This window comes from Streptomyces sp. NPDC047841 (assembly GCF_040704085.1).
GTDB classification, from domain to species: Bacteria; Actinomycetota; Actinomycetes; order Streptomycetales; family Streptomycetaceae; genus Streptomyces; species Streptomyces argyrophylli.
Genome location: NZ_JBEYRP010000023.1, coordinates 1 through 57,671, shown reverse-complemented (window position 1 = coordinate 57,671; position 57,671 = coordinate 1). Strand labels below are relative to the sequence as shown.

The 57,671-nt window shown below is 72.5% G+C and carries 50 protein-coding genes and 1 pseudogene (1 of these 51 running past the window's edge); 27 read left to right on the top strand and 24 right to left on the bottom strand.

Annotated features, from left to right (window positions below):
* A protein-coding gene (locus AB0947_RS32395) for an HAD hydrolase family protein (protein ID WP_366753930.1) crosses the window boundary here: on the top strand, positions 1–43 show its end. The gene continues 863 nt to the left of window position 1, outside the view; only the last 43 of its 906 coding nucleotides appear in the window; the start codon falls outside the window, past its left edge; it ends in the stop codon at positions 41–43.
* Positions 44–91: 48 nt separating this feature from the next.
* Positions 92–592, top strand: a complete 501-nt coding sequence (locus tag AB0947_RS32390; protein ID WP_366753929.1) for an NUDIX domain-containing protein — start codon at positions 92–94, stop codon at positions 590–592.
* A gap of 23 nt (positions 593–615) precedes the next feature.
* Here AB0947_RS32390 and AB0947_RS32385 read toward each other — a convergent pair whose 3' ends face one another.
* The 3 genes from AB0947_RS32385 to AB0947_RS32375 all read right to left on the bottom strand — a co-directional run bounded on the left by AB0947_RS32385 (position 616) and on the right by AB0947_RS32375 (position 4,584).
* Positions 616–3,027, bottom strand: a complete 2,412-nt coding sequence (locus AB0947_RS32385) for a peptidase domain-containing ABC transporter (protein WP_366753928.1) — start codon at positions 3,025–3,027, stop codon at positions 616–618.
* Entirely contained in the window at positions 3,027–4,349 is a 1,323-nt protein-coding gene (locus tag AB0947_RS32380; RefSeq protein ID WP_366753927.1) for a condensation domain-containing protein, read from the bottom strand. The genes AB0947_RS32385 and AB0947_RS32380 overlap by 1 nt, the downstream gene beginning before the upstream one ends.
* A 112-nt stretch (positions 4,350–4,461) precedes the next feature.
* Positions 4,462–4,584, bottom strand: coding sequence for a hypothetical protein (locus AB0947_RS32375; RefSeq protein WP_366753926.1), 123 nt, complete (start codon positions 4,582–4,584; stop codon positions 4,462–4,464).
* Positions 4,585–4,895: 311 nt separating this feature from the next.
* Between AB0947_RS32375 and AB0947_RS32370 the strand changes: the two genes are divergently transcribed.
* From AB0947_RS32370 to AB0947_RS32320, 11 genes are all read left to right on the top strand, one after another.
* Positions 4,896–5,702, top strand: coding sequence for a histidinol-phosphatase (locus AB0947_RS32370; protein ID WP_366753925.1), 807 nt, complete (start codon positions 4,896–4,898; stop codon positions 5,700–5,702).
* A 147-nt stretch (positions 5,703–5,849) separates the two neighbouring features.
* Complete coding sequence (locus AB0947_RS32365) at positions 5,850–6,938, top strand: inositol-3-phosphate synthase (protein WP_366753924.1); 1,089 nt, start codon at positions 5,850–5,852, stop codon at positions 6,936–6,938.
* Between the two features lie 2 nt (positions 6,939–6,940).
* Positions 6,941–7,195 carry an acyl carrier protein gene (locus AB0947_RS32360; RefSeq protein ID WP_366753923.1) on the top strand — a complete coding sequence of 85 codons (255 nt, stop codon included), beginning with the start codon at positions 6,941–6,943 and terminating at the stop codon, positions 7,193–7,195.
* Positions 7,196–7,302: 107 nt separating this feature from the next.
* On the top strand, positions 7,303–8,493 hold the full coding sequence (locus tag AB0947_RS32355) for a methionine adenosyltransferase (RefSeq protein ID WP_366753922.1): 1,191 nt from the start codon (positions 7,303–7,305) through the stop codon (positions 8,491–8,493).
* Complete coding sequence (locus AB0947_RS32350; protein WP_366753921.1) at positions 8,487–9,500, top strand: hypothetical protein; 1,014 nt, start codon at positions 8,487–8,489, stop codon at positions 9,498–9,500. The genes AB0947_RS32355 and AB0947_RS32350 overlap by 7 nt, the downstream gene beginning before the upstream one ends.
* Positions 9,497–10,285, top strand: a complete 789-nt coding sequence (locus AB0947_RS32345) for an SDR family oxidoreductase (RefSeq protein ID WP_366753920.1) — start codon at positions 9,497–9,499, stop codon at positions 10,283–10,285. Before AB0947_RS32350 ends, AB0947_RS32345 begins: the two co-directional genes overlap by 4 nt.
* Before the next feature lie 94 nt (positions 10,286–10,379).
* Positions 10,380–11,570: a hypothetical protein gene (locus AB0947_RS32340; protein ID WP_366753919.1), complete on the top strand. Its 1,191-nt coding sequence runs from the start codon at positions 10,380–10,382 to the stop codon at positions 11,568–11,570.
* Between the two features lie 86 nt (positions 11,571–11,656).
* Positions 11,657–12,613 (top strand): hypothetical protein, encoded by a 957-nt coding sequence (locus tag AB0947_RS32335; protein WP_366753918.1) that lies wholly within the window; start codon positions 11,657–11,659, stop codon positions 12,611–12,613.
* A 49-nt stretch (positions 12,614–12,662) separates the two neighbouring features.
* Positions 12,663–13,235 (top strand): hypothetical protein, encoded by a 573-nt coding sequence (locus tag AB0947_RS32330; RefSeq protein ID WP_366753917.1) that lies wholly within the window; start codon positions 12,663–12,665, stop codon positions 13,233–13,235.
* Positions 13,232–14,272 carry an aminoglycoside phosphotransferase family protein gene (locus tag AB0947_RS32325; protein ID WP_366753916.1) on the top strand — a complete coding sequence of 347 codons (1,041 nt, stop codon included), beginning with the start codon at positions 13,232–13,234 and terminating at the stop codon, positions 14,270–14,272. The genes AB0947_RS32330 and AB0947_RS32325 overlap by 4 nt, the downstream gene beginning before the upstream one ends.
* 125 nt (positions 14,273–14,397) lie before the next feature.
* Positions 14,398–15,747, top strand: coding sequence for a helix-turn-helix domain-containing protein (locus AB0947_RS32320; RefSeq protein ID WP_366753915.1), 1,350 nt, complete (start codon positions 14,398–14,400; stop codon positions 15,745–15,747).
* A 63-nt stretch (positions 15,748–15,810) separates the two neighbouring features.
* Here the strand turns inward: AB0947_RS32320 and AB0947_RS32315 are convergent, their stop codons facing one another.
* From AB0947_RS32315 to AB0947_RS32265, 11 genes and pseudogenes are all read right to left on the bottom strand, one after another.
* Complete coding sequence (locus AB0947_RS32315) at positions 15,811–15,966, bottom strand: hypothetical protein (protein ID WP_366753914.1); 156 nt, start codon at positions 15,964–15,966, stop codon at positions 15,811–15,813.
* Positions 15,967–16,190: 224 nt separating this feature from the next.
* Positions 16,191–16,376 (bottom strand): hypothetical protein, encoded by a 186-nt coding sequence (locus tag AB0947_RS32310; RefSeq protein WP_366753913.1) that lies wholly within the window; start codon positions 16,374–16,376, stop codon positions 16,191–16,193.
* A 155-nt stretch (positions 16,377–16,531) separates the two neighbouring features.
* A complete protein-coding gene (locus AB0947_RS32305) occupies positions 16,532–19,537 on the bottom strand; it encodes a BTAD domain-containing putative transcriptional regulator (protein WP_366753912.1) in 3,006 nt (1,001 codons plus the stop codon).
* A gap of 321 nt (positions 19,538–19,858) precedes the next feature.
* Positions 19,859–20,128 (bottom strand): isocitrate/isopropylmalate family dehydrogenase, encoded by a 270-nt coding sequence (locus tag AB0947_RS32300; protein ID WP_366753911.1) that lies wholly within the window; start codon positions 20,126–20,128, stop codon positions 19,859–19,861.
* 29 nt (positions 20,129–20,157) lie between these two features.
* A pseudogene (locus tag AB0947_RS32295) lies at positions 20,158–21,009 on the bottom strand (prephenate dehydrogenase); the annotation flags it as partial.
* Between the two features lie 268 nt (positions 21,010–21,277).
* Complete coding sequence (locus AB0947_RS32290; RefSeq protein ID WP_366753910.1) at positions 21,278–22,549, bottom strand: hypothetical protein; 1,272 nt, start codon at positions 22,547–22,549, stop codon at positions 21,278–21,280.
* A 90-nt stretch (positions 22,550–22,639) separates the two neighbouring features.
* Positions 22,640–22,936, bottom strand: coding sequence for a helix-turn-helix transcriptional regulator (locus AB0947_RS32285; protein ID WP_366753909.1), 297 nt, complete (start codon positions 22,934–22,936; stop codon positions 22,640–22,642).
* 492 nt (positions 22,937–23,428) lie between these two features.
* Positions 23,429–25,183 (bottom strand): alpha-amylase family glycosyl hydrolase, encoded by a 1,755-nt coding sequence (locus AB0947_RS32280; protein ID WP_366753908.1) that lies wholly within the window; start codon positions 25,181–25,183, stop codon positions 23,429–23,431.
* Positions 25,180–26,025 (bottom strand): hypothetical protein, encoded by an 846-nt coding sequence (locus AB0947_RS32275; protein WP_366753907.1) that lies wholly within the window; start codon positions 26,023–26,025, stop codon positions 25,180–25,182. The genes AB0947_RS32280 and AB0947_RS32275 overlap by 4 nt, the downstream gene beginning before the upstream one ends.
* A complete protein-coding gene (locus AB0947_RS32270; protein WP_366753906.1) occupies positions 26,012–27,406 on the bottom strand; it encodes a ferritin-like domain-containing protein in 1,395 nt (464 codons plus the stop codon). The genes AB0947_RS32275 and AB0947_RS32270 overlap by 14 nt, the downstream gene beginning before the upstream one ends.
* On the bottom strand, positions 27,399–28,094 hold the full coding sequence (locus tag AB0947_RS32265) for an HAD-IA family hydrolase (RefSeq protein ID WP_366753905.1): 696 nt from the start codon (positions 28,092–28,094) through the stop codon (positions 27,399–27,401). Before AB0947_RS32265 ends, AB0947_RS32270 begins: the two co-directional genes overlap by 8 nt.
* Positions 28,095–28,448: 354 nt before the next feature.
* On the opposite strand from AB0947_RS32265, the gene AB0947_RS32260 reads away from it, so the two are divergent.
* The 7 genes from AB0947_RS32260 to AB0947_RS32230 are packed head-to-tail and all read left to right on the top strand — an operon-like array spanning position 28,449 to position 36,838.
* Positions 28,449–29,585: a phosphotransferase gene (locus AB0947_RS32260; RefSeq protein ID WP_366753904.1), complete on the top strand. Its 1,137-nt coding sequence runs from the start codon at positions 28,449–28,451 to the stop codon at positions 29,583–29,585.
* A gap of 39 nt (positions 29,586–29,624) precedes the next feature.
* Positions 29,625–30,947 (top strand): aminotransferase class III-fold pyridoxal phosphate-dependent enzyme, encoded by a 1,323-nt coding sequence (locus AB0947_RS32255; protein ID WP_366753903.1) that lies wholly within the window; start codon positions 29,625–29,627, stop codon positions 30,945–30,947.
* On the top strand, positions 30,944–32,722 hold the full coding sequence (locus AB0947_RS32250; RefSeq protein WP_366753902.1) for a transketolase: 1,779 nt from the start codon (positions 30,944–30,946) through the stop codon (positions 32,720–32,722). The genes AB0947_RS32255 and AB0947_RS32250 overlap by 4 nt, the downstream gene beginning before the upstream one ends.
* A complete protein-coding gene (locus AB0947_RS32245; protein ID WP_366753901.1) occupies positions 32,715–34,121 on the top strand; it encodes a glycosyltransferase family 4 protein in 1,407 nt (468 codons plus the stop codon). The genes AB0947_RS32250 and AB0947_RS32245 overlap by 8 nt, the downstream gene beginning before the upstream one ends.
* Positions 34,118–34,978, top strand: a complete 861-nt coding sequence (locus AB0947_RS32240) for an SDR family NAD(P)-dependent oxidoreductase (RefSeq protein ID WP_366753900.1) — start codon at positions 34,118–34,120, stop codon at positions 34,976–34,978. The genes AB0947_RS32245 and AB0947_RS32240 overlap by 4 nt, the downstream gene beginning before the upstream one ends.
* The gene (locus AB0947_RS32235; protein ID WP_366753899.1) at positions 34,975–35,571 is read left to right on the top strand and encodes a DUF1349 domain-containing protein; all 597 of its coding nucleotides are present in this window, start codon (positions 34,975–34,977) and stop codon (positions 35,569–35,571) included. Before AB0947_RS32240 ends, AB0947_RS32235 begins: the two co-directional genes overlap by 4 nt.
* The gene (locus AB0947_RS32230) at positions 35,558–36,838 is read left to right on the top strand and encodes a hypothetical protein (protein ID WP_366753898.1); all 1,281 of its coding nucleotides are present in this window, start codon (positions 35,558–35,560) and stop codon (positions 36,836–36,838) included. Before AB0947_RS32235 ends, AB0947_RS32230 begins: the two co-directional genes overlap by 14 nt.
* A 250-nt stretch (positions 36,839–37,088) precedes the next feature.
* Here the strand turns inward: AB0947_RS32230 and AB0947_RS32225 are convergent, their stop codons facing one another.
* Together AB0947_RS32225 and AB0947_RS32220 are read right to left on the bottom strand one after the other, a co-directional pair.
* Positions 37,089–38,141, bottom strand: coding sequence for a Gfo/Idh/MocA family oxidoreductase (locus AB0947_RS32225; protein WP_366753897.1), 1,053 nt, complete (start codon positions 38,139–38,141; stop codon positions 37,089–37,091).
* 49 nt (positions 38,142–38,190) lie between these two features.
* Positions 38,191–39,129 (bottom strand): aldo/keto reductase, encoded by a 939-nt coding sequence (locus AB0947_RS32220; protein WP_366753896.1) that lies wholly within the window; start codon positions 39,127–39,129, stop codon positions 38,191–38,193.
* Between the two features lie 300 nt (positions 39,130–39,429).
* Here AB0947_RS32220 and AB0947_RS32215 point away from each other — a divergent pair, with 300 nt between their 5' ends.
* A complete protein-coding gene (locus AB0947_RS32215) occupies positions 39,430–40,299 on the top strand; it encodes an endonuclease/exonuclease/phosphatase family protein (protein ID WP_366753895.1) in 870 nt (289 codons plus the stop codon).
* Between the two features lie 23 nt (positions 40,300–40,322).
* On the opposite strand, the gene AB0947_RS32210 is transcribed toward AB0947_RS32215, so the two are convergent.
* The 3 genes from AB0947_RS32210 to AB0947_RS32200 all read right to left on the bottom strand — a co-directional run bounded on the left by AB0947_RS32210 (position 40,323) and on the right by AB0947_RS32200 (position 45,633).
* On the bottom strand, positions 40,323–41,294 hold the full coding sequence (locus tag AB0947_RS32210) for a class I SAM-dependent methyltransferase (protein ID WP_366753894.1): 972 nt from the start codon (positions 41,292–41,294) through the stop codon (positions 40,323–40,325).
* Between the two features lie 122 nt (positions 41,295–41,416).
* Positions 41,417–42,655 (bottom strand): MFS transporter, encoded by a 1,239-nt coding sequence (locus tag AB0947_RS32205; RefSeq protein WP_366753893.1) that lies wholly within the window; start codon positions 42,653–42,655, stop codon positions 41,417–41,419.
* The gene (locus AB0947_RS32200; protein WP_366753892.1) at positions 42,652–45,633 is read right to left on the bottom strand and encodes a LuxR C-terminal-related transcriptional regulator; all 2,982 of its coding nucleotides are present in this window, start codon (positions 45,631–45,633) and stop codon (positions 42,652–42,654) included. The genes AB0947_RS32205 and AB0947_RS32200 overlap by 4 nt, the downstream gene beginning before the upstream one ends.
* A gap of 412 nt (positions 45,634–46,045) precedes the next feature.
* Between AB0947_RS32200 and AB0947_RS32195 the strand changes: the two genes are divergently transcribed.
* The 6 genes from AB0947_RS32195 to AB0947_RS32170 are packed head-to-tail and all read left to right on the top strand — an operon-like array spanning position 46,046 to position 52,125.
* The gene (locus AB0947_RS32195) at positions 46,046–46,933 is read left to right on the top strand and encodes an SCO3242 family prenyltransferase (protein ID WP_366753891.1); all 888 of its coding nucleotides are present in this window, start codon (positions 46,046–46,048) and stop codon (positions 46,931–46,933) included.
* A complete protein-coding gene (locus tag AB0947_RS32190) occupies positions 46,930–47,793 on the top strand; it encodes a sugar phosphate isomerase/epimerase family protein (RefSeq protein WP_366753890.1) in 864 nt (287 codons plus the stop codon). Before AB0947_RS32195 ends, AB0947_RS32190 begins: the two co-directional genes overlap by 4 nt.
* The gene (locus AB0947_RS32185; protein WP_366753889.1) at positions 47,790–48,569 is read left to right on the top strand and encodes an EboA domain-containing protein; all 780 of its coding nucleotides are present in this window, start codon (positions 47,790–47,792) and stop codon (positions 48,567–48,569) included. The genes AB0947_RS32190 and AB0947_RS32185 overlap by 4 nt, the downstream gene beginning before the upstream one ends.
* A gap of 10 nt (positions 48,570–48,579) precedes the next feature.
* The gene (locus AB0947_RS32180; RefSeq protein ID WP_366753888.1) at positions 48,580–49,455 is read left to right on the top strand and encodes a TatD family hydrolase; all 876 of its coding nucleotides are present in this window, start codon (positions 48,580–48,582) and stop codon (positions 49,453–49,455) included.
* A gap of 4 nt (positions 49,456–49,459) precedes the next feature.
* Positions 49,460–50,698: a metabolite traffic protein EboE gene (eboE, locus tag AB0947_RS32175; protein WP_366753887.1), complete on the top strand. Its 1,239-nt coding sequence runs from the start codon at positions 49,460–49,462 to the stop codon at positions 50,696–50,698.
* Positions 50,695–52,125 (top strand): nucleotide pyrophosphatase/phosphodiesterase family protein, encoded by a 1,431-nt coding sequence (locus tag AB0947_RS32170; protein ID WP_366753886.1) that lies wholly within the window; start codon positions 50,695–50,697, stop codon positions 52,123–52,125. Before eboE ends, AB0947_RS32170 begins: the two co-directional genes overlap by 4 nt.
* An 80-nt stretch (positions 52,126–52,205) precedes the next feature.
* On the opposite strand, the gene AB0947_RS32165 is transcribed toward AB0947_RS32170, so the two are convergent.
* The 5 genes from AB0947_RS32165 to AB0947_RS32145 all read right to left on the bottom strand — a co-directional run bounded on the left by AB0947_RS32165 (position 52,206) and on the right by AB0947_RS32145 (position 57,423).
* Entirely contained in the window at positions 52,206–53,054 is an 849-nt protein-coding gene (locus AB0947_RS32165; RefSeq protein WP_366753885.1) for an S-methyl-5'-thioadenosine phosphorylase, read from the bottom strand.
* Positions 53,051–53,821, bottom strand: coding sequence for an acireductone synthase (gene mtnC, locus AB0947_RS32160; protein ID WP_366753884.1), 771 nt, complete (start codon positions 53,819–53,821; stop codon positions 53,051–53,053). Before mtnC ends, AB0947_RS32165 begins: the two co-directional genes overlap by 4 nt.
* Positions 53,818–54,396, bottom strand: coding sequence for a cupin (locus AB0947_RS32155; RefSeq protein ID WP_366753883.1), 579 nt, complete (start codon positions 54,394–54,396; stop codon positions 53,818–53,820). Before AB0947_RS32155 ends, mtnC begins: the two co-directional genes overlap by 4 nt.
* Positions 54,393–56,180, bottom strand: coding sequence for an S-methyl-5-thioribose-1-phosphate isomerase (gene mtnA / locus AB0947_RS32150; RefSeq protein WP_366753882.1), 1,788 nt, complete (start codon positions 56,178–56,180; stop codon positions 54,393–54,395). The genes AB0947_RS32155 and mtnA overlap by 4 nt, the downstream gene beginning before the upstream one ends.
* A gap of 64 nt (positions 56,181–56,244) precedes the next feature.
* Entirely contained in the window at positions 56,245–57,423 is a 1,179-nt protein-coding gene (locus AB0947_RS32145; RefSeq protein WP_366753881.1) for a pyridoxal phosphate-dependent aminotransferase, read from the bottom strand.
* Positions 57,424–57,671 lie beyond the last annotated feature (248 nt).

The window sequence follows — 57,671 nt, the reverse complement described above, 5'->3', positions numbered from 1 at the left end:
CGGGGCTCATGTGCGCGGACGTCCGGCCGGTGGCGACCGCTGATCCCCTACGGCGGTCAGTCGACCGCAGCCCGATCGAGAGGAAAGCTCCGTGCCGCAGGACGAAGCCCCCGCATCCCGCCCGGAAAGGCGCCTGGCCGCCCGGGTGCTCCTGCTGGACGAGGCGGACCGTCTGCTGCTGTTCGCCGGCCGCGACGACGGCGACGGGCACACCTTCTGGTACCCCGCGGGCGGGGGGTGTGAGGCGGGCGAGACCTTCGAGCAGGCCGCGGTGCGGGAGATCAGGGAGGAGACGGGACTCGCGGACGTCGCGCTCGGACCCGAGGTCTGGCGACGACGGGCCGTGGCCTCCTGGGGTGGACGGACCTACGACTGCCATGAGCGCTTCTTCCTCGCCCGGGTCGACGCCTTCGACGTCGACACGAGCGGCTTCACCCGGGACGAGCTCGACTCGGTCGTCGGCCACCGCTGGTGGACGCAGGCCGAACTGGCGCTGACCGCCGACCGGCTGGTCCCCGGCGACCTCGGGCCCCGGCTGGCGGAGCTGCTGGCCTCCGGTCCGCCCGAGCGGCCGATCGAGCTGGACACCTGAGCGGAACACGTCTGTCGGCGTCCTCATCGCCCCACCAGCTCCCGGTACGGTCCCGGAACGCCGACGAGCTCCTCGTGGCGGCCGGTCTGGGCGACCTCGCCCCGGTCCAGCACGATGATCTGGTCGGCTTCCTCGACGGCGGTGAGCCGGTGCGCGACCACCACGAGTGTGCAGCCGAGAGCCCTGAGCCGGTCGAAGATCTGCGCCTCCAGGACCGGGTCGAGCGCACTGGTCGCCTCGTCGAGGATGAGCAGCCGCGGCTTGCGCACCAGCGCCCGGGCCAGCACGATCCGCTGTCGCTGACCGCCCGACAGGCCCGTGCCCCCGGACCCGAGCAGCGTGTCGTACCCCATCGGCAGCGCCGCGACGTCCGCGTGGATGCCCGCGAGGCGGGCCGCCTCCTCGATGTCGGCCTCCGAGACACGTGTGCCACCCCAGGAGATGTTCTCGCGGATCGTGCCGGAGAACAGCCTGGCGTCCTGCGTCACGAAGGCGATGGTCCGCCGGTACGACGTGGCGTCGGCGGACGCGAGGTCCTGCCCGTCCACCAGCACCCGGCCGGCGGTCGGCCGGTGCAGTCCGGCCAGCAGGAGCGCGCAGGAGGACTTGCCCGACCCGGAGGCGCCCAGCACCGTCGTGAAGCTGCCGCACGGGACCTTGAGGGAGACGTCCCGCAGCACCGTGTGTCCGCTCTGGTAGGCGAAGGACACCTCCTCCAGCTCCAGCGCGCCGGCCACGTCGAGGACCGCGTCGGAGCCCCGCCGTTCCGCGGGCGACTGCATGATGTCGCCGAGCCTCGACAGCGAGGCCCCGAGGCCGGAGACCTGGAGTCCCACCTGGACCAGATTGGCCAGCGGTACCAGCAGGCCCATGGCCAGCACGCTGAAGGCGAGCACCTTGCCCGGGGAGAGCGCTCCGGCGGCGATGCGGAGCGATCCCGCGGCGAGGATCACCAGGGGCGCGGCCGTCTGGAGCGCGGCGCTCAGGGAGGTGGTCAGCGCGAGCAACCGCCGGCTGCGGAAACGGGTGTTGAGCTCCCCGGCGAGCGAGTGGCTCCAGCGTTGCCCCGCCGGTCCCTCGACACCGGCCGACTTCAGTGTCGGCATGCCGTCGAGGATCTCGAAGAGTTCCGCCTCGGCCCGTGACCTGCTCTCCAGGGCGTCCGCGCTGGCGTACTCCTGGCTGCGCCAGGACCCCACGAGGAGCAGCACCTGCAGCACGGCCATCGCCATGACCAGGGAGGCCAGCAGCGGGTCGGCCAGCAGGAGCAGAACCATGTAGACGAGGATCAGGACGCCGTCGAAGACGCTGATGAAGGCGGACACCGAGAGCACCTGGCGGACGGCGGAGCTCGTCCGGACACGTTGCAGCAGGTCGCCGGAGCTGCGGCTGGTGAAGAACTCGTAGGGCAGCGCGAACAGCCGGTCGAGGATGCCGAGTGTGACGGTCTCGTCCACCACTGTCTGGATCGCGAGGAAGGACATGGACCGCACGAACTGCAGAACGAAGAAGGACCCGGCGAGTACCACCAGCCCCAGCCAGAGGAGGGCGGCTCCGTGGAGGTGCCGGCCTGGTGTCACCCGGTCGACGACGTTCTGGACGGCCAGCGGGGTGGCCAGGTTGAACAGCAGGAGCAGGAGCGAGGAGACGGTGAACGGCAGCCAGCGGGGGCTGCGCGGCAGGAAGAGGCGGAGGTACTGCCACGGGCTGTCCGTCCGCGCTCCCGTACGTCCGGCCGGTACCGGTGTGGACAGTCCGGGCCGGACGAGCAGGGCCACGCCGGTGAAGGCGTCGCCGACCGCCGACAGGGTCATCCGGCGGCGTCCGTGCGCGGGGTCGACCAGGTAGACGGTGTCCCCGGTCACCCGTTCCAGTACGACGAAGTGGTTGAAGTTCCAGAACAGGATGCTGCCGCGGGGCAGTTCGCGCAGTGCTTCCAGGCGCACCTGCACGCCGCGGCTCTGGAAGCCGTGGCTGCGGGCGACGTCCAGGAGCCTGCGGGCCGTGACACCGTCCCGTCCCGTGGCGGTGGCACGGCGCAGCTCGGTCATCGGGACCTCTAGGCCGTGCAGGGCGAAGACCATGGACAGCACGGCCGCGCCGCAGTCGCTGGTCTGGGCCTGCAGCCGAACCGGCACCCTTCGCCCGCGCGACCCGGCGAGGCGGTCGCGGACGGGAGTGCGTGGCCGGCGGTCCGCGGCGCGGTCGCCGGTGCGGGTGAGGAACCACTGCCTGGTCGTCACCGGCGCCCCGTATTCGGTGCCGGCGCCGCGAGCCGCCATCGCCTGCCGCCTGAACCGCGGTGCGGTCGCCCCGCGTGAGGGGCGGCGCTGTCCGGCGTCCGAGGCGGAGGTCTCGGCTGCCGCCGTGGCCTGCGGCACGGCGGCGGTGTCGGTCGCGGAGCCGCCGGGGGGCCGGGATTCCGTGGGGGTCATCACAAGTTCCCTTCAGTGACCACTGGCTGACACGCCTGGCGGTGCAGTGCCTCGGTGAACGCGTCCGCGTCGGCCGCCGTGTGGTCACGGGGGTCGAAGCGGACGCTGACGCCCGTGCGCCGGGGGAAGTCGCCGACGGCGAGGTCCAGTCCGTCGGAGCCGTAGTCGATCCGTGGCGCGAAGGCGTGGTCGGTGACGACGACGCCGCCGGGCAGCGAGGTGACCTCTGGCGCGGCGTTGTCGCCGGACCGGGCGTTGACCGCGTGGCGGGGACGGCCGGCGGGGCGAGGGCGCCCGGCCGCCACCAGGTCGGCCTCCGTGATGTGGCGGTGCCGCATCGTCTGGAGGATCTCCGCCTTCAATCCGTGCAGGACCCGTCCGGGATCCTCGCAACGCGGGATGCGCAGCGGCAGCGAGATCGCCCACTTGCCCATGAGATCCGCCTCGTCGGTGCCCCGGGTGTCCATCGGCAGGGTCAGATCGATGGACGTCCTGGGCGAGCGGCGGAACACCTCCGCCGCGAAGCAGGCGAGCAGCCACTGGAACATGGACGCGCCGGCCCGCCGGCAGTGGTCGCGTAGGACGTCGAGCGTGGGCCCGCTCAGCGAGAAGTACCGGGTCAGTGCGGGTTGCGGCGCCTCCGCCCCGGTCGCGTCGGGCGGTCCGCCCGGTGCGGCCTCGGCGATGGCGCCGAACTTCTTCTCCCAGTAGGCCCTGTTGACTGTCGAGGAGCGTCCGTCGAACCTGTCGCGCTGGCGTCGGACGGCGCCCAGCAGATCGCCGGCGGAGCGGACGGCGGGGAGTCTGCCGCCCGCTTCCACCGCGCGGGCGTAGTGGTCCCACAGGTCACGCACGAAGACCGAGCGGGCCCGGCCGTCGGTGGTGAGCCTCGGGAGGTCCGCCAGGAAGACGTGCAGTTCGGGTGAGCAGCGCAGCAGGCGGAAGCGGAAGGGCCATTGCTCGGCCAGGTTCCACGGGGTGAGCAGGTCGGCCTGGCGCAGCTTGGCCACGAACGCGGCGAACTGGTCCTCGGACCGGGCGTTCACCTGTGTGAGGGTGAGCAGACCGGTCATCGGGGGCGGTTCGCGCAGCAGTTGTGCGGGGTGCCCGTCGGCGTCCTCCACGATGCGCAGGCGCAGGGCGTCATGACGGAGTGTCATCGCGTGCAGGGCGGTGGCGAACGCCGTCACGTCCAACGGGCCGTCGATCCGGCAGGAGACCGGCAGCGAGAGCGACGTCCGCTCGCCCCTGCGTTCCCGCCAGTACTGCTGCTCCTGCCCGTACGAGAGGACGTGTGCCTTCTCGGTCGTGTCGTGTCCCATCGTGTCTTCCATCTCCGTGCGAGGACGCCTGCGGGCGCGGGGTCCCGGCGGACGGGCGGTGCCCGGACGGGGTGTCAGCCCCCGCCCGGGCACCGCATGCCGACGCAGGGCGTCAGATGCAGGCGGACGGAACGAGAACGCCCGAGCTCGAGCCGCCGACGATGCCGTCGAGCGCGCTGTCGTCGAGCTCCGCGATGTCCAGGACCTCGAAGGTGACCTCGTTGTTCGTGATCATGATTACTCCTCTCAGAGATGGGTGTGACTGTGCACTCAGCACCGTGACAGCTCGCCACGGCGTTTGTGACACGTTTATAGACTGGGAGAGTCAAGAAACTTTGTCAACCCACTGGACGCGCCTTCACCCGGAGTGCAGAATCATGGTCGGCCGGGAGCGACTTCCCTCTGGGCCAAGGCGTTCGGGCGTCTGGGACGTCCGCGTGCGAGGCCGTCGGATCCCGCGGCGGCAGGAACGGAGACGTAACCATGAGTGGAAACAGCCGGGCGCCGGCGACCACCGCCGGCGCGTGTGCGGGGACGTGACCCGCGATGGCCTTCGACCTGCACACGCACCACAACCGCTGCGGTCACGCCGACGGCTCGTTGCGCGACTACGTCGAGGCAGCGCTCGCAGCCGGCCTGGAGACCATCGGATTCTCCGACCACTCCCCCTTCTTCGGCGAACCCGAGGACCACCACAGACCGTGGGTGGCCATGGCGAAGTCGGAGTTCCGGCGCTACCTGGCCGAGGCGGCGGCCCTCCGCGAGGAGTACCGGGACCGGATCGAGATCCTGATCGGTGTCGAATCCGACTTCTTCCCCGAGCACACCGGCGTCTACGGTTCGGTGTACGCGAACACCGACCTCGACTATGTGATCGGCTCGGTTCACGTCCTCGGCGAGCTGGACATCTTTCATCCGGACCGCTGGCGCGACACCTCCGAGGAATTCCTGCTCCAAGAAAAAGAGCGGTACTGCGATCTGGTGGCCGCATCCGCCCGCTCGGGGCTTTTCGATATCCTCGGTCATATCGACGCCCTCCGTGGCAACTGTCCCGAACTCGGCGCGATAAAAACCCCTGCCGTGGAGCGGATGCTGCGGGCGATCGCCGAGTCCGACGTCGTGGTGGAAGTGAACACGTCCGGAAACACCAAGCTGTGCGGCGGCTGGTATCCGGACGAGGACCTGCTCGACCGGGCCCGCCACCACGGCATCCGGCTCACGTTCGGGTCCGACGCACACACACCCGCCCGGGTCGGCGAGGACCACGAGAAGGTCCGGGCACACCTGAGGAGTCTGGGCTACCGGGAGTGGTGGGTCTTCGAACGGCGCAAGCCCAGGCGGGTCCCCCTGTGAGGACCGCCGGATCCCTCTTGTCCGCGGCCGGCCCCTTCCCGGCCGCGGCCCGAAACGCATCGAATCGAGGTACGTGAAGTGGTGAACCAGTCCATCCGAGTCGCCCTGGCGGGCGCGGGATCGTGCGCATCGAGTTTCGTACAGGCCGTGACGCTGGCCCACCGCTCCGCCGGCACCCCCCTGCCGGGCGTCATGCACGAGCGGATCGGCGGCTACGCACTGGCCGACGTCACGTTCGTCCAGGCCTTCGAGGCCGACGCCAACAAGGTGGGCCGGGATCTGGCGGACGCCCTGCGCCAGGCGCCCACGGCCGCCGTCCACCACCTGGAGGTGCCGCCCCTCGGTGTCGTCGTGCAGGCGGGTCCGGCACTCGACGGCATCGCCGGACGGCTGGCCGAGACGGTCAGCGTCCACCCCGACTGCGCGGACGTCACCGCGGAGGACGTCACCGCCGCACTGCGCGGCGCACGCGCCGACGTTCTGGTGTGCTTCCTGCCGACCGGCGCCACAGAGGCGGTACACACCTATGCCCGCGCCTGCGCCGCGGCGGGCGTGGCGTTCGTCAACGCCACGCCCGAACTGGTCGCCAACAACCCGGAGCTGTCCGCGCTCTTCGCCGAGCGCGGGGTGCCGCTGCTCGGCGACGACCTGCGCAGTCACCTGGGCGCGACGACCCTGCACACCGCGCTCCTGGAGCTGCTGATGAGCCGGGGTCTGCGGGTGAAGGACACCTACCAGCTCAACGTCGGCGGCAACACCGACTTCCTCAACCTCTCCGACCCGGCGCGCTCGGCCAGCAAGCAGGCCTCGAAGCGCAGGGCGCTGACCAGCGCCGGCATCGACGCCAGCGAGGTGGCCGCGGGGCCCAACGGCTACGTGAAGTACCTCGGTGACCGGAAGGTGTGCTTCCTGCGCATCGAGGCCGAGTCCATCCTGGACGCACCCGTGGCCATGGAGGTCCGGCTGGAGGTCGAGGACAGCCCCAACGCCGCCGCCGTGATCGCCAACGCGGTCCGGGTGGCCAAGTCCGCCGCCGACCAGGGCCTCACCGGCGTGATCGACCCGGTCTGCGCCTTCCTGTTCAAGAGCCCCCGGGTCGGCCTGCCCGAGTCGGAGGGGCTCAGCGCCTTCCAGGGCTTCGTCAGCCGCGCCGCCGCCGCGGCCTCGGCACCGGAGTGGCACGGACACCGGGAGGCCCGCCCGCTCCTCGCCTCCGCCCGGCAGGAGGTGGCCTGACCATGGACCGGGTCCAGATCATCGAGGCCGTCCGCGAGTGCGTCACCGAGCTGATCGGCACGACGGCGTTCTCGGACGGTGACCTGCTCGCCGACCACGGGCTGGACTCCCTCGCCGGCGTCGAACTGACCCTCAACCTGGAGGACAGGTTCGACATCACCTTCGGCGACGACGAGCTCTCCTTCGAGCACTTCTCCAAGGTCGAGACCATCGTCGGCCTCATCGAGGCGAAGCTCGGCCGGACCGTTCCGAGCTGACCGTCCGGTCCGCCCCGCCGCCCGGCGCACCGATCCCGTACACGTCCGGGGGCCGCGCCTTCGACGTTTCCGCACACCCACTTCTGGTCATCACAGGGAGAGAGCCCATGCTGTCGATCGAACGCGACGTACGGTCCGTCGAGGACCTGCCCTACGAACTGGTGGAACGCAAGGGCGTAGGCCACCCGGACACCATGTGTGACGCCATCGCGGAACGCATGTCCCGCTACTACTCCCTGTACTGCCTCCAGGAGTTCGGCGGAGTGGCCCACCACTGGTTCGACAAGGTGACGCTGTACGGCGGCGGGGCGGACATCGACTACGGACGGGGCGAACTCACCTCGCCGTACCGGGTGAAGGTCTTCGGCAAAGCGGCCTTCCGGGTCGGCACCGCCGAGATCCCCGTCCGGGACCTGATGTTCCGTGCCGCCGCCGACGTGCTGCGGGAGGTCACGACGGGGTTCGACGCCACGCGTCATCTGGTGGTCGAGCTCGGCGTGGTGGACCACCAGGGCTCGGGGCGCGGCCGCTCGCGCTACCAGCCCGCCGGCCCCGAGGACCTGGTACCGCTCCGGTCGGGCGGACTGGTCTCCAACGACACCAACCTGCTGCACGGCTACGCCCCGCTGTCCCGTCTCGAGAGCGCGGTCCTGGGACTGGAGAACCTCGTCAACGGCCCGGAGTTCAAGCGGCGCCACCCCGACACCGGGTGGGACGTGAAGGTGTTCGGCAGCCGCAGGCAGGACACCTTCAGCCTGGTGGTCAACATGCCGTTCCTCGCCGCTCACATCGACTCGATGGACCGGTACTGGGCGCGCAAGGCGGCGATCCAGACCGAGCTGGAGACGTTCGTGCGCGAGTCGGGCATCGCCGACTTCCGGATGCTGATGAACGCCACCGACCGCAACGGCCGTCCCTATCTCACGGCGCTCGGCTCCGTGGCGGACACCGGTGACGTGGGTGTGGTCGGTCGCGGCAACCGGGTCAACGGCCTCATCACCCCGATGCGTCCGATGAGCATCGAGGCACCCGCGGGCAAGAACCCGCTGGACCACACGGGCAAGATCTACAACGTGATGGCCATGCGGCTGGCCCAGCAGGTGCACGAGAAGTTCGGCGGCCCGACCCAGGTGCACATCTTCACCTCGAAGGAGGCCCCGCTGGAGCGTCCGGACGAAGTCGTGGTGACGGCCGCCGACGCCGACGAGGCCGCGGTGAAGGCCCTGGTGGAGTCCGCGGTCGCGGGCACGGACGACCTGACGGCCGAGCTGATCGAGAAGGGCGTCACCCTGTGGTGAGCGGGCAGCGGGTGCGGGCCCTCGCCGCTGAGGCGCGCCGCACCGGTTCGCGCCGTGACACCGGCCCCCTGACGGCGCCGGCGCCGGACGGCGGCACCCACTTCGTGACACTGGTCAAACCCGAGGTGCTGGCGGCCGACGACGTGGCCGACGCGATGGCGGAGACCGCGCGGGTGCTCGGCGAGGCGGAGACGGCCATCCTGCGCTGCGCGGTGATGCCGGCGAAGGACTTCGGCCGGCGCGGTCACCTGTTTCTGCACTATCCCCGTCTGCACCGGGTCGCCACCGACGGGGAGCGCGCCCTGTGCTCCGGCGCGCGCCGGGCACTTCGCGCCCTCGCCTCGTCGGTGGCGGCGGACGGCGTCCTGAGCGCGTTCGAGGCGATGACGTTCGACCCGGACCTGACTCCGGCCGTACTGGAGGACCGCTGCCGCGTGGCGGGAGTCCACAAACTCGGCTCCGGCTCGTACGCCTCGGTCATCGAGACGGACCGGCGCCGGCTCGTCGTGCTGAACGGTTTCCTGCCCGCGCTGTACACGGGTTACCTGGCCTCTTCGACCTTCGTGGGCATTCTCGAGTGCCACAGCCGCGAGGAGATCGCCGCACTGCGCTCCGGGCTCCTGGGCGCGCTGCATCCCGCCGAGGCCGCTCCGGGTTCCCTGCGGGGCGCGCTGGGCGCGTTCGCCCGGCAGCGGCACGGGCTCTCCCTTTCGGAGGGCCGCAACGGTGTCCACCTGTCCGCCGGACACCTGGAGGGCATGTTCCAGGCGTGGCGCTACTTCGGCGCGGCGGACGGACAGGGCATCGAGGACACCCCGTTCGGACGGTCGCTGACCGGGAGCGGCGTGCAGAAGGACTTCCTCACCGGGTTGCTGTCCGATCACAACCTCGTCACCGAGGACGGGGAAACGGTGTCCCCGCACGGCGCCACCGAGAACCTCTCCCGCGGGGAAGCCGCCGGCCTGCTGCGCCGGTGGGCTGCCGAGGGAAGGAACTCCCGGTCATGAGCGGTCGTCTGGCCGGACTCGCCGGCCGTACAGCGGTGGTGACCGGAGGAGCGCAGGGCATCGGCGCCGCGGTCGTCGAACGCCTGTGTGCCGAGGGCTGCCGTGTCGTGATCCTCGACAAGGACCCCGCTCACGGCCGGACCCTGGTGGACGGCCTGCGGCAGCAGGGCCACACCGTGCGGCTGGCGGTCGGCGACGTGACGGATGCCGCGGCGGTGAGGACGGCTTTCGCGGGCGTGCCGGCCCACTGGTCACCACCGACCCTCCTGGTGAACCTCGCCGCCGGCTTCGTCTTCAAGGGGCTGGAGGCGACCGCGGCCGACTGGCGCGCGGTGCTCGATCCCACGATCGTCGGCCTCTCCCTGGTCACCCGGTCGTTCGTCGCCGGCCTGCCCGAACGCGACGCGGACGCCGCCATCGTGAACATGGCGTCGATCTCCGCACACATAGCGCAGGAGGGGTATCTGACCTACAACAGCAGCAAGGCGGCCGTCCTGGGGCTCACCCGGTGCCTGGCGCAGGAGCTGGCTCCCCGGGGGGTCAGGGTCAACTCCGTGAGTCCGGGGACCGTGTGGAACGCGAACAACGAGCGCTACCACCGCGAGGCGCTCGGACTCGACCGGGCGGCGGCCGAGGCGGCTCCCGAGCACGGGGGCAAGTTCCTGCTCGGGCGTTTCGCGGACCCGGCCGAGGTCGCGGCACCCATCGCCTTCCTCCTGTCCGCGGAGGCGAGCTTCATCACGGGGACCGACCTCGCGGTCGACGGCGGATATCTGGCGGTCTGAGCGACCGGCTTCAGGCACGGAACGCGGCTCGCGGACCCGCACCCCGCCGACGCACCGTGTTCCGGCAACTGGGACGCACACCTGTGGAGATGTGATGAACGTAGAGAGAATCGCGGCCGACGCCGGCGAGGGCAAGGCCGTCCGCTACCTGAAGGTCCGGGACCATACGCTCAAGGTGGTGACGGACTCGGTCGAGGCCGACGGCCTGGTGACGGAGACCTTCTGCCCGTGGGGCATGCTCGACGTCGTCGAGACAGCCGAGGTGGACCGGCCCGGCCTGACCATCGTCGATTCCGTCCACGACGCGGACGGCATCGACGGCCTGCTGGAGCGGACGGCCGCGACGACCGCTGCGGGCGAGTACGAGCTGACCCGCGGCTACCGGCTCCCCCGGTACGACGGCGAAGGCCACTCGGTGTTCGTCCTCCAGGACGTGCACTCCGACGAACGGGCGGCGCTGATCCGTACCGAGGACCGCATCACCATCGTGCGTCCCGCCTCCACCCTGGGCGACCGGTGGCTCACCCGCGTCATCCGCGACATCGCCACCCGGATCGCCAAGGCCGAGGGGGCGCTGATCCTGCACTCCTCGGCGTTCGCGTACGAGGACGGCGCCTATCTGGTGATCGGCGACTCCGGAGCCGGAAAGTCCACGACGGCGATCGCCCTCGCCAGGCTGCTCCCGTCGGCCGGCTGGATGGGCAACGACCGGATGCACCTCGACCGGCGGGACGGCGGCTACCGGGTGACCGCCTGTCCCCTGCCGCTCGCCGTCAACAAGGGGTCGCTCGACGTCATGGGTGTCACCGGGTTCGAGAGCTGGCCGGTGCGGGCGGGTCTTCCGAAGCCGGGATCGGACTGGGACCAGTTCCAGGGCGAGGACAAACTCAAGCTCAGCTCCCGCGAGGTCAGGGAGCACCTGGGTGTGCGCGTCGTTCCGAGCATGCCGCTCGCCGGCGTCATCCTCCCCCGGGTCGATCTCCAGGCGGAATACTCGCTCGAACCCTCGGCGCCGGACCACACCGCCGAGGTCGTGACGAGGAACTGCTTCTCCCTCGACGACAACCTGTTCGGCGAGAACTGGCTGCGGGTGGCTGTGGAGCAGCGCGTCGAACCGCCCTCGGTCACCGGCTTCCTGGAGCACATCGCCCGGCTCCCCGTGCTGCGCGCGACCGTGGGCGGCCCCGCCGACGTCGCAAGGCTGGCGGAGGACTTCCGCGCCCTGGTCGGGGAACGCCCGGCCGCCGACGCGTACACCCGTCCGTTCGCAGACGCGGAGGTGTGAGCAGCACGATGGACACGGACGCCAGGACACGCACACACACGGTGCGTTCACCCTTCGCAACGACCGGCCTCACGTGCACACCGGCGGTGGCGGAGAGCGTACGGCGACTCGCGGCGCCCTATCTGACCGTCGAACCCGGCGCGCCGGCTCCGGGCACCTGGGAGGTGATCGCGGGCGCGACGCCCCCCGCGGGCTGCGTCGCGGAGTCGGTCACGGCACAGGGCGAGTCGACCGTCGAGTACATGGTCGACCACCATCACCGGGCCCTCTTCCACGTCGCGCCGGAAGGCGACTCGTGGGTCACGCAGTCCCTCCTGCGCGCCACGCGCGCGATCCACCGCTCGGCCGCGAACCGTCAAGGTGTCCTGTTCCTCCACGCGGGACTGGTCGAGCTGAACGGCAGGGGGGTGGCCCTCCTCGGCGGCAGCCGGGCCGGCAAGACCTCTTTCATCATGGCCAGCGTGCTGAACGGCTCCGGCACCATGGTGTGCAACGACGACGTGAGCCTGACGGCGGACCGTGACGGGGACGGCGTCACCGGCACCGGATGGCCCCGGTCCATCTCGGTACGCCTGGACACCCTCGACCTGCTCTTCGGTCGGGGCCGGGCGGACACGATCCGGTCCTCGCTGACGCATCCGGCCAACCAGACGCTGCTGAGCCTGCGCGAATCCGGCGTCGAACCGCACGGCACGGCTCTCCTGTACCCCTGGGAGTACGCGGACCTCATGAACACACGGATCGGGTCGGCCACCAAGGTCGAGGCGATCGTGCACCTCAGTCTCGCCGACAGCCCCTCGGAGGCCGGCATGGTGCCGGTGACGGGCTCACAGCGCGCGGCCCTGCTGGACAAACGCGTTCTCAGGCTTCCGAACAAGCACCTCAACATCTTCGGCCACGAACCCGACCCCGACCGCTCGCAGCGCACACGCAGCGCTTTGCAGAACCTGCCGACCTTCGCATTCCGTTACGCGTTCCGTGACGTCCGGAAAGAGGTCGACCATCTCGCAGGCCGTCTGGCCGAGCATTTCCCCTCCGACTGACGTGAACGATTCTTCCCGACGGGACTCAGAAAAGGACGTGTGGAGACCGATGCAGCACCAGCGTCTCATCATCACGGGGGCGAGCGGTACCGGGACCACCACGCTGGGCCGCGCCCTGGCGTCCCTGCTGGCCGTACCCCACGCGGACGTCGATGACTACCTGTGGCTGCCGACCTCTCCGCCGTACACGCACAAACGGTCCATCGCCGAACGGATCAGGCTGATGGAAGCGGTGTTCGTACCGCGCGACTCCTGGGTCCTCTCGGGCTCTCTCAGGGGGTGGGGGGACGGCATCGCCGGCCGGGCCGACGGTGTCGTCTTCCTCTCCCTCGACGCCGACACCCGCATGGACCGGCTGAGGCGCCGCGAAGTCGTCAGGTACGGCGACACGATCGCACCCGGCGGTGACAACGAGGCGGCCCACCGGGCCTTTCTGCGCTGGGCCCAGGAGTACGACGGCAGTGCGCTCGTGAACCGCCGCAGGGACAGGGACGAGAAGTGGCTCGCGGGGCTCTCGTGCCCGGTTCTCACCCTGCGCAGCTCGGAGCCGGTGACACGGCTGGTCGACAGGGTGACGGACTGGCTCGACGGCATGAACGCCCCGAAGGGGCGACGCTCGTGACCGGCTCGCCGCCGATCGACATCCCGCGGGCCATGGCGGCCATCGAGGACGGGCTGGCGGAAAGACTGGACGGCAGAGGTGTCAATTCCTCCTACCGCGTCGGTCTCCGGGGCCGGCTCTTCTCGGTGAAGGTCCACTGCGCGGACCGGTCGTCGGACCTGGAGCTCCGGCGCATCCTGCGTGTGGACGCGGCCCTGGGGGGAACCGCCTGGTACCCCCGGGTCATCGACATAGGGCTGCACACCGCCGCACACCCCAGGCTGGTGGTGATACGCCCGTTCGCGCCGGGAGCGCCGCCGACCGGTGTCCGCCGGCACATCGGCCCGTTGACGGACGTGCTGGCGGACTTGGCCCTTCGCGCGAAGGAGCTGACCGTCATGGACGACCTCACAGGGGACTACGCGTCACCCTGGCTCGACGACCGGGAGAACGAACAGCGCGGGACGGCACGGTTGCTGAAGGGCCGCCCGGCCGTGCCCGCCCGGGCGGCCGAGGACCACCTTGCCGAACTGTGCGCCAGCGCCCGTCTGCTGACACGCCCCGGCACGGTGTTCGTGTACCACGGTGATCTGCACGGACGGAACCTCGTTCTCGGCGGCTCACGGCGCCTGACCGTGATCGACTGGGACGAGGCGGGCTTCTCCCGGCGGCCGGCGGACGCCGCCAAGGCCCTGTGGCTCTCGTGCCGCCGCGGTCGCGGTGATTTCGTGCTCGATCCCGTGGCGGTCCGGAGCTTCCTGGAGCACCTCCACCGCCGGCTGCGGACGCCGTACCCCGCGGTCGGCCACCTGGCGAGGCTCGGGGCACTCTGGTTCCTCCCCCGGCAGCACCACGTGGCACTGCTCGGCCGGCGCGACGCGCACCTCGTCTCCTGGTACCTGGACTGGGTGTCCCGGTTCTGGTCGCGGTTCGAGCGGAACCTGGCCCTTCTCACCGAGACGGCCGCGGCGCTGGCGGACGAATCCGCCAGCCGTCCGGAACCCTCGTGGCCGACCCCGGATCACACTATTTGCGACACCCCAGTCACAACAAATTGACTACCCTGGCAATTCTCGTCACCGCGCGAAAGGTCGAGCACACCGTCGAGTACACAAGGGTGCTTCCCGCGGCTCTCTCATGAGCGACAATGTGCCCCAGGCACATCCGACAGAAGGAGGACCGCGTGTCGCAGCCCGAGTCGATGGGCTCCCGTATCCGCCGTCTCCGGCGCGCAGCGGGCTTGTCACAGGAAGCCCTCGCACAGCCCATGCTGTCGACCAGCTACATCTCGCTGCTGGAAGCGGGCAAGCGCATCCCCTCCGACGAAGTGCTCCAGCAGATCGCCGAACGGCTCGGCTCCACGGTGGAATACCTCCGCGGGACCCCCGCCCTGCCCGACACCAGCCCCCTCGAGGTGGAACTCCACTACGCGGAACTGGCGTTGCGCAACGGCGACGCCGCCGAGGCCCTGAAGGCGTTCGAGCAACTGCGGCAGCGGCTCTCCCCCACCGACCGCTGGGTGCAGTGGTCCCAGGCGGCGCTGGGGGCCGCCCGGTGTCTGGAGCATCTCGGCCGGCTCGAGGAAGCCGTGACCCGCCTGGAGGAGCTGCGGACCCGGTCCGCCGCCCGGGAGCTCCTGCTCGACCAGCGGCTGACGCTGGTGATGTCGCTCTGCCGCTGCTACCGCGAACTCGGAGACCTCTCGCACGCCATCGAGACGGCCGAGAGCACCATCGCCGAGGTGGAGGCGCTGGGTCTGCCGCCCACGTCCGCCTTCATAGAACTGCTCTCCACCCTGATCGGCGTCTACACCGAGCGGGGCGACCTGCACCGGGCCTCCTACCTCGCCTCCCGGGTGATCGACCAGGCGGAGCTGATCAGCGACCGCAAGGCGCTGGGCGCCGCGTACTGGAACGCCAGTGTGGTGCTGCACCGGCAGGGGCGGTCCGCCGAGGCGCTGGCCCTGATCACCAAGGCCGTGGCGATCTACTCCGAGGGCGACGACGAGCGTGCGCTGGCCCGCATCCGCAACGCCTATGCCACGGTGCTCCTCCAGTCCGGCCCCGACGATCCCACGACGGAGACCGCCAAGTCGCTGCTGGAGCAGAGCATCAGCGTGCTGACCTCGCTCGGGAGCAACATCGACATCGCCTACGCCGAGACCGCGCTGGCGCGGGCCGAGGTGATGCTGGACAACACCGACAGCGCCGTCTCCCATGCGACGCGCGCACTGGCGGTCCTCGGGCCCGAACACCGCCTGGAGAGCGCCCGGGTGCATCTGGTGCTGGGAGCGGCTCACCTGAGGCGAGGCGATCGCGAGGCGGCCCAGTCCGAGTGCGAGCGCGGCGCTCTCCTGCTGGAGGCCTCGGAGGCCGGCCGCCAGGCGGCGTTCGCCTGGTCGGAGCTGGCCGACATCCTGGAAGCCAGCGGGGAGAGCGAACGTGCGCTGTGGGCTTACCGCCAGAGCATGCGCCTGCTGGGCTACCGCAGCCCGCTCGCACCGGTCCTGGAGCGTCCGGCCAAGAAGCCGTGACGCGGGCAGCGGGAGCGGTCCTCGGCCGAAGGGCCTGGTTCCCGCCCCGGCGCCGGCCATGGTTCAGCAGCACAGAGGCAGGTCGGGACCGCTCGTCAGAGGCAGCTCGGTGGACACCGACCTCTGGACGCCTTGCAGCAGAGCCGCGTCCAGCGTCGCCGACACCCCGGCCAGGGCCATCGTCGCGACCAGAAAAGCAGTCGTCACCATGCGAATCATGAGTCTCTCCTACGTGCTGGAAGATCCGTGAGCGTCTCGTCCGGGCCGGGATCCGCGACAGTGTGACCTCGCGTGCGGTGTGTCCGGTCGTGTCCGGTACCGGTGCGCGCGTCGAGGCGCTCATTGCCCAGCCGGCGGTGGCGCCGCACCCGGTCGACGCCGCGGGAGGCACGTCCGGGTGGCCGTCGTCGGCCGGGGCTCGACGGGACTTCGACGGGCGGGGATCAGCCCCAGCCGATGGGGTCGTCCGTTCCGCCGGTGCCGGGCCCGTCGGCCCGCACGGTGACGGTGTGCTGCGGGTGGGAACCCGTCTCGGCGGCGACCGCGCCGAAGAGGGCGGTGAGCACGAGGGTACCGAGGGTGGCGGCCTTCAGAACCTTCTTGGCGACAAGCGCGACGACGCTGGTCATGATGGCTTCCTTTCTCTTTCCGTTGTCCCTGCCGGGCTTCTGGGAAAGAAACTAGAAGTCGCTCTAATCAACTCCCTTTGACGCTGCTATCCCCCCTCGATAGCGCAGCGCGCGGCTCTCCGACGCCGGGGATGCCGGTCGCCGGAGCCGTCCCCTCAGTGGCCTGCCGCCGGTTCCATCCCAGCGCCGACGACCGTGCGTGCCAGCAGTCGCTCGGCCCGCTCGCTCTCCGCGGCCAGTCCGGCAGTGCGCAGCACGTCGACGGCATGCCCCAGCAGATCCTCCGCCTGTGCGGTCCGGCCGTCCCGCAGCAACAGGTCGGCCAGATCCACGCGCACCGAGGCCGCGCCGGGCTGGTCCAGTATGTGTTCCCGGACGGTGATGGCCCTCTCGAAGAACGACGACGCCTCCGCCGGCTGGTCCATGCGCACGTGGACCCGCCCGAGGTCGTGCAGGAGATGCCCCTCCCCGATCACGTCGCCGTCGTCGGTGACGATGCGCAGGACGTCCTCGAAGACCCGCAGGGCGTCGGCGACCTTCCCGCGCCGCAGATGCAGGTGTCCCATCTGCCACAGCGCGCGGGCACGACCGGTTTTGGACACGGTCTCGGTCCAGATCGCCAGCACCTCCCGCAGATCGGCCTCCGCCTGCTCCAGATCGTCCCGCTGGAGCAGGATGCCCGCTTTGAGCACGAGCACGGACGCGCGGCGCCACGTCTGCCCGGTCGCGTCGAAATCCTGGCAGGCCTGCTCGAAGTACTGCATCGCCTCTTCGTCACGGCCCACCAGCTTCTCGATCAGGCCGATGTTCCGGCGGCACATACCTCTTCCCGTGCTGTCCGCCTGTGCCTCGAAGATCTCCAGGGCGGACGTCAACGACCTGCGTGCCTCAAGTAGTTGCCGACGATTGATGTGCAGGACGCCGAGAGAGAACAACAGCGCGGCCTGGCCCCGGGCGTTGCCCGCCCGGCGGACCGCGGTCAGCGCCTTGCGGTGCGTCCGGGCCCAGTGGTCCAGGTAACCCCGTGCCTCGTAGAACGGGGCGAGGTTGACGGCGATCTCCCACGCGTACTCGTCCTCGCCCTGCTGCGCCAGGTCTTCCACGACCAGGCTGAGGTTCTCCCGCTCGCTCTCGATCCAGTCCATCGGCTCGGCGAGGAGGGCCAGGGCATGGCTCTCCGGCACGTTCCAGCGCGGTGCCGATCCAGCGAGGGCGTCATGCCCGAAGTAACCACGATGGGCCCGCGTCACCAGGGAGAGCCAGGCGCCGCCCATACGACGGAGTGCGGACCGCCTTTCCGTCTCGTCCGACTCGGCGTCCAGCCGGTCCCGCGCGAACAGCCGGACGATGTCATGGAAGCCGTAGCGCAGCTCGCCGGCGGACTCGACCCCGGCCACATCGAGCATCTGGACGTCGACCAGCTGCTCCATGAGATCGGAAGGGAAGGGGCAGGGATCGTCCAGGAGCGCACCACCCATCCAACTGGGGAAGGTCGACCCCTTGGCCAGACTCAGCAGACGCAGGAGTTTCTGGTCCTTCTGCGTGAGCCCGTCGTAGGTGAGGGACAGGCTGGCTCGGACGGTCATCTCGCCGTGGGCGAGTTCGTCGAGCCGACGGCGCTCGTCCGCGAGGCGCTGCACCATCGACGCCAGCGACCAGTGCGGCCGGGCCGCCAGGCGGGCCGCCACGATGCGCAGGGCGAGGGGAAGTCCGCCCACGGCGCGGACGAGTGCCTCGGCCGCCTCCGGTTCGCCGCGTACGCGTCCCCGGCCGATGACGTTCTCCAGCAGTTCCAGCGACTGCCGCTGCTCCAGGATGTCCAGCGGGACGCGGTGAGCGCCGGGCAGCGCGGTGAGCCGGGCCCTGCTGGTGACGAGCACACCGCAGGAACCGCCGCCCGGCAGCAGGGGCAGGACCTGCTCCTCGCTCGCGGCGTCGTCCAGGACCACGAGGACCCGTCTGGTCGCCAGCAGGCTGCGGTAGACCTCCGCCCGCTCCTCCAGGGAGTCGGGGATCGCCGGACCCGGCAGGCCCAGCGCGCGCAGGAAACGGCCCAGAACCTCCCGGGAACTGACCGGATCGGCGCGTCCGCCGCGCAGCCGGCAGAACAACTGGCCGTCGGGGTAGTGCGTCTCGGAGAGCCGGTGCGCGATCCTGTTGGCGAATGTGCTCTTTCCGACGCCGGGACGGCCCGACACCACGACGATGCCCAGCGCCCGGCGCCGTGACGCGTCCGTCAGGACGCTCTCGGCCTCGGCCGTCAGGGCGTCGTGGCCCACGAAGTCCGCCGTGTCGACCGGCAGTTGCCTCGGTGTCGCGCCCGTCGACGACGTCTCGGCGGGGCCGGCCACATCGTCGGGCCGAGGGGGCGCGGGAGGTGCGGAGGCGGTCCCGGCGCTCGCCGGCAACCGCAGGGAGGGCTCGTCGGTCAGGATGGCCTGCTCGAGGCGGCGCAGGTCCTGGCCTGGTTCAAGACCGAGTTCCTCCTGGAGCAGAAGACGGCCGCGCCGGTACACCTCCAGTGCCTCCGCCTGGCGTCCCGACCGGTACAGCGCCAGCATCAACTGCCCGCGGAAGCGTTCCCGCAGGGGGTTGTCGTCCACCAGCCGCCCCACCTCGGCGGTGAGCTGATGGTGGCGGCCGAGGCCCAGTTCCAGGTCGATGAACGTCTCGGTGGCCGCGAGCCGCTCCTCGTCGATCCGCTGCGCGACCCGCATCAGGGCCTCGCTCGGGATGCCGTTCAGGCACGGGCCCTGCCACATGCCGACGGCCGCGCGCAGCCGGTCCGCCGCGTCGGCGTCTCTGCCCTCGCCGACCAGTGTCCGCGCCTCGGCCACCTCGTTCCTGAAGGTGTGCAGATCCAGCGCGGTGTCACCGATCTGCAGCACATAACCCGGCGGGCGGGTCACGATGGCCGCGTCGATGCCGGCTCCCGCGAGTGCCTTGCGCAGACGTGACACACATATCTGGATCTGCGTACGCGCCGTGTCGGGCGGCTCCTCCCCCCACAGGAGCCGGACGAGATGGTCGCTGCTGAGCAGCCTGCCGCTCTCCAGCAGGAGCGCGGCGATGACGACTTCCTGACGGCCCGCGGTGATCGGGACGACAGCGCGGCCGTTGAACACCCTGAGCTCGCCCAGGACCCGGAATGTGAACCCCACCGCGGGTCCCCGTGTATCGAGATGTACTGTCGCCACGGCCCTCTCCGATCGATCCCCACCCATCACCGAGCCTCGGTCGGTGATGAGTGTAGGACTGGAAAATGTCGAGGGTCCGCCCTGAGCGCCATGTGAACACCTCGGCACACTCGGCTACCGCCCGCAGCACACCCGGCTCGCCCGAATTCCGGCATTCTCTCCCGTGGGAGACCGGGGCCGTCGGCCCGCCGGTCACCCGCGGATGAGCAGGACCGGACCACTGGTTGACCAGCTGTCAGGGCATGTCGCGAGGGCTGCGGGGGGCGGCGGCCCGCCTGCCCCGGCTCAGCCGAGTGCCGCCCGGATCGCCTCGCCGCCCTGGCGCGTGGCGAGGGCGCCGCCCAGGTCGGGTGTGCACCTGCGGTGCGCCACCGTGGTGGCGACGGCGCGGCGTACCGCCGCCGCCCCGCTGCGGTGGCCCAGATGGTCGGCCATCAGCGCGGCGGACGGGATCGCCGCGACCGGATCGGCCCCGCCGGTGCCGAGCGACACGTCGGTGAGCCCCAGGGAGCGGGCGAACCGGATACTGCCGACGGCTTCGCGCAGCCTTCTCACTTCTGGTCAGGTGTGGACACGGGGTCGGGCCGTCCGGCGATGCGCGCCCTTCCGGACCGGCCGCGCCGCAGGGCGTCGGTCAGGGCCCGGTACGCGGTGCGGCGTTCGGTCTCGTCGCCTGTGTGGAGCGAGCGCAGTGCACGGACCACCTGCTCCAGGTCGACGGCGAGTTCGTCGAGGACGTCCGCGACGTCCTTCGCGTTGGCGCTGAGGATGTCCGCCCACAGTGCCGGGTTCCCGGCAGCGATCCGGGTCAGGTCCCGCATCCCCTGGCCCGACAGCCGCAGCGTGCTCTCCCCGGCGGCCGTCAGCCGTGCCGCGAGCAACGAGGACAGCAGGTGGGGGGCGTGGGACACCAGGGCCATCGCCTGGTCGTGAGCGGTGGCGTCCATCACCACCGGGACCGCGCCGCACACCGCGAGCAGCGCCAGTCCGGCGTTCAGCGTCTCGGTGCGGGTGTCCGCACACGGGGTGAGCACCCAGGGGCGTCCGTGGAAGAGGTCCGCCCGGGCCGCGAGCGGACCCGAGACCTCGCGGCCGGCCATCGGGTGGCTTCCGATGTAGCGGGTGGTGTCGCAGCCGAGGGCCGAGACGTCGGCGCCCGGCTGTGCCTTGACACTGGCCACGTCCAGGTAGTGGGTCGCGACACCACGCCGCTGGCAGTCTTCCAGTACGGTGCCGACCGCGGCCGGCGGGACCGCGATGATCGCGAGATCCACGGCGTCCTCGGGCGGATCCACCGTTCCGGCACCCAGTGACGCGGCGGTGCGGGCGGCGTCCGGGACGGCGTCGGCCAGGTGGACCCGCACCCCGCTGGTCACCAGGGCCAGCGCGACCGATGTGCCGATCAGTCCCGTTCCGACGACGAGGGCCGAGCGCAGCCCGAGCACCGTGTGCGGCCGTGGGTCCGCCGCGCCGCGGTTCGCCGCGAGCGGTCCGGCGGACGCCCGGACCGCAGCCTCGATCTGTGTGGCCGACACGTGTGACTCCTAGGGGAAACGTGGCAACGGGTGGGACCAGTGGGGGACACGACACCCGGTCTTTCCGGAGGCGGCGGGGTGACGGGCGGTGCCGCTCGCCCGCGGGTGCGCCGTCGCGGGGCGCGGGAGTCCGGGGTGCGGGCACCCGCTGGACGAGGTCCCGCCGTCGTCACAGCTGTGCGTACCGGACCGCATAGGTGTCGAAGAGCCTGGCGATGTCGTCGGCCACCGCGGCACTTGCCGGTCCGGTGAGGGTGAACTCGCCTGCGGACTGGTACAGTTCGGGCGCCGCGGGCATGATGTCGCCCACCCGGGGGACGGTGTGCCTGACGACCGAGCCGGGCAGTTCCGCGACACCGTCCAGCCGCACGACCTTCTGGGCCCGCCCCGTGACCGGGACCAGAACGTGCAGCCAGCCCGAGGCGCCGACACCTGACTCCAGGATCGTCCGCGGGCCGGTGTACCGGTGCCGCTCCCCCAGGCAGACCCGCAGCGCCTCCTCGGCGAGGTCGATCCCGTACACCTGCCGGATGTGCTCCCCGATGCCGCCGCCGCCGACGCGGCCGGCCACTTCCAGGAAGGTCAGCTCTCCGCTGGGCGCGACGAACGCCTCCAGGTGGAAGACGCCGTCCTCCAGTCCCACCGACCGCAGCACGGCGCGGGACATGCGTTCCGCCTCGGACAGCAGGTCCGGGTCGTCGACGGTGACCGAGCCCAGCGGCTGGTCTCCGCGGGTGACGACCTCGTACGGAGCGGCGAGGTAGGCGGCCATGCTCAGGAAGAGCAGTCGTCCCTCGCGGACCAGCCCGTCGACATGGCACAGCCGTCCCTCGACGAACTCCTCGACCTGGTGGCCGGGGCGCAGACCGTGAGTCCGTACGTGGGCGACGAAGGCGGCCGAGTCCGGGAACACGCGCACCCCCATGGCAGCCGCCTGGGTACGCGGTTTGAGGACGACCGCGCCCCGGAGCCGGCCGGCGATGCGCTCGACCTCGTCCATGCCGGTGTCCGGGCCGACCGGCCAGAACCCGGGTGTGGTCACTCCGGCCTCGCGAACCGCCTCCTTCATCCGCACCTTGTCGCGCAGCAGCCGCGCGGTGGTGGACCGCATGCCCGGCAGCCCCAGGTGTTCCCGCAGCCTGGCCGCGGGCAGGACGGACTCCTCCGTCAGCCCCACCACGGCGGCGGGGGCGCCCAGCTCGGCGGAGAACTCACCGGTCATCTCGACCATCTGCCCGAACGCGGAGTCGTAGTTGTCCAGATCCGCTTCGCGCGGCACCCGCAGCGCACCGATCCGCGCGAACCGCTCACGGACCGGGTCGGGCAGCGCGGCCGCGGCGTCCTCGTCCAGCAGCACCGACAACCGGTGACCGGCTCTGAGAAGCCGCTCGTGCTTCGCTTCGAAGCCGATGTGTACGACGTGCGGTGGCTGTGGGTTCATGCCACTTACTCCTCTGACCTGTGGTGCACGATCTGGCCGCCGGCAGGCGGGCACACCGCACCGGGGGTGTGCCCGCCTGCCGGGGCAACTTCAGAAGCCGGGCCGGGGTTCGCCGCCCGGCGCGCCGGGCGGGTCCGGCAGAACCGGTACGGCCGCCGCGTCCGTCCGGGAGTGGGAGGTGAGGGACAGCGCCAGCAGAAGCAGATGCACACGGCTGCGCGCACCGGTCTTCGCTCGGATGCGCCGCAGATAGGTGTCGACGGTGTGCGGGCTGACGTTCATGCGGTGCGCGGTGGCCGTGTACGTGTCACCGCGCGCGATGTGACTGAGCACTTCCCTCTCGCGGTGACTGAGGTTGTGCACGGCTTCCTGGAACTCCTGGATCACGGGGCCGCCCGTCCTTTCTCGTGGCTCTTCCCGGCGGTGGTCTCGTCCGTCGGCCCCGGCGGGGGCCGGCCCGGACGTCGCGCCGTCGTCGGCGGGCCCCACCTCGGTCATCACCACCCGGCGCGCGGGCGCGGCCCCCCTGACGTCCGCGGGCGGAGTCTCCCCGTGGTTCCGGTTCCGGCCGAGCTGCCCGGCGGTGGCCGTGGTCAGCCGTCCGGCGTCCGGAGCCAGCAGTGTTCCCGGCTGAGTGGCAGTGGCATGGCGGGGTTCTCGCATCTGGGTAGCTCCTCGGGTCAGTCCCCGATGAATGTGGGGGCCTGGGCGGGACGTCCTGTCGCGCTGTCCGGCCGTTCGAGGATCTCCGTCCGCCGGGCGGCCTCGCCAGCACCGCCGTGGCTCAGCAAGCTGCCCGGCACCAAGGTGAGCAGGGGACGGAACGGTGCGGAAGCCGCCAAGCGGGAAGAGTGCCCCGCGACCGGCCGGACCGGGCGTTCACCGCGGCCCCGGACGGAGCCAGACGGTCGTGTCCGGCGGCAGCAGGTGACCGTGCAGCGGTTCGCTGGACAGGAGAACCTCGTCCGTCGGGTCCAGCGGCAGTGCGGCCGGACCGAAGTTGACCAGGCACCGCAGTCCCGGGCCCCGGTCGAAGCCCAGCCATTCGCCGGATCCGGGGCCCAGCAGACGGAGCCGGCCGGTCCGTCGCGGCGGGTGCGCGCGCCGCAGCCGCAGTGCCGCCCGGTACAGGCTCAGCACGGAACCGGGATCGCGGTGCTGGGCGTCGACCGTCAGCGGGGCCCAGTCGTCCGGCGGGGGGAACCAGCAGTCTTCGGGTGGGGCCTCGCTGAAGCCGTAGGGCGAGGTGCTCCCCTGCCAGGGAAGGGGGACCCGGCAGCCGTCACGGCCCTGGTCGGTGTACCCGGACAGTTCCCACACGGGGTCGCGGCGCCGGTCCTCGGGAACGTGCGCCTGGGGCAGGCCGAGTTCCTCGCCCTGGTACACGTAGGCCGCGCCGGGCAGGGCCAGGGTCAGCAGGGCGGCCGCCCTGGCCCGCCGCGCGCCCCTCTCGCCACCGCCGAAGCGGGAGACGGGGCGGAGTGTGTCGTGGCTGGACAGGGTCCAGGTGGCCGGCGCGCCGACAGCGTCCGTGGCGGCGACCGTCTCCTCGATCACCGCACGCAGGGCCCGCCCCTCCCACGGGGCGTCGGTCCAGGCGAAGTTCAGGACGTGACCCATCTCCCCGGGACGCACATAGCGGGCCAGCCTCCGCTGGTCGAAGAGGATGACCTCGCCGACGAGCAGCCGGTCGCCGACGGCCGCGGTGCCGTCCGCCCCGGGGTGGCTGTCCAGCACGGTCCGCCAGCGGCGGTACAGCGGGTGCAGTTCCTCCTGGTCGTGGTACGGCATGAGGTGGTTGCGGTGCGGCTCGGTGTGCTGGCCGTGGCCCGCGTCGGGCAGACCGTGTGCTTTGAAGAGGGTGTGCGCGACGTCCACCCGGAAACCGTCGGCGCCGTGGTCGAGCCAGAAGCGGAGGATCCGTTCGAACTCCGCGGCCACCGCGGGGTTGCGCCAGTTGAGGTCCGGCTGGTGCGGGGTGTGCAGATGGAGGTACCACTGCGCGGGTCCGGTGCCCGGACCGTCGCCGGGGACGCGGGTCCAGGCCGGCCCTCCGAAGGCGGACAGCCAGTCGTTGGGCGGTGTGCGGCCGCCCGGTCCCCGGCCGTCGCGGAACACGTAGCGGTCCCTGGCCTCGCCGCCGGCCGGGGCGGCCAGGGCCTCGCGGAACCACGGGTGCGCCGCCGAGGTGTGGTTGGGAACCAGGTCGACCAGCACGCGCAGGCCCAGTGCGTGGGCACGCGCGGTCAGCGCGTCCCAGTCGTCCAGGGTGCCGAGTTCCGGCGCCACCGCCGTGTGGTCGCTGATGTCATATCCGCCGTCGGCCAGGGGCGACGGATAGAACGGGGTGATCCACACCGCGTCCACGCCGAGTCCGGCGAGATGGTCCAGCCGGGCGGTGGCGCCGCGCAGGTCCCCCGTGCCGTCGCCGTCCCCGTCGGCGAAGGACCGGGGGTACAGCTCGTAGCAGACCGCGTCGCGCCACCAGGGGCCGCCGTCGGCCTCCGGTCGGGCAGCGGTCCCCGCCGGGGCGGCCCCGGCCTCCGCGTCCCCGGCCGGGTGTCCTTCCGGCGCGGCGTGCGTCCGGTCCCCGCTCTCGTCGCCCGGTCGCGTCGCCGGGTGTGCCGCCCTCATGCGTCCCGCAGCGGGACGGTGAGGCTGCCCTTGAGGTATCCGCACAGCAGGTCGGCGTCCCAGCCGCCCATCCAGAAGTCCACCGTCCAGGGCCGGGTGTGGTCCGGCACCAGGTCGCCGAGCGCCTCGCCGTCGGCCACGGCCCTGCCGGTGAGCGGGAAGTTGAACTCCTCCAGCGCCGTCAGATTGATGACGCGCTCGTCCTGCGGGTTCGCGACCGCGATGTCGAGTTCGCGGATGCGCTTGCGCAGACCCGCGACGCGCACCGGGTCGGTCTCGCCGGCCAGGTCGGACACGAGCAGGTCGCGCCTCTTGACCCGGCTCTCGTAGGGGTCGCCGATGCCTGTCTCCGCGAGGACCATCTCGGGGTCGGTGCGGTAGATGCGACCGCCGAACTTCTCCAGTTCGTCCCGGGGGATGTGGTGCACGGGCGTGTCCGGGTGCCCGGACCACATGACCATCTCGCGTTCCAGGCGCAGCCCGGGACCGGTGATCTCCAGGTGGAAGGGGACGATGGGTTCGCGTCCGGCGAACGTGAGGATGAAGTTCCGGTTCTCGAAGACCGGGTCGCCGAGCAGGTCCACGGCGGCGCCGTGCAGGGCGGGTACCTCCGCGCCGGCGGCGGTGGCGCGGGTCACGGTCACACCGATCGGCGGCATGTGGCTGCGCACGATGGCGGGCGACGGGTCCTTCAGCACGATGATCCGGTCCAGATCGGGTTCACCGGCCAGGGCGAAGGTGCTGCCGCTGACTCCGCGGGGCTCGTCCGTCGGATCGGGGTCGGTCGCCAGGCGGGCGATGAACCAGCCGGCGAACTCCAGCGTCAGCTCAGGCGTGGACACGATCGGCTCCTTCGTCGGTCAGGGAAGCGGCGGAGGAGACGGGCTCCGAGTGCGGGGCGGCGTCGGGGCGGATCTCCAGGGCGTACTGCGTCATCATGCGTTCCACGTTCTCGGCCAGGAAGCGGAGTCGTCTGGTCACCCGCGGGTCCGCGTCCCCTTCCAGGGCCTGGACGGCCACGGCCTGGCTGCGCCGGGTCAGGTCCCGCAGCCGCTCCAGGAAGACCCGTTCGGCTATCTCGCGCTCCGGGATGAGCTGGATGCCGCGGGCGAACTCGAACGGCGGGCCGGCCGTCCTCGCGGCACCGTCCGCAGCGGGCAGCTCGCCCAGCAGCTCGCCCAGCGGGCGGACGAACATGGTCATCAGCGGGAAGAAGACGAACTGCTGGAGCGTGCGCAGCTCATCGCGCGACTCGGCGACACGGCCGTAGAAGCGGAGGAGCATCAGCACCATCAGTGCGTAACCCGCGTTGAACAGCTCGGCCACGCCCCGTGCCAAGGGCTCCGTGATGAGGCCCGTGCCGGTCGCGTCGGGTGCGTTCCTGACCGCGGGGTTCTCCAGCATCGGGCGGGCGGGCTCGAAGCCGCGGCCCGCCTCCGCCGCGGCGGCGACCTCCCGGTCGAGTTCGTCGCGTATCCGCAGCAGCCGGTCGTAGTGCGAGTCCTCGGTGTTCTCCGCGGAACCCTCTCCCTGCTCGATGATCAGGTCGATGGCGCGCATGGCCGACGCGCGGCCGGTGATCGGGAACGGCTCGACGCCGTAGCCCACCACGAGGACTTCCTCCTCGAAGACGCTGTCCGGGTCGACGATCGAGGCGGTGTCGATCTGGCGGCGCGGGGACCCGATGAACAACTCGTGCTCGGGAACGGCCAGGAACAGCTCCCGGATCCGCTCGTACAGCAGGCCGACGGTCATGCGCTCCTCGCCGTCCGCGTCATGGCGACGGTCGCCGAGGATCCCGGACAGCAGCACCGTGGGCATCTCGTAGACCACGAAGCGGTCGATGGTCTCGCGGGAGAACGGCGTCAGGGCGGAGATTACCCCGAGCGGGTAGTACCGCTCGGGCTGCGGGAAGTTGGGGCGCTGGAGGTAGGGCGCACCGCCCACCGCCGCCAGCAGGTTCAGCACCAGGCCGAGATGGAGCATCTCCTCCCGGCTCAGCTTCAGCAGTTGGCCCTTCCACTCGCGGATGGTCTCGATCTGGGCCTCGTCGAGCCCGGCCTCCGAAGGATCGGTCTTCAGTGAGAACGCGGCGTAGAGGTACTGCAGACACAGCGAGTGCTCGATCTCCGCCGCCTCGCAGAGGTACTCCACCAGCCGGGCGCGGATCGCCGGTATGTCCGGCGACGCCTCCACGGGCCGGTCAGTGGTCGTGTCAGACATGGTCGTCCTCTCTGAAGAGCTCGTGCAGCAGTTCGTCGCCCAGCTCGAAGAGACCGGTCAGGACCGCGTCGGCGACGCCGTAGTCGAGCGAGCGTGTGTAGGTGGTCGGGACGGCCGCCACCCGCATGCCGGCGGCGCGGGCCGCGGCGATGCCGGTGAGCGAGTCCTCGACGGCCAGGCAGCGCGCGGGAGGGACACCCAGGCGCCGGGCGGCCTCCGTGTACACGTCCGGCGCGGGTTTCCTGCGCGGGACGTCGTCGCCGCAGACGAGGGTGTCGAACAGCTCGGTCAGGCCGTAGTGGCCGAGCCAGCGCAGGACCCAGTGGCGGTCGGCGGAGGAGGCCACGGCCAGCCGGACACCGCTGTCGGCGAGCCGCGTCAGCAGCTCGCGGACTCCCGGCATCAGCGGAACGTTCTCCGGGACCTGCAACTCCTTCCAGAGCGCCTTGAGCCGGGTCCACAGGTACCTGTCCGGGGCCTCTTCCGGCGGGGAGCCGTCCGGCCTCGCGTGAGCGGCGCCGGCGACGCGGGCCGGGTTCGCGCCGGGGGCCGGCAGCAGGGCGAACAGCGCGTCGTACCCGTCGGTGTTGCCGCATACCTCCCGGGCCCACCGCTCCACCGGCAGTTCCACCCCGTGTTCGCCGAACAACCGCCGGCAGGCCTCGAAGTCCGAGCCGATCGAGTCCACGAGAACTCCGTCGTGGTCGAACACGACAAGTGCGGGCAGGGCACGCGCCCCTGAGGGCCCGGCTGCCGCCCGAGGGCGTGTGCCGACAGCGCCATCGCGGTCCTCACTCACGTCCGGCTCCTTACGGGTTGTCCGACTGCTTCCTGCCGCAGCCGATGCTCACCGAGCCCCCGTCGACGCCACATCACCCGGCCGGGCAGGAGGGCGCCGCGCGCCCCGCCGGCCGCGGATCCGCCCCCAAGGGCCGCTACCCGGTCAGGTGATGTGCCGTCACACGGCTCCCGGCGACGCTTCCGAATGCAGTGATCACATCCATGCGGAGCGACCGCCGGGTCAAGTGAGGTGAACGCACAGATGTCCGACAGCACGGGAGACAGCCCCGGCAGTCCGGTGGGCGGCGCCGAGTGGGTGAGCGAGGTGTTGGCGCGGCACTGGGGACCGGAGCTGGGCACCGGGACGCCGACGCCGCTGGGCGTGCGCGGCGGCGAGCGGCCGCTGAGCCACACCGCGGGCCTGTGGGAGATCCGGCGCCAGGGTGTGCCGTACCTGTTCAAGGTGCAGCTCGACCGACAGGCCGCACGGGCCCCGCGGTTCTACCCGCTCAAGCAGCAGGTGCTCGGCCACTGCGCCGCGTTCGGGGTTCCGGTCGCCCCGGCGGTTCCGGCTCGGGACGGCACGCCCGCGGTCTGGGCCGACGGGCACGTCTGCGAGGTCATCCCCCTCGTGGCGGGGTCCGCCGCGGTGGAGCCCACCTCCGCCCAGGCGGAGGCGATCATCCGCGCCGGCCTCACGGTGCGCCACGCCCTGGACTCCGTACCCGTGTCGCTGACCGACGAGCTGGCACCGGTGGCGCTGCCGGAACTCGTCGCCGAACCGGACTGGCGCCGCGCCCTGGCGGACGCGGAACAGCGCCTCCTGCCGCTCGCGCTGCGCCGCAGCGACCGCTGGGGCCGCGTGGCGGCCAACGCACTGGAGGCGCTGGTGGCGGCGCGGCCGGTACTGGAGGCGGCGGCGGACGAGCCCGCACCGCCCGCCCGGCGTGCGGTGGTCCACGGCGACCTGCACTATCACCACTTCCTGCTCGACGAACAGCGCCGACCCGATGTCGTCGCCGTCCTCGACTTCGACAACCTGCACGTCGGTGACCGGCTGCTCGACCTCGCCTGGGTCGCGGACACCGCCGGCCGGGTCGGTGGCGGCCGCGTGGCGATGGAACGCACGCTCTACTCGTTCATCGCCCGGGCCAGCGCGTCCGGTCTCCTGACCCAGGCGGACACCCGGCTGCTGATGCCGCTCCTCATGCGCCAGGCCGTGCCCGTGATCGTGGACATCGCCAAGGACATCCTCGAGCGCGACATCCTCAGCCCGCACTGGCCCGCCTATTTCGCGCTGCTCCATCCCACCCGCCGCGTCCGGCTGCACCGCCTGCTGACCACGGCACCGGTCGACGTGCTGCCCCTGAACGACACCGTCCTGGCCGGCAACCGCTGACACCGGTCCACCGAACCATCGATCTTCCGCGAGGTGAACATGACCGCTCCCACCCAACCCCACGCCTGGCCCGCCGACCTGTCCTCATACTGCTTCGAGGTGCCGCACTCGGACAGCTCCGTGCTCTTCGAGCAGGCGCACGGCATCCGGCTGACCGACACCACCGGGCGCTCCTACGTCGACGGCATGTCCGGCGTCTTCGTCACCTGCTTCGGCTACAGCTGCGAGCCGATCGTCGAGGCGGTGTCGCGACAGCTGCGCACCATGCCGTTCAACCCGCCGCTGCACGGCACCAACCCGGACGCGCTGGCCCTGACCGACGGGCTGACCCGGCTCGCCCCGGACGGTCTGAACACGGCCAAGCTCGTCAACGGCGGCTCCGAGGCCGTGGAGGCGGCGGTCCGGCTGGCCCGGCTGACCCACCGGGAGTCCGGTGAGAGCACCCGCTACAAGGTGCTCAGCTACTACCACGGCTACCACGGCGCCACCTTCGGATCGCTGTCGCTGACCGGACGGCCCGACGTGGCCCGGTTCGGCCCCGGTCTGCCGGGCGCGGTGCACGTCTGGTCCCCGGACATGCTGGCGTCCGTCCTCGGTGTGGACGCGGAGGAGTCCGGCCGGCTGGCCGCGGCGTTGCTGGAGCAGACCATCGAGGCGGAGGGGCCGGAGTCGGTCGCCGCCTTCGTCCTGGAGCCCGTCATCCACCTGCGGGGCATGGCGATCGCGCCCACCGGCTATCTCGACCGGGTCCGGGAGATCTGCGACCGCTACGGCGTGCTGCTGGTGTTCGACGAGATCGTCACCGGTTTCGGCCGCACGGGCAACCCGTTCGCCGCCCAGACCTTCGGCGTCACCCCCGACCTGATGTGTGTCGGCAAGGGCATCTCCGGCGGGTACGCGCCCCTGGCGGCGGTGCTGTTCAACGACAAGGTCGCCTCCGTCCTGTCGGACGGTTCCGGGCCGTCGTCGTTCGCGCCCTCCCACACCTACGCCGCCAACCCGATCTCGGCGGCGGCCGGTCAGGCTTCGGTGTCGCTGTTCACGGAGGGCGACTTCGTGCGCAGCAACGCCGGCCTCGCAGCCACGTTCCTGTCACACCTGGAGCGGGCCGTCGACGGCCGAGGCGACATCCGCTCCCTCGGTCTGCTGTACGGCGTCAAGCTGTCGGCGACGCCCGGCACACCGACCGGGGACCTCGGGTCGCTGGTCGCCGGGGCCTGTCTGGAACGCGGCCTCATCGTGCGCGGCCAGGACGACTGGATCGTGCTGGCACCCGCCTTCGTCACCAGCGAGGAGGAGACCGCGGAGATCGCCCGCATCCTCACGGACGCGCTGGACAAGGTGTACGGGGGCCGGGCGTGAACGGCCTCGCCGCGCGGTACGGCGAGGTCATGGCCGGTGCCGAGGACCGGCTGACCCGCGAGGAGCGTGCCGTCGTCCACCGGGAACTGGCCGAGCTGGTCCGGCTGGAGCCGCACACGGGGACCGTGCTGGACGCCATGCGCGCGGTCTCCGCCGCGGTGCCGGAGCGGCTGTACCGGGACAGCGGCCAGGTGCTGCGGCGGATGCACGAGATCGCGGGCTTCGGCAACTACCAGAGCTGCCTGTCCTCGCTGCCCACCGTGCACGCCTGCTTCGAGCTGGGCCTGGCTCCGGGCGCGGGCCGGACGTCCCAGCCCGCCGAGCTGATCGTGGGGCGCGGCCACATCGCGCCGAGCTTCTACGCCGAGCAGTACGTACGCGGTCTGCTGCCGTTCCTGCCGCTGACCACCATGCACCGCGGCGGCATGACAGGAGTGGTCCACCGCGACTGGGGCTTCGCCAACACCATGCGGTACAGCCTCGGCGTCGGCCTGGCCCAGGCCGTCAGCCGCGCCTGGGAACTGTCACGGGACGGCGACGGCCGCAAGGTGGTCTGCCTGGCCGGCGACGGCGAGCTGCACGAAGGCGTGACGTTCGAGTGCATCAGGTACGCGCACGAAGCCGGGCTGAGCAACCTCGTGCTGGTCGTCGACGCCAACGACCGCGGCATCGAACCCCTCCTGAAGCCGCTCAACCGTGACTACCTGCGCAGCTACTTCACCACCGTCGTGGAGGTGGACGGTCAGGACGCGGACAGCGTGCGCGCGGCGCTGTCGGAGCTGCTCGACGCGCCGGGCCCCGCGGCGCTGGTCTGCCGCACCCGCAAGGGAGCCCACAGTTTCAAGCCGGACGGGCCTGTGGCGGCGCCCCCCAGAATTCCCTCCTTCGCCACCACCACCGGCCGGATGCTGGCCACCGGGCAGGCGCGCAGCGGCCGTACGGCGAAGGTCTTCACCGCCGACATGGCCAATCGGTTCGGTCTGCCCGGACACGTGCCCTACGAGAACACCGGGCTCGCCGAGACACTGAGCGTCGGGCTGACACTCGGGCTGTCCGACGACGACCTGAAGGTCGTCGCCACGGACGCCATGTACTACATGGACTCGCTGAGCATGCTCACCGAAGCCGCCACGAGCGTGCGTCGTCTCATGGTGCTGGCCGGCCGCAACTGGGCCGCCTGGGGCGGTGCCGCCAACGCCTTCAACCTGCTCTCCCTCCTCGTCAACACCCGGGTGTACGAGCCGGTCACCGAGGAGGAGTTCCTCGCGTGCGCGCGGCGGCTGGAGGACGATCCCGGCACCGTGCACGTCCTGAGCATGGTGGACGCCCGTTTCGAGCCACCCGCGGTGGACTGTTCGGCCGCCGTGGACGACGGCGTGTGGATCGAGCGTCCGCAGGACAGCGACGCCGACACCGTCGTGATCAGTTTCGGGTACGCCACCACCCTGGTGGCCGAGGCCAACGCCTCGATCGGGCTGCCGCACCTGCACTGCGCGGCGCTCAACCCGGTGCTCAGCCGGCCCGTCCTGGACGCGCTGAGCCGCTACCGGCGCGTGGTGTCGGTGGAGTACAACGGCGCGCACGGCGGTTTCGGTGCCTGGCTGCGCCATCAGTACCTGCTGCCGGTCACGGTGCACGGCGTGCGGGACGACATCGACAACTGCGTGCACGAGGTCCAGTTGCGTCGCCACCAGATGGCTCCCGACCAACTGCGCGAGCTTCTGCTCTCGGCACGTGCGAGGGCGGGTGAGGACTATGCGGCTGCACGTGCATGACTACGGTCCGGTGGACACCTCCGGCATCCTCGACGGCGCGGTGCTGATGCACCGGCAGATGTCGGACCTGCTCACCGCCCGCCCCGGTACTGTCCCGCACGACATCGTCCGGGGAGCGGCGGGCCTCGGCGCGCCGGCCGACGACGACGTGGTCTACGCGGGCAACGGGCCCTACGCGTACCTGTACCACCTGTGGCGGGAGCAGCAGGGCGGCGGCCACCGCATCGTCCGCGAGGTGCACACCACCTTCTGGTCCGGCTACTGGACGCAGGAGGAGCTGTGCGCTCCCCTGCACCGGCCGGGCGACACCGTCCTGTTCCCCAGCGAGTTCACCCGGCAGGTCTTCCTGCGCTGCTTCCCCTCCGTGCGGCCCTGTGACGCGGTCGTGGCCTACCCGATGCTCGACACCATGCCGCGGGTGGCCCCGGTGGCCGCACCGCACCGGGACTCCGTGCTGCGCATCGGCTACCTGGGCGCTCTGTCGACCGCGAAGAACTTCGAGCAGGTGCTGAACGTCTTCGCGCGCTGTCACCGGGAGAGCAACGGCAGGGCCACCCTGGTCTTCGCCGGCAAACCCAACGATCCGCGCTGGCGGACCCCGGAGGTCGTGGCCAGGCTGGCCGGGCAGGGCGTGCCGGCCGGCAGCGTCACCTCCCTCGGGCTGATCGGTCCGGAACGGCTGGCCGACTTCTTCTCGCGGATCGACGTGCTGCTCTTCCCCTCCACCGCGTCCCGGGAGAGCCTCGGCCGCGTGGTGTTCGAGGCGCTGGCCCACGGCGTCCCCGTCATCGCGGCCGGCATGGGACCGGCCGTCGAGCTGCTGCCCGAGCGCAATCTGGTGCCGGCCACCCCCTTCACCGGTGTGCCGTTCTCCATGGACCGGATCGGTCCGCTCGGCCAGGTCGACGAGGACGAGCTGACGGCCAGGCTGCTGACCCGTGACTGGGAGCCGGCCACCATGCCGGACACGTCGGCGTTCGAGGAACCGGCGTTCTTCCGCGCGCTGGCAGGAACGCCCGGCAGTACGTGGCAGCCGACGGCGTACGACCGTGCGACCGTCGAGCGGGTCCGTGTCGAGCCGCGCCGCGGCGTCGATCCCGCCACCGCGCTCAAGGGCGTCGAAGAGCTCTTCGGGCACTACTTCCGCAAGGACCACCAGCCGCTGCTGGCCATGATCGCCGCGCACGAGGAGTCGACCGGCACGGCCCGTCCCGACCTCAGGCAGATCGTCGCCCGGTCCCAGCGCTCCCTCGCCGACTACCGGGCCTTCCCCCGGCTGGTCGACGCGCTGGTCATGCCACCCCTCAGCTACCGCCTCTCCCCGGACGACCGGACGGCGCCGGGGTCCCCCGGTGCCGTGATCACCGCCCTCGACGACAAGGAGGTCTCACACGCATGAGTACCCAGTTGGACAGCGGACCGCAGGCAGCCGGCCCCCAGGGCGACCACCACGGCAAGGTGGTGCTGGTGGTGGGCGGCGGACGCGGCATGGGCCGCGCCGTGGCCGAGGCCTTCGCACGCCGTGGCGCCCGGGTCGTGATCGCCGACGTCGACCGGCTGGCGTCCGCGTACAACCAGTACCGTTCGACGGACACCGGCGGGTTCGCCGCCGCCACCGAAGTGGCCAAGGAGCTGACCGAGCAGGGGTTCGAGGCCACGGCCGTGGCGGCGAACGCGTCCGACGAGAACTCGGTGCGCGCCCTGATCAGCACCGTCGACGACCTCCACGGCCGTCTGGACACCGTGGTCAACGCCTTCGGCGTGACACATGTCGGCTCGGTCGAGAAGATGGAGCTGGCGGAGTTCACCAAGGTCGTCGAGGGCAACCTCAACGGCGTCTTCCTCGTGTCGAAGTACGCGCTGGAACTGCTGCGGGCCGACGGCGGGGGATCGATCGTCAACTTCTCCTCCGTGTCCGGCCGCAGTGGCTTCGTGAAGATGGCGCACTACTGCGCGGCGAAGTTCGGTGTGATCGGCTTCACCGCCGCCCTCGCCCAGGAAGAGGCGCGCAACGGTGTCCGTGTCAACGCCGTCTGCCCCGGCATCATCCGCACCACCATGTGGGACTACCTGCTGGAGGAGTTCACCCGCCCCGGCGAGACCAAGGAGGAGTGCTGGGAGCGGATGCGTACGATGATCCCCCAGCGCCAGTTCCAGCAGCCGGAGGACGTCGCGGACCTGGTGCTGTACCTCGCCTCGGCGCGCCAGGTGACCGGGCAAGCGGTGAGCGTCGACGGCGGGATGTCGGCACCGTGACGGCGACCGTGCGGTACTTCGACGACTCCTGGTCGCTTCCCGGCGACCGCGCGTCGGCACACCTGCGCCCGGACGGCGCACTGGAGGTCACCGCGCCGGCAGGCTCGGACCTCTACCGAATGCCGGGCATCCGGGAGATCGACGGGGTGCCCGAGGTGTCCCGCGTCATCGAGGGCGACTTCACCCTGACGGTGCGCGTGTCGGTGCACGGTGCCGCGGGCGGCGCCCGCTTCTCCGACGCGGGCGGTCTGCTCGTGCACACCGCGGACGGCTGGGCCAAGATATGTGTCGAGCCTTCGCCGCAGGGACGGTGGGGACTGGTGACGGTGGTGTCACGGCCCGACTCCGACGAGGCGAGAGGCCCGGAACTCGCCGGCCCGGCGGCCGAACTCGTCCTGGTCCGCGAGGGGACCCGGCTGGCGTTCCTGGACCGTGCCGAGGAGACGGGCGAGATGCGCTTCGTCCGCACGCTCACCGTCCCGCCCGGACCGCTGCGGGTGTCGCTGTTCGCCCAGGCGCCGTTCTCCGAGCACTGCACGGCCGTCTTCGACCACCTCGGCATCGTCCCGGAGGCCCTCCGTGACCGCCGTTGAACGGCTGTCGACGGGCACCGTCACGTCCTCCGGCCCGGCCGGGCCGGAGGACCTCGTCGCCCACGTGACCCGGGTGTCGGAAAGGCTCCTGGGCCTGGACGGGCCGATGAGCGCCGACGAAGCCGTCGAGGACACCCGCCGGTACGCCCGGGCCCTGGGGCTGCCGGCGGACGGACTCGCGCGCCGGCTGCACCACGGGCTGGCGCAGGGCGACTCGCTCGGCCCCGACGAGATCGCCGAGTACCGGCGCAACATGCGCGCACTGCTCGTCTCCACCGGTGTCGCCGATCCGCTGCGGCCCACTCCCCGGGAGTTGTTCGCCGCGTTCCTGCGGACGGGACGGGAGGTGGTCGCGGCACTGGCCGCGGCCGTGCCCGCGCGGACGGACCGGACGGTGGTCTTCCTCGGCACCGACGCGGAATACCTCAAACCGGCGTACGACCTCCTGACCGGCGACCCGGCGGGATCGGAGGTGTTCTACCTCAGCCGGCTGTCCCTGCTCAGCGACGCGGAGCGCGCCGTGCTCTCGCGCACCAGCAGGGCCGTCTTCGGTCCGCAGGAGGTCACCAGGAAGGGTTCCCCGGGGCGGTACCGGGCCTGGATGGACAACGGCCTGGTGCCGTCGCAGATGTTCCGGCTGGTGTCGGCGGCCCGTGCGGAGGCCGAGGCGGAGGAGGGGCCGGACGGCCGCCCCTTCGACGAGCTGTTCCTGGAGCGCTTCGCCGACGAGGTGGTGTACGGCACCGATCAGGGCATGCGCCGGGACCGAGGACCTCTGACGATGTTCGGCTCGGCTGTCCCGGAGACGGACGCCGTGCTCCTGGAAGGCATCGACAGCGGCCTGTTCTCCCGGCGTTGCCTGGCTGCGGGCAGGCAGTTGCTGGCGGGGGCGGCCCGCCCCGCCGGGCGGGGACTGACACTGGTGGACCTGGGGGCCGGCGGCACCCAGCCGGCCCTGCTGATGGGTGCCGCGCGGGTGCTCGCTCCGGCGGCGGACGTGTCGGTCACCCTGTTCACCCCGCATCCGGGGCGCTGGGGGCGGCCGGGCCGGCTGTTCCGGCCGGCGCCGCTCACCTCGCTGTTCGCACTGGGTGTGGAGACGGTCAAGAGCTTCGCGACCGACTACCAGGGCGCCGCCAGGGGAGCGGCGCACACGATCGTCGCCGTGGAACCGGACCAGCTCCTGCTGGCTCATCTGAAGCACCTCGCCTTCCACCGGGCGGTGTTCGAGGTGCGTGAGGAGGAGAGCGTGCCGTCCGGCGGATGAGCCCACCGCCGCGGTCCCGGGCCTGACCATGTGTGTACCTCTGCCGACGTACACACGTGGTCAGGCCTGTTGCTGTCGCCTGCTGCGAAACGGGCGGGTGCCGGCTGTCGCCCGTCGCCGCGCGAGGTGGCCGGTACCGGTCCCGGTCCTCCGGCCGCCGCCGGGGGGACACGGCGGTCGTCACGGGCCCGTGAACGCGGCCTGCGCGGGCCGGAACCCTCCCGGTTCCGGCCCGCGCAGGCGTCCGCTCTCAGACCTTGACGGCCGCACCGCTGGTCAGCGCCTCGCGGATGGCCACGGCGAGCCGGACGGCACGCACCCCGGCCGCGCGCCCCGGTGAGGGCGCGGACCCCGTCTTCAGCGACTGGGCGAAGTGAGCCAGCGCGTAGGCGCTGATGTCGCCCCGCGAGGGCAGCTGCCACGTCTCCTGCACCGGTGCCTCGGCACCGGCCTCCGCCCATTCCAGGCCGGCGAACATGTGGTCCCGGCCGGTGAGCCGGGCCTGCCCGTGGCGCGAGTAGACCGACAGTGTGGCCGGCGTGCGCATCGCCTCCGCGCCCAGGGCGCCTCCGGTGAGCACCGCGGTGGCGCCCGAGGCGAAGCCGACGACGACTCCCACGCCGTCCTCCAGCGGGCTGCCGAGGTAGGAGCCGCCCGCGGCCTGCACGGACACCGGTTCGCCCAGGAGGAAGCACAGGGTGTCGAGCATGTGGCAGGTGTTCTCGTTGACCACGCCGTTGCCGACCGCCGGGTCCCACACCCACGCGGGGCTGTCGTGGCGCGGCAGCACGAGGTCGGCGTTGACGAGGAGACCTTCGCCCAGCGGCCCGTCGAGCAGTTCGCGCAGCCGGGCGACCGCGGGCAGGTGACGCAGGCAGAAGTCCACCATCACCGGCAGACCCGGGAAACGGCCGAGGACCTCGGTCATGGCCGCGCTGTCCGCCTCGTCCGCGGCGAAGGGCTTCTCCAGGAAGATGGCGACGCCCCGTTCGCCGGCCGCGGTCACCAGCCGTTCGCGGCTCTTCGGCGGTACGGCGATCACCACCGCGTCCAGGGTCTCCTCGGCCAGCATGCGGAGCCCGTCACGATATCCGCGGGCCCCCAGCTTCGCGGCCCACGGCTCCAGGTCGATGCCCTGTTCCTCCGGGTGAAGATCGGCGACGGCGACCAGCTCGACCCCCTCCATGGCGGACAGCACCTTCGCGTGGCACCGGCCGAAGCCGAGTCCCACCACTCCGAAACGCAACGTCGTCTCATCCGCCTGGTCCCTGGTCGAGTTCACCGACGTGTGTGATGTGCTCATGCGAAAGTCTCCAGTCGTCGTGGGGTGCCTGCCTGGTACGGGGCGGCCGTCATGAGCCGTCGTCCGGCCAGAGGCCGTTTCCGGACGGCCAGGTCGGGTTCGCCACGCCGGCGAAGACCGACCGCACATCGGCCAGCAGCTGCGGGTCGGGGGTGGTGTCCAGGGCCCGGATCATGGCGCGCAGATGGTCGCCGTCGGCCGTGCCGGTCAGCACGCTCCCCAAGGCGTCGTTCGCGAAGGCGAACTGAATGGTGAGCGTCGCGAGATCGGCGCCGCGTTCGGCGCACAGCGCGGCGGCACGGGCGGCCGCGGCACGCAGCTCCGGCGGGGCCGGGTGCCAGCGGGGAGGGCCCGCCTGGGTGAGCAGCCCCATGGCGACCGCGCTGCCCAGCACCGTCCCGGTGCCGCGCTCCCGCCAGCGGCGCGCGGCAGCCGTCAGGGACGTGTCGTGCACGCCGTACCGGCAGTAGGACAGCACCACGTCCAGCTCGGCGGCGCCGACAGCGGTGTCCAGCACCGACAGCGGCAGCCCGGACACACCCACGGCACGGGCCTTGCCCTCCGCCTTGAGCTTCTCCAGCAGCGGCAGCACCACCGTGGTGACGTGCCGGGGGTCCGCGTACTCGATGTCATGAGCAAGCAGGACGTCGACGTGGTCGGTTTCCAGCCGGCGCAGGCTGTCCTCGAGTCCGGATCTGATGCGCTGCTCCGAGAAGTCGAACTCCTCGGGCGCGTAGCAGCCGACCTTGGTCGTCAGGACCACCTCGTGCCGGCGTCCGCGCAGCACGGTTCCGAGCATGGTCTCGGCGAACCCGTTGCCGTAGGAGGGCGCGGTGTCCACGAGGTTGATGCCGTTGTCGAGTCCGAGTCGCAGCGTGTCGGCGACGGCCCCGGGATCCCGGCGGCCGAAGATGCCCATGAAGGCGGTGGTCCCGAGCCCGATCACGGAGACCTTCGGCCCCCCTCGGCCGAGTACGCGGTACTTCATCCGCTCACGCCCTTTCACACGTCCGGCGCGTGCTCGTTGCACGTGCTCCGGGGCCATCGTGTGGCGGGGGAAGGGACGTCCACCTCACCTGAACAGGCGGGATCCACGCGGCTTCCGGACCGGTGGGAGGTGCGGGGATTCCACCCGGTTGCACGGTTGGCCCGTCCCGCCGCCGCGTGGTGAGTTGGGTGGGCGGGACCACTGCCCGCTGCCGCCCGCGGGCGGTGCCCGACGAGCTGGGAGGAATCAGCAGATGAGCCACCGGACGGCTGCGCACGACGGCGTCGGACGGCGTGAGCGGTGACGGGCCTCCCGCAGGGCGGTGACGGCACGGACACCGTCATGTTCTGGAACCTCTACGAGACCGGCTTCGAGCGGCACCGCGGCGATCACGCCCGCTGGGAGGTGCAGCGGCGGCTGATCCTGCGGGAACGGCCGACCGTGCTCCTCGTCACCGAGGCATGGTGCTGGGACCTGGACGGCCAGGCGCTCTTCGAGGACACCAAGCGGAGCCTGGACATGGACGGCGCGCTGTTTCCCGCGAAGACCGGCTGCCACCAGGCGGTGCTGTGGCGGCCGGAGGTGGAGCTGGTCGAGACCGACTGCTATCCGCACGAGCTGGTGGAGTGGCACGGCTTCGGCTGCGCGGTCCTGCGCCTGCCGGGCCGGACCGCTCCCATACGGTTCGTGGTGGCCCACCTCGATCCGTACAGTCCGCTCAACCGCCGGATCGAGTCGGACCGGCTGCGCGGGTTCATCGGGCCGCACGCCCTCGCCCAGACCCTCGTGGCGCTGGACGCCAACTCGATCGCACCCGGAGATCCGGAGCCGGACTGGTCCTCCGTGCCGGCCCATCGGATCGGCAACCATCTGATGCCCGGGGAGACGGCGGCGGACCGTTCGCCGCTGGGTGCTCTCCTCGGTGCCGACAGCCGTCCGCTGCTGGTGGACGTCGCCGCCCACACCGGAGACCGAAGGCCCACGTACCGGACACCGACGGACGGGGACCCGCCCCGGCGGATCGACCTCTTCCTCGCGTCACCCTCGCTGCTGTCGAGCATCGAGTCCTACGACCAGGTGACGCGTCCGTGGGAGGAGACCGACGGGCTCGCGGCCTCGGACCACGCGGCGATCCGGCTGCGGCTGCGGGGGCCGTCGTCCCGCGGCTGAGCGCGGGACGACGGCCGGTCCGGTCATCGCTCCCGCGAGGCCTCGTCGGAGGAGTCCGGACGCCGCAGGACGTAGAACTGGAAGATCTCGTCCTCGGCGTCCGGGTGCGCGGCGATGGAGGACACCACCCGCAGCCCGGTCTCGGCGGCGAGCCGGCGGACCACTGGCAGCACCGGTGTGTGACCGAACACCAGGGCGTGACCGCCCGGGGCGATCAGCCGGGCGAGCGTGCGGAATCCCTCGACGGCCACGTCGGCGGGCATCACCTCCGCGTTGAGGAACCGCATGATGAGCACCTGGACGGAAGCGTCGGGGACCGGCGAGCCGAGCCCGTCGGCGACGAACGCCCCGGGTACCTTCCGCCGGGCCGCCTCGACCATGTGCGGTGACGCGTCCGAGGCCAGGATCCGGCACTGCGGGAACGCCCGGGCCAGCGAGGAGATGTAGGTGCCCGTGGAGCAGGCGGGGTCGTAGAGGGTGTCGCCCGGTCGCACCAGGTCGCGCAGCCGCTCGACGCTGACCGCCCGGAAGTGGGACTCGTCCGGGTCGAGGCTCTCCGCCAGTTCCGCGCTGCCGTCCCAGACCTCGGCGGGCACCAGCGCCTCCCGCCAGTCCTCCGTCAGCCGGGGGAAGGGGAAGTCGATGTCCGCCTCAGGGTCCTTCGCCGCCCGTGCGAGGGCCGCGGCCCCCTCCTCGGCCGGCCGGGGCGTGTAGTAGAACACCACCTTCTCCCGGGTGAACCTCAGGGTCTCGAACTCCCCCATGAGCATGCGCGGGGTGAGCACGGAGGCGGGGTCGATACGGCCCGGCGGAACCAGCTTGCGGCCCAGCCAGGTCCGTGCTCCCTCCCGGAGCAGGAAGTACTGGAACAGGGCGAACGGAGTGGGCTCCGTCCAGGCGCACACCTGGCCGACGGGACCGAATCCGCCGGCGGTCGCGGACTCGATCTCCCGCTCCCGGGCGAGCCAGTTCTTCTCTTCCTTGTGGCTGAACATGTGTGATCACCTTCGTTGTCCGGTTCGGGGCCACCGGCATGGGCGCCGGAGGCCCGCTGAGCGGCGTTCTGGGGGTAGGTGGCACAGGCGCGTCGCGGCTGGTCTGCGCGCGGCCCGCGGGGTCATGCCGAGGCGAGCTGGGCGGGCCGGGTCTCCGGCGCACGCAGCCACACGGCGAAGGCCGCGGCCGGCACCGCGGCGGTGAGGACGAACGCGGCCGGGTAGGACACCGTGGCCGCGGTGAGCCCGGCCAGCACGGGGCCCACCACGGCGCCGGTGTCGGCGACCAGTTGGAAGGCCGCCAGTGCCGAACCGCCCGCGGTGTCGGGTCCCACCACGTCCGCCACGGCCGCACCGTGTGCCGGGGCCGTGGCACCGCAGCCGAGGCCGGTCAGCACAGCGGCTGTCAGCAGCGGCAGCGGACCGCCGCTGAAGCCGATGCCGGCGAGTCCCACGACGGACATCGCCAGACCGGTGAGGGCGACCGGTCGGCGGCCCTTGGCGTCGGTGAGGCGGCCTGCCACGGGCAGCACGAGGGCGTTGCCGACGGCGAACGCCGTCAGGCACAGCGACGCCAGCGTGCCGGCGTGGGCGAACCGGGCCTGCGCGTACAGCGGCAGGAGCGAGACCGGAACGCCGTAGGCGCCCCATCCGACCGCGAAGTTGGACACCAGGGCCGCCCTGTAGGTGCGGTGTGCCAGCACCTGGCGCAGCCCCGCGGCGCCTGTACCGGCAGCCGTGCCGGGCGTGCTTCCGGACGGCACGTCCGGGCGCAGCAGCCTCGCGGCGGCCAGCGCGGCGACGGCCAGGCACGCGCCGGTGACGGTGAACGGGGCATCGCGGGCGACGGCGAGGAGCCCGGCCCCGACCAGGGGACCCAGCACGCTGCCGACCTCGAACCCCACCGACCACACGCCGAAGGCCCGGCCGCGCAGGGTGTCGGGAGCGGCGGCCACGAGCACGGCCACCGCGGACACGGTGAAGAGGGTGGACCCGACCCCGCCGACGACCCGCAGCAGCAGCAGCTGCCCGTAACCGGTGGCCTGTCCCGCGGCAGCGGTGCTGACGGCGGTCAGCAGCAGGCCGGCGGGCAGGGCCAGGCGTGCGTGCCCGGTGGACACGAACCGGCCGGCGACCGGGGTGAGGATCAGCCGGGCGAGGAAGTAGGCGCTGACCACGGCCGGCACCGCTGCCGTGTCGGTGGTCAGCCGCGCGGCCCGCACGGTCAGGACGGGGGCGATCGCGGCCGCGCACAGGGAGGACACGAAGACGATCGCCACCAGCAGCCACACGGCCCGGGGCAGCCGCTCGCGCGTGCGTCCGCCGGCGCGGGGGGCCGCGCGTACGGGCCCCCCGCTCATCGCCGGCCTCCCTGGGTCCCGCGTGTGGTCAGGGCCCCGGGGGTGGCCGACGCGACGTGCGCCGGCTTGGCGTTCAGGTCGGTGTGGGACCGGCGGACCGGGCGCGGGCGCTGGTGCCCGGACGCCCGGGAGCGGGCGGCGGGCGCGTCCGGCGGGAGGACCGGCTCCCGGGCCGGCTCGGATGGTTCGGGGTCACGGTACATGCGGGCGAGTTCCACTCTTGAGGTGATGCCGAGTTTGCGGAAGATCTGCCGGAGGTGGAAGTTGACGGTGTAGGGGGACAGGAACATGTGCTGCGCGGTCTCCCGGTTGGTCAGTCCCTGGGCGACCAGGTCGGCCACCGCGCGCTCGGTGTCGGTGAGGCTCGGCCAGCCGGTGGTGGGGCGGCTGGCGTAGGTCCAGTGCCGCCTGCGCACGCCGAGCCGGCGCAACATGCCGCGGACGCGGGCCGCGTCGAGGGCCGACCGGGCCGCTTCGTAGCCGTCGAGGGCCTGCTGGAGCCGGCGCACGCCCTGCTCCTTGCGGGCGTCGCCGCCGCCGTCCCCGGTGGCGAGCACGAGGTCGGCCAGGTCCTCCTCGGCCTGCGCCCGCGACCACGGATCGGGGTGGCCCGCGGCGCCCTGGCACAGCAGGGTCGGTGATCCGCGCAGCAGTCCGTCGGCGTGTGCCGCGGCGGTGCCCGTCGCGGCGAGTCCTGGACTGGCGTCGTCCGCACGCCGGGCCAGTTCGGCGACGCGCGCGGCCAGTCGCTCGTCCCCGGCCGTGCGAGCCACTCGGATGAGCCAGGCGGGGGTGGCCGGGCCCGCCAGCAGGAGGGCGGGCAGGATGTCGAGGGCACAGGCGTCTTCCCGGCCCGTGCCGTCGGCGGCCAGATCCGCGAGGACCGCGAGGACCTCGTCCGGGCCGCCGCGCACCTCGGTGGCGCGCAGTACGGCACGCAGCGCACGCCCGGCGGCCAGGTCGAAGCGGTCCGTCCGCAGCATGGACAGCAGTCGTGCCGCGGGCGCTTCCGCCTCGTGGGGCAGTCCTCTGCGCAGCGCCGCCTCGGCCTGTACGGAGAGGGCGAGCAGGTGGGCGGGGAGCAGCAGGCCGTCGGCCGTGCTCTCCAGCACGGCGGCGGCCTGCTCGGTCGCCGCGTCCAGGTCTCCGGTCTCCAGAGCGAGCACCGCCATCGGCGCCAGTACGGACGGCTGCCAGGCGGGCAGGTCCAGGTCGTCGAACTCGTTGCCCAGGGCGGCCAGCACCGTGCGGGCCTCGGTGAACGCGCCGAGGTCCACCAGGGCGCCGGCGAGCCCCGGACGCGGATCCCAGTAGTACCCGTCCGGGTGGGTGTGCTCGGTGGTGTGCTCCGGTGGCAGCCGCAGTTCCGCGAGGGTGTCGGCGGCGCGGCCCTCGTGCCAGCGGGCCGTGGCCCGCAGGAGACGTGCGGCGGCGTCGGCGTGGGTGCCGGCCCCGAGCCCGGCGTCCGCCGCCGCGGCGCCGAGGGCGTCGGCGGCGCGGTGGACGTCGGCGGGGTCCGACGGTGAGCAGTGGGCGCGCGTACGGACGGCGAGCGCCCGCAGGCGCGTCAGGTCCGGGGTGGCGACCGAGGCCAGCAGCGGTTCCACCCGTTCGGCGGCGGCCTGCGGGGAGCCGGTCATCAGCTCGATCTCGGCCAGGGCGGTGGAGAGTTCGGCCGCCGCACCGGGCGGGCACGCGCGGGCCAGTGCGGTACGCGCCGTGTCGGCGGCCTGGCGCAACCGGCCCTGAGCGGTCAGCCCGCTGGTGACGACGGAGAGCAGCGCGGCCTTCTCGGACTGCCGGGGAACGGAGTCGACGGCCCGTTCGAGGAGCCGTACGGCCTCGACGGGGGCCTGCCGCAGCAGTTCGCGTCCGGCGAGTTCCAGGCTGGGCGCCACCCCGGCTTCGCCGGCGCGGAGCGCCGCGGCCAGGTGCCTGACCGCGGCCCGGAAGTCGCCGCGGCTCGCGAGGAGTTCGCCCAGTTCCCGCTGGAGCGCGCTGCGCACCGGGAGCGGTACGGCGTCCCGCACGGCGCGCCACAGCAGGGTGTGCCGGAAGGTGAGGCACCGGTCGCTGGCGACCAGTGCGCCCGCGTCGACACATTCCTGGACGGCGGGCATGAGGACCATGACGCCGCGGTCGAGTGCCAGGGCGAGGTCGGCCAGGGACGCCGACGGACCGAGGGCGGCGGTGACGTCCAGCACGGAGCGGGCCAGACCGGAGAGCCCGAGGACGGGCCGCAGGGCGAGGCCGCGCAGCCGGTCGGGCAGCGGCCCCTCCGCCGGCGTGGCACGGCCGTCGGCGATCCGCACCGCTCCGGTGTCCCGCAACGTCTCGGCGAGTTCGATCAGCCGGGCCGGCAGTCCCCCGGCCGCCGAGCACAGGTCGGTGAGGGCCTCGTCGGGCGCGGCCCCCAGGACGTCGGTGAGCAGGGCGGCGGCGGCCTGGGCGGACAACGGTCCCAGTGCGCAGTGCACGGCTCCGTCGTCGGTCAGGGCCGCGATCAGCCGGTCGACGGCGTCGGAACCCCGCTCCGCGGGGCGGGTGACGACCATGAGGACCGGCAGCGGCTCCGTGGACAGCAGACCGGACAGTCCGCGCAGCGCCGAGAGCGTGGCCGGCTCGGCCCACTGCACGTCGTCCAGGGCCAGCAGGATGGGTCCGGTGACGCGTCCCGCGGCGAGGTGGCCGGTGAGCTGCCGGACCGGATCGCCTTCCGAACCGTCCGGGTCGGCGGGGGCGGAGGAGAGGCCGAGCGGGGCGAGGAAGGCCGGATGACGGACGTGGTCGCCGATGGCCCGGCACACGGTGAAACCGTGGTTGAGCGCGCGGTGCACGACTTCCGCCAGCATCCTGCTGCGCCCGCTGCCCGGCGGCCCTTCCAGGAGGACGGCCCCGCCCTGCCCGCGGGCAGCCGAGGCAAGGGCGCCGGTGAGCAGCTCCAGCGCCGGTTCCCGGCCGCGAAGTTCTTCAGTCACGGTGCTCAATCCCTTGCGCAGAGGAGTTTCCCGGCCGTTCGCGCGAAACTCCGAGCTTCGACGACCGCGTATGCCCGCGGGTCTCCGGCCAAGGCCAAACCTTTTCATCCGGCCGTCGCCGGGAAAAGTCACGTCAACGCGGCCCTGGAATTCCGGGAACGGATTCCCGGAACAGGAATCACGGAACCGGGAATCAGGTCCAGCCTTCACGGTCCCGCGGGTCCGGGACCTCCGATCCGCTTCAAGAAGCGTGTACAGAGCCGCCGTTGTCCAGGGCTTGCCACCGCCCTGGCCCCCGCACATCACTTGTTCCGGTAGCCCCGGACGATTTCACCCCGTCATGACGGGTAGCCTCTGAATGGATTTCAGAACCTCGCTCTTCCGTCTGCGGAAATCCCGCTAGCCTGCTCCCGTGAGAAAAAGCAGGAGAAACTACCGGACACGCTTTTCCGCCTCTTCCCTGGCTCGTCTGGTACGGGCTCCGGCGGCCCTTTCGGTACCCGGTGACGTGATCGCCGGGGCTGCCGCCGCGGGTCGTTCCACGGACCGCCGTACGCTCGGTATGGCGGCATCCGCCGTCTGCCTGTACTGGGCCGGGATGGCTCTCAACGACTACGCCGACGCACCGCTCGACGCGCTGGAGCGACCCGAACGGCCGATCCCGCGCGGCGAGCTGAGCCGTGGGACGGCACTGGCCGTCGCCACCGGGCTCACGGCCGCCGGCCTCGTCCTGGCCGGCGGCTTCGGTCGCCGGCCGGGCCTGGCCACGGCCGTTCCCCTGGCCGCCGGCGTGTGGGCGTACGACCTCCTCCTCAAGGACACCCCCGCGGGACCGGCCGTCATGTCGGCTGCGCGGGGGCTGGACGTGCTCATGGGCGGCGGCGCCGGCGCCTGCGGGCCGGCCGCGGTCGTCGCGCTGCACACGTACGGTGTCACGGCCCTGAGCAGGCACGAGGTCACGGGCGCTGCGCCGAGTGCGCCCCTGGCGGCACTGGCCTGCGCCGCCGGTGCCGTGCTCGCCGTGGGTGCGCTCGCCGCCCGGACGCCGGACCGGCCCGGCCGGGCGGCCGCGCTCGCCTCGTCGGCGCGTTATCTGCTCGGCTACGGACGTGCGCTGACCGCCGCCGCGGCCGACCCGTCGGCCCGACGGATCAGACAGGCCGTGGGCGCGGGCATCGTCGGACTGCTGCCGTTGCAGGCCGCTCTGACCGCGGCGGCCGGAGCCCCGGTGCGGGCGGCGGTGGTCGCCGCCGCCGGTCCGCTGGCGGGACGGCTCACCAAGGCGGTGCCGGCGACATGAGCGACCACGGAACGACACCCTTCCGGTTCGGCTACGGCACCAACGGATTCACGGGCCACGATCTGGACACGGCCCTGCGGATCATCGCCGACCTCGGCTACCAGGGCGTGGGACTGACCCTGTCGCGCCGGCACCTCGACCCGTACGCGCCCGCCCTGCCGGCGCTCACAGCCCGTCTGGCACGACTGCTGGACCGGCTCGGCCTCTCCGTGGTGATCGAGACCGGCGACCCCTACCTGCTCGACCGCGGCCGGGCCCACTCCCCCGGGCTGATGCACGACCACGGCCGCAGCGGGCGCATCGGCCTGATCAAGCGTGCCGTGCGGATCGGCGCGGAGGTGGGCGCCCGGGTCGTGCACCTGTGCAGCGGGCACGTACCGCACGGAGTGCCGCGGGAACTGGCCTGGGACCGGCTGGCGTCGGGCTGCGCGGAGGTGCTCGAGGCCGCCGAGGCGCACGGGATCACGCTCGCCCTGGAGCCGGAGCCCGACATGTTCGTCAACGTCCTGGACCGCTTCGAGGAACTCCGCGCGCGGCTGGGGAACCATCCCCTGCTCGGGCTCACCCTCGACATCGGACACGCGCACTGCGTGGAACCCCGGCCGGTCCTCGACTGCGTGCGAAGGGCCCTGCCCTACCTGGCCCATGTGCAGATCGAGGACATGCGGCGCGGTGTCCACCAGCACCTGGAGTTCGGCCAGGGCGAGATCGACTTCCCGCCGGTGCTGCGCGCACTCGCGGAAGGGGGTCACCGGGGGCTGGTTTCGGTGGAGATCCAGGACGGGGCCGACTCCGCCCCGGACGTGGCACGGCGGTCGCTGGCCTTCCTGCGCGACGCCGTACGACTGCAGGAGGCATGATGATCAGCCCGCTCTGCGACGCGCTCGAGGACCGGCTGACCGGTTCCGCGCGAGACTGGCTGGAGGCCGCGGCACGCGCGGTCGCCGCCGACACCGCCGCGATCCACGACCTGTTCCCCGTCGTCGGCCGCTGCTGCGGCCGCGCACCGCTGCACCTGGACGCCGACGAAGGACGCGTGCTCCCGCCCCCCGGCTGGAGCGTCGCGGACGCGGCCCGGGTGGTCCTGCTGGCCGCCGTGCGGCCGGAGCAGGTGCCTCTCGCCCGGACACTGCGGGAGGTCTACCAGGCCGGCGCCGCCCCGGAACGGCGCGCCGTGCTGCTCGGGCTCCCGGTGCTGGAGGGAGTCCGCCCGGAACTGGGAGGCGGCGCGGTGGAGCTGGTCACGGACGCGCTGCGCACGCACGACCCGAACCTGGTCGGCGCGGCGGTCGGCCGGTACGCCGCCCGTCATCTGGACGCCGCCGGCTACCGGCAGACCGTGCTCAAGTGCCTCTTCATGGGCGTGCCGCTGGCCGCGGTGGCCGGACTGGACCGCCGCGCCGACGGTGAACTGGCACGGATGCTCGCCGACTTCGCCCACGAGCGGGTCGCGGCGGGCCGCGAGGTGCCGGATGACGTGTGGCCCCTGCTGGCCCGCTTCCCGAAGGCCGTGGACGCCTCCGGACTGCCCGAGGAGGCGGACAGCGCCCAGCCGGAGCGGCGGGCGGCCGCCCGCCGCGCGCTGGCCCGTTTCACCAGCGCCTGCCCGACCCCGGCCGACGCCCCGCACCACTGAAGGAGCCCCCATGCGGATCTTCGACCCCCATGTGCACATGACCTCCCGCACCACCCACGACTACGCGCGCATGCGGGAGGCCGGGGTGCGCGCGCTGGTGGAGCCGTCGTTCTGGCTCGGCCAGCCCCGCACCTCCGTCGGCAGCTTCGTCGACTACTTCGACAGCCTCCTCGGCTTCGAGCCCTTCCGTGCCGCCCAGTTCGGCATCCGCCACCACTGCGCCCTCGCGCTGAACCCCAAGGAGGCGAACGACCCCCGTTGCACCGGGGTGCTCGACCTGCTCCCGCGGTATCTGCGCAAGGACGGAGTGGTCGCCGTCGGGGAGATCGGATACGACTCCATGACCCCGGCCGAGGACGAGGCGTTCGCCACCCAGCTGGAACTGGCCGTCACGCACGGACTGCCCGTACTGGTGCACACCCCGCACCGGGACAAGGCCGCCGGAGTCAGACGGACCCTCGACGTGGTCCGCGAGTCGGGCATCCCGCCGGAGCGGGTGCTCGTCGACCACCTCAACGAGACCACGGTGGATCTGGTGGCCGCAACCGGCTGCTGGATGGGGTTCTCCGTCTATCCCGAGACCAAGATGAGCGCGCGGCGGATGACACAGGTGCTCCGGCGCTTCGGCACCGAGCGGATCCTGGTCGACTCCGCCGCCGACTGGGGCGACAGCGACCCGCTGACGACCCGGGAGACCGCCGAGGCCATGCTGGAGGCCGGTTTCGGGCACGACGCGGTGGACGCGGTGCTGTGGCGCAACCCCGTGCGGTTCTACGGGCAGAGCGGCCGGCTGGACCTGGACGGCGTCGAGACCGCCGGGGCCGGCCGGGAGGCGGAGGTGCCCGCCGTCTACGCGGGCAACTCGCTGCGACGCGGAGAACGGTGAGGCCATGCGCTTCCGCCACCGCGACGGCAGCCTGGTCCATCTCGCGTACTGCACCAACGTGCACCCGGCCGAAACCCTCGCCGACATCGTCGCCCAGTTCGACCGGTACGCCGTGCCCGTGCGCGAGCGGCTGGGCGTGCCGGTGCTGGGCCTGGGACTCTGGCTCGCCCGCGACGCCGCCCGGGAGCTGGCCGCCCGGCCCGAGCGCACCGCGTGGCTGGCCGCCCAACTGCGGCGGCGGGGGCTGGAGGTGGTGACCCTGAACGCCTTTCCGTACGCCGGATTCCACCAGCCCCGGGTCAAGAAGGCCGTCTACCTGCCGGACTGGACCGATCGCCGCCGTCTGGACTACACCCTCGACTGCGCCAGGGTGCTGGCCGGCCTGCTGCCCGACGACGTCGCGTACGGCAGTGTGTCCACCCTGCCGCTGGGCTGGCGGGACCCCTGGACCGCCGGACGGCAGGCCGCCGCCCTGGCGCTGCTCGACGAGCTGGCCGAGGGGCTGGCCGCGCTGCACCGGGAGCTCGGCCGCACCGTACGGGTGGGACTCGAACCGGAGCCGGGCTGCGTGGTGGAGACCACCGGTCAGGCGGCGCTCGCCTGGAACGGGCTCGACCACCGGTGGCTGGGCGTCTGCCTGGACACCTGCCACCTGGCCGTGCAGTTCGAGGAACCGCAGGCGGCGCTGGGCACACTGGCGGGCGCCGGCCTGCCCGTGGTCAAGGCCCAGCTGTCCCGCGCGCTCCGGGTGGACCGCCCGGACCTCGACACCGTGCGCGAAGCCCTCGGCCGCTACGCCGAGCCCCGCTTCCTGCACCAGACGCGCACGCGTGCCCCGGACGGCACGGTGCGTGGCACCGACGACCTGGCCGGGGCGCTGGACGGGGCGCTGGACCGCGAGGGGCCGTGGCGCGTGCACTTCCACATCCCCCTGCACGCCGACCCCGCTCCCCCGCTGCACGCCACCGGTCCCACCCTGACCGGCGCCCTCGACGCGCTCGTCGGAGGGGAACGCGCACGTGTCCGGCACCTGGAGGTGGAGACCTACACCTGGACGGTGCTGCCGGCCGGGGAGCAGCCCGCGGGTCCGGACGGTCTGGCGGCGGGCATCGCCGCCGAACTGGCCTGGGCCGCGGACGCGCTCGTCGCCGCCGGCCTGGAAGACCTCAACGACCGCGGACCCCGCGGCACCCGGCACCACAGCGGCCCGACGGCCGCCCGTCCACAGGAGAGCAGAGCATGAGCCGGCTGGTCGTCCTCAACGTCGTGGGTCTTACCCCGCGTCTGCTGCACCACATGCCCGCCGTCCGCGCGGTCGCGGACGGCGGGACCGTCGCGGCTCTGGAACCGGTACTGCCGGCGGTCACCTGCTCGATGCAGTCCACCCTGCTCACCGGAGAACCGCCCCGCGGACACGGCGTGGTCGCCAACGGCTGGTACTTCCGCGATCTCGGCGAGGTCCTGCTGTGGCGACAGCACAACGCGCTGGTGGGCGGTGAGAAGCTGTGGCAGGCCGCGCGCCGGAGCAGGCCCGGTCTCACCGTGGCCAACATCTGCTGGTGGTACGCGATGGGCGCGGATGTCGACTGGACGGTCACGCCCCGCCCGGTCTACTACTCCGACGGCCGCAAGGAGGCCGACTGCTACACCTGGCCCCCGGCGCTGCACGACGAACTCACCGAGAGGTTCGGCAGGTTCCCGCTGTTCTCGTACTGGGGGCCCACGGCCGATCTCACGTCCACGCGCTGGATCCTGGCCGCCGCCAAGCACGTGTTCGACACGCACCGGCCGGACCTCAGCCTGGTCTACGTGCCGCATCTCGACTACGACCTCCAGCGCCACGGCCCTCACTCCGCGCAGGCGGAGCGGGCGGCACGCGAACTGGACGCCGCGCTGCGGCCGTTCCTGGACCACCTGCGACGTGAGGACGCCACCGTGGTGGTGCTCAGCGAGTACGGCATCACCCCCGTGCGGCGCCCCGTCGACGTCAACCGGGCCCTGCGCCGGGCCGGACTGCTCGAAGTGCACACCCAGGACGGCATGGAGTACCTGGACCCGCGCACCTCCCGCGCCTTCGCGGTCGCCGACCACCAGCTCGCCCACGTGTACGTGGCCGACCCCGCGGACCTGACACGGGCCAGGGAAGTGCTGGAAGCCCTGGACGGAGTGGCGGAGGTACTGGACGAGCCGGGCAAGCGGCGCCACGGGCTGGACCACGAGCGAGCCGGGGAACTGGTCGTCGTGGCCGAACCGGACGCCTGGTGCACCTACTACTACTGGCTCGACGACGCCCTGGCTCCGGACTTCGCCCGCCAGGTCGACATTCACGCCAAGCCCGGATACGACCCCGCGGAGCTGCTGTTCGACCCGACGGTGCCGGCGGTCCGGCTGCGCGCCGCGGCCTCGGTGGCCCGCAAGAAGGCGGGGCTGCGGTATCGCATCCGCACCGTGCCGCTCGACCCGGGCGGAGTCCGGGGCAGTCACGGACGGCTTCCCGACGATCCGGCGGACGGACCGGTGCTGCTGTGCGGCAGGGCGGGCATCGCCCGCGAGCGCCTGGCCGCGACCGAGGTGAAGGGACTGCTGCTCGAACTGCTGGGCGCGCGGCCGGGCGCCGGTACGGACCGCACGACGAGCCCGTCGCCCGCTGCGGCCCCCGCCGCGGGCTGAGCGGTCGCGGCGAACGACGCCCGGCGTACCTCCGGGCAGCCCGCCTCCCGGGCTGCCCGGAGGATGTCAGGGGGAGGGCCTCACGAGGTGGGGCCGGGGAGGCCGAGGGGCGGTTCCATGCCGTCCAGCGCCCGGGAGCAGCGGCAGTCGCGTTCGGCGGGAAGCAGGTCGATCGTGTCGAGCACGAGACCGCGCAGCATCTCCATGTTGCGGGCGAACACCTCGTAGACGTCCTCCTGCGCGACGCTCTCCGCGGCGTCGACACCGGCGTCGAGGTCGGTGACCAGGGCCACCGAGGTGTAGCAGACCGCCAGTTCACGGGCGAGCGCGGCCTCCGGCATCCCGGTCATGTTGACCAGCGACCAGCCCGCCGCGGCGTACTGCCGGGACTCCGCCCGGGTGGAGAACCTCGGCCCGTCGACCACCACCATCGTCCCGCCGTCGGTCGCGGACACGGTGCCCGACGCGGCGGCGGCCTTGAGCACCGCCGACCGGCCGGTGTCGCAGTACGGGTCGGCGAAGGAGACGTGCTGGACCACGTCGTCGTAGAAGGTGCGGGGCCGGCCACTGGTGCGGTCCACCACCTGGTCGGGAACGACGACACTGCCCGGCCCGAGGTCCCGCCGCAGCGAACCGACCGCGCAGGGGGCGAGGATCTGCCGTACCCCGGCCGCGCGCAGCGCCCACAGATTGGCGCGGTAGTTGATGCGGTGCGGCGGCAGTGTGTGACCGCGGCCGTGCCGGGGCAGGAACGCCACCCGCCGGCCCGCCACGGTGCCCACGGTGAGCGCGTCGGACGGATCGCCGTAGGGCGTCTCCACCACCACTTCGGTCGCGCCGGTCAGCAGCCGGTACAGTCCGGTGCCGCCGATCACGCCGATCTCGGCGATGCGCCCGGACTCCGAGCGGGCGGGAAACGGCTTGTTCATGCGAGGGACTCCTCATCTCGTCCGGGCGCCGAACCGCCCGGGTGGGTGGTGACCGTGTCCGCAACCGGTTCGACGCGCAGCAGGTCGAGGGCCGGGACCGTGGGGTGGCCGGGCACGAGGGGGCCGCGCTCGTCGTCGCTCCGGCGCACGCCCACCGTCTGCCAGCCGGCGGCGGCCGCCGCGTCCAGTTCACGGGCGGTGTCGCTCAGGAAGACGATGTGCCGCGCCGCTGCCCGGATCGCCCGGCTGATCCTCCGGTAGGAGAGCGGGTCGTCCTTGGGCCCGGCGCTGTCCAGGTCGAACCGGCCGTGCAGCAGGACGGACAGGTCGCCGTGTGCGGTGTGGCGGAACCAGTCCAGCTGGGCGGCGGCGGAGCCGGACGAATAGGTGAAGACGCGTGTGCCGGCCGACCGCCAGCGGCGCAGTTGCCCCGGCACCTCTCGGTAGACGTGACCGGTGAGCGAGCCGTCAGCGTACCCCTGCGCCCAGATCAGTCCCTGGACGGTCTTGAGCGGGGCGGCCTTGACGTCGTCGTCGGACCACTGCTCCAGCACGGTCACCGCCGCGGCCTCGTCGAGTTCCGCACGGCCGGTCAGCGCGGAGACGGCTGCCAGGACGGCGTCCCGCCGGGGATCGCCGCGGTGTGCGGCGAACCAGTGCGCCAGCCGCCGCCGGGCGAAGGGGAAGAGCACGTCGTGCACGTGGGAGGCCGATCCGGTGGTGCCCTCGATGTCGAGCACGACCACGCGCGCCGGGACGCTGATCACAGGCCGCCCTCCGTCAGGTCGTCCAGCCCTGGGAAGCCCGCGGCGATCGACGTGCCGGTGAAGTCGCCGACCCAGCCGTCCTCCTCCCGGAAGAAGCGGATCGCCGCGAAGTCGGGACGCTCGCCCATGTCGAACCAGTGCCGGGTCCCGGCCGGTACGGACAGCAGGTCGCCCGCCTCGCAGACCACCGCGTACACGCGGTCGCCGAGGTGGAGACTGAAGCAGCCGCGCCCGTGCGCGAAGAACCGCACCTCGTCCTCGGCGTGCCGGTGCTCCTCCAGGAACGCCGACCGGGCCCGGCTCGCTCGGCGCCGCCACTCCTCGCCGGGCTCCACGTGCAACCGGGCGACGTCGACCACCGTCATCGACTCGCTCGCGCACAGCTCGGCGACCTCCGCGCGGTACAGGTCGAGCAGGGCGCCGTCGGCGAGTCCGGGGGTCACGGTGGCGCGCAGCGGCCAGTGCCGCAGGGTCACCTGGTGGGCCGCCAGTTCACGGGCGATCTCCGCGGTGTCCAGGGTGCGCAGCAGCACCTCGTGCGGAGCGTCGTCCGGCATGATCTGCAACAGGGTCACAGCAGTGGGTCCTTTCCTCGCGAGGGGACGGCGGGCCGGTGGGGGAGTTCCGGTCCGCCGGTGAGCAGCAGCAGATGGCACATGGCCTCGACGCACTCCAGGCGGTTGCGGGCCTCGGCCAGATCACGCCCCCACACGGAGACGCCGTGGTCGGCGATGAGCAGGGCCGGCGGCGCCTCGGGGGACTCGGCCAGCCAGGCGGACACCGCCGCCGCGATGCGCGGTACGTCGGGCCAGTTGGGGAAGACGGGCAGACGGGTGCGGGCCGCGTCGGCGAGACCGAGCCCTTTGAGCAGTTCGAGGTCCTCCAGCGGCAGCCAGGTCACCTCGCCGGTGCCGGAGAGCCGACGGGCCACCGCGGTCGCGTAGGGCGAGTGCACGTGCACCACGGCACCCGCGTCGGTGCTCCGGTAGACGGCGGCGTGGAGGGACACCTCCGCCGAGGCCCGCCGGGCGCCGCCGCCCGGCACGGGCTCACCGGTCCCGGTGTCCACGGTGACCACGTCGTCGGGGGTCAGCGCGCCCTTGTCCCGGCCGCTGGCGGTGATCAGCGCCGACGACCCGGCGCCCGGCACCCGCACCGACAGGTTCCCGGCGGTACCCGGCATCCAGCCGCGCTCGTACAGGACCCGGGACAGCTCGGTGAGCTCACGGGCGGCGCGCGTCCGCGCACCGGGGTCCGGGCTGCCGGCCGCGGCCGGGCCGGCGGGGCGCAGGGTCCGGTGCTCGGAGACGACAGCGGTGATCAGCTCGCCGGGCGTCACGTCGAAGGCCGGGTTGAACACGGCGGCGCCGCCGGGAGCGACACGGACCCCCGCGACCGAGGTGACTTCGTCGGCGTCGCGCTCCTCGATCACGATCCCGGTCCCGTCGGGCAGTTCCGGGTCCCACGAGGAGTCCGGGGCGACGACGACGAAGGGCACCGCGTTGCGTGCGGCGGCGACCGCCAGACCGTACGTGCCGATCTTGTTGGCGGTGTCCCCGTTGACCGCCACCCGGTCGGCGCCCACCAGAACGCAGTCCACCATGGACCGGGACATCGCGGCGGCCGCGGCCGAGTCCGGGCACAGCCGGTAGGGGATCCGCGCCTCGGCCAGTTCCCACGCCGTCAGCCGGGCGCCCTGCAGCAGCGGGCGGGTCTCGTCGACCAGCACCTCGGCGACCAGACCGCGCGCGTGCAGTTCCAGGATGGTGCCGAGCGCGGTTCCGCCGGCCGCGGTGGCCAGCCGCCCGGTGTTGCAGTGGGTGAGGATCCGCAGCCGCCGCCCGGGCAGCAGCCCGGTCACCAGGTCCGCCGCGCGGACGGCCGCGGCCCGGTTCGCCGCGGCGTCCTCCGCCAGCATCGCCTGCGCCTCCGCCAGTACCGCCCGCGGCCCCTCGGCCAGCCGCCCGAGCACGCGGGAGACCGCCCACGTCAGATTGACCGCGGTGGGCCGTGCGGCGGCGATACGCGCCGCGTCGGCGCGCACCGCCGCTTCGTCGGCACGTCCGTCGGGGCCGGTGTGGCGGTGCGCGGCGAGGGCGACACCGAGGGCGCCGGCCAGGCCGATCGCCGGGGCACCGCGGACCGCGAGCGAGCGGATGGCGGCGATCAGCTCGTCCACGCTCTCCAGCCGCAGCCAGCGGTGTTCGTGGGGCAGGGCCCGCTGGTCGACGACCCGGACGGTGCCGTCGTCCCAGGCGAGGGAGACCGGCGGCGGGCCCGCCGCGGGGCCGGCGGCGGGCGCGGGGACCGTGGCGGGGACGTCGTGGGTGACCGGCGGGGCGGGGTGGCGCGGGGACATGACTCTCCTCGTGTCGGGAGCGGTCGGGAGCGGGGGCGGCACGGGCAGGGCGGGCGCCCCGCGGTCAGGCGGGCCGGCCGCGCAGTGACGTGAGCCTGGTGACGGCTTCGGACAGGACCTCGGTCCGCTTGCAGAACGCGAAGCGGACCAGGGAACGGCCCGCCTCCGGGTCCGCGTGGAAGACGGAGTGGGGAACGGCGACGACCCCGCAGCGCTCGGGCAGCTCACGGCAGAACGCCACCGCGTCCCGGTGTCCGAGGGGTGTGATGTCGGCGGTGACGAAGTAGGTGCCCTGGGGCCGGAAGACGTCCAGACCGGCTTCCCGCAGGCCGTCGGCCAGCAGATCGCGGCGGTGCCGCATGTCGTCGCGCAGTCCGGCGAAGTAGTCGTCGGGAAGCCGCAGCGCCTCGGCGGCGGCGTACTGGAAGGGGCCGGGAGCGGTGAACGTGAGGTACTGCCTGGCGGTCTGCACCGCGGCCACGAGGCCGGCGGGACCGGTCGCCCAGCCGGTCTTCCAGCCGGTGAACGAGAAGGACTTGCCCAGCGAGGAGATCGACAGGGTGCGCTCGCCCATGCCGGGCAGCGACGCGATGGGCACATGACGGACGCCGTCGTAGACGAGGTGTTCGTAGACCTCGTCCGAGACGACCAGCAGGTCGCGGTCGACGGCCAGTGCGGCGATCGCCGTCAGTTCTGCCGGGCCGAGGACCGTTCCGGTGGGGTTGTGCGGGGAGTTGAGCAGGATCAGCCGGGTGCGCGGGGTGACTGCCGCGTACAGCTCGTCGAGGTCCGGGCGGAAGGAGGGGGCGCGCAGGGTGACGGGCACCCGCACCCCGCCGGCCATGGCGATGCAGGCCGCGTACGCGTCGTAGGAAGGGTCGAGGGTGATCACCTCGTCACCCGGTTCCAGCAGTGCCAGCAGCGCGGCCGCGATCGCCTCCGTGGCGCCGGTGGTGATCACCACCTCCGTGTCCGGGTCGCGGACCAGGCCGTAGAAGCGCTGCTGGTGCTCGGCGACGGCCCGGCGCAGCTCGGGCACTCCTTGGCTCGGCGGGTACTGGTTGCCGTGCCCCCGGCCGATCGCCCGGACAGCCGCCTCGGCCACGCGGGCCGGGCCGTCCGTGTCCGGGAAGCCCTGGCCGAGGTTGATGGCCCCCGTGGCCGCGGCGATGGCCGACATCTCCGCGAAGATCGTCGTTCCCAGCCCGGCCAGCCGTCGGTTCAGCAGCGGCCTGCCTCCCATGGGCCACACCCCTTCGCACGTGTTGTCGTCCACTTGTGTGCCGCCATCCTGCGGTGCCGGCCGGTGGGGCCGGATCACTCGAACGGGCAGGCTCATGGGGCGGGTTGCCGGGTGCCCGGTCACGGCCGAAGGGGGTGCTGCCCGCGGCCTCGGCCGCGGGCCTCGCCGGTGCCTTGGCCCGGACCGTTCCAGGGTAGCCCGAAGCCCTCCAGGGCCCGGTGGGTACCGGGCCCTGGAGGGCGCTGTTC

What these genes read in the sequence shown, in the direction of transcription:
- AB0947_RS32360 (WP_366753923.1), top strand. Translation starts at nt 6,941, where the DNA reads ATGGACCGGGTCCAGATCATCGAGGCCGTCCGCGAGTGCGTCACCGAG.
- AB0947_RS32205 (WP_366753893.1), bottom strand. Translation starts at nt 42,655, where the DNA reads ATGAGCGGGGGGCCCGTACGCGCGGCCCCCCGCGCCGGCGGACGCACG.
- AB0947_RS32260 (WP_366753904.1), top strand. Translation starts at nt 28,449, where the DNA reads ATGTCCGACAGCACGGGAGACAGCCCCGGCAGTCCGGTGGGCGGCGCC.
- AB0947_RS32310 (WP_366753913.1), bottom strand. Translation starts at nt 16,376, where the DNA reads ATGACCAGCGTCGTCGCGCTTGTCGCCAAGAAGGTTCTGAAGGCCGCC.
- AB0947_RS32145 (WP_366753881.1), bottom strand. Translation starts at nt 57,423, where the DNA reads ATGGGAGGCAGGCCGCTGCTGAACCGACGGCTGGCCGGGCTGGGAACG.
- AB0947_RS32315 (WP_366753914.1), bottom strand. Translation starts at nt 15,966, where the DNA reads ATGATTCGCATGGTGACGACTGCTTTTCTGGTCGCGACGATGGCCCTG.
- AB0947_RS32385 (WP_366753928.1), bottom strand. Translation starts at nt 3,027, where the DNA reads ATGACCCCCACGGAATCCCGGCCCCCCGGCGGCTCCGCGACCGACACC.
- AB0947_RS32330 (WP_366753917.1), top strand. Translation starts at nt 12,663, where the DNA reads ATGCAGCACCAGCGTCTCATCATCACGGGGGCGAGCGGTACCGGGACC.
- AB0947_RS32345 (WP_366753920.1), top strand. Translation starts at nt 9,497, where the DNA reads ATGAGCGGTCGTCTGGCCGGACTCGCCGGCCGTACAGCGGTGGTGACC.
- AB0947_RS32370 (WP_366753925.1), top strand. Translation starts at nt 4,896, where the DNA reads ATGGCCTTCGACCTGCACACGCACCACAACCGCTGCGGTCACGCCGAC.
- AB0947_RS32190 (WP_366753890.1), top strand. Translation starts at nt 46,930, where the DNA reads ATGAGCGACCACGGAACGACACCCTTCCGGTTCGGCTACGGCACCAAC.
- AB0947_RS32170 (WP_366753886.1), top strand. Translation starts at nt 50,695, where the DNA reads ATGAGCCGGCTGGTCGTCCTCAACGTCGTGGGTCTTACCCCGCGTCTG.
- AB0947_RS32165 (WP_366753885.1), bottom strand. Translation starts at nt 53,054, where the DNA reads ATGAACAAGCCGTTTCCCGCCCGCTCGGAGTCCGGGCGCATCGCCGAG.
- AB0947_RS32255 (WP_366753903.1), top strand. Translation starts at nt 29,625, where the DNA reads ATGACCGCTCCCACCCAACCCCACGCCTGGCCCGCCGACCTGTCCTCA.
- AB0947_RS32240 (WP_366753900.1), top strand. Translation starts at nt 34,118, where the DNA reads ATGAGTACCCAGTTGGACAGCGGACCGCAGGCAGCCGGCCCCCAGGGC.
- AB0947_RS32340 (WP_366753919.1), top strand. Translation starts at nt 10,380, where the DNA reads ATGAACGTAGAGAGAATCGCGGCCGACGCCGGCGAGGGCAAGGCCGTC.
- AB0947_RS32375 (WP_366753926.1), bottom strand. Translation starts at nt 4,584, where the DNA reads ATGATCACGAACAACGAGGTCACCTTCGAGGTCCTGGACATCGCGGAG.
- eboE (WP_366753887.1), top strand. Translation starts at nt 49,460, where the DNA reads ATGCGCTTCCGCCACCGCGACGGCAGCCTGGTCCATCTCGCGTACTGC.
- AB0947_RS32290 (WP_366753910.1), bottom strand. Translation starts at nt 22,549, where the DNA reads ATGAACCCACAGCCACCGCACGTCGTACACATCGGCTTCGAAGCGAAG.
- AB0947_RS32180 (WP_366753888.1), top strand. Translation starts at nt 48,580, where the DNA reads ATGCGGATCTTCGACCCCCATGTGCACATGACCTCCCGCACCACCCAC.
- AB0947_RS32380 (WP_366753927.1), bottom strand. Translation starts at nt 4,349, where the DNA reads ATGGGACACGACACGACCGAGAAGGCACACGTCCTCTCGTACGGGCAG.
- AB0947_RS32225 (WP_366753897.1), bottom strand. Translation starts at nt 38,141, where the DNA reads ATGAGCACATCACACACGTCGGTGAACTCGACCAGGGACCAGGCGGAT.
- AB0947_RS32270 (WP_366753906.1), bottom strand. Translation starts at nt 27,406, where the DNA reads ATGTCTGACACGACCACTGACCGGCCCGTGGAGGCGTCGCCGGACATA.
- AB0947_RS32355 (WP_366753922.1), top strand. Translation starts at nt 7,303, where the DNA reads ATGCTGTCGATCGAACGCGACGTACGGTCCGTCGAGGACCTGCCCTAC.
- AB0947_RS32280 (WP_366753908.1), bottom strand. Translation starts at nt 25,183, where the DNA reads ATGAGGGCGGCACACCCGGCGACGCGACCGGGCGACGAGAGCGGGGAC.
- AB0947_RS32210 (WP_366753894.1), bottom strand. Translation starts at nt 41,294, where the DNA reads ATGTTCAGCCACAAGGAAGAGAAGAACTGGCTCGCCCGGGAGCGGGAG.
- AB0947_RS32185 (WP_366753889.1), top strand. Translation starts at nt 47,790, where the DNA reads ATGATGATCAGCCCGCTCTGCGACGCGCTCGAGGACCGGCTGACCGGT.
- mtnA (WP_366753882.1), bottom strand. Translation starts at nt 56,180, where the DNA reads ATGTCCCCGCGCCACCCCGCCCCGCCGGTCACCCACGACGTCCCCGCC.
- AB0947_RS32220 (WP_366753896.1), bottom strand. Translation starts at nt 39,129, where the DNA reads ATGAAGTACCGCGTACTCGGCCGAGGGGGGCCGAAGGTCTCCGTGATC.